This is a genomic window from Protofrankia symbiont of Coriaria ruscifolia (assembly GCF_900634745.1).
Lineage (GTDB): Bacteria > Actinomycetota > Actinomycetes > Frankiales > Frankiaceae > Protofrankia > Protofrankia californiensis.
Genome location: NZ_CAAAFR010000199.1, coordinates 13252 through 70922 on the forward strand (window position 1 = coordinate 13252; position 57671 = coordinate 70922).

At 67.9% G+C, this 57671-nt stretch carries 48 protein-coding genes, 1 tRNA gene and 1 pseudogene (1 of these 50 running past the window's edge); 32 read left to right on the plus strand and 18 right to left on the minus strand.

What is annotated here, in order from left to right; genetic code table 11:
- Both CV1CTNOD_RS22985 and CV1CTNOD_RS22990 read left to right on the plus strand, forming a co-directional pair.
- A pseudogene (locus CV1CTNOD_RS22985) lies at nt 1-712 on the plus strand (hypothetical protein); the annotation flags it as partial.
- A 169-nt stretch (nt 713-881) separates the two neighbouring features.
- Entirely contained in the window at nt 882-1949 is a 1068-nt protein-coding gene (locus tag CV1CTNOD_RS22990) for an FHA domain-containing protein (protein ID WP_347402976.1), read from the plus strand.
- Between the two features lie 143 nt (nt 1950-2092).
- On the opposite strand, the gene cysS is transcribed toward CV1CTNOD_RS22990, so the two are convergent.
- From cysS to CV1CTNOD_RS23015, 5 genes are all read right to left on the minus strand, one after another.
- Nucleotides 2093-3694 carry a cysteine--tRNA ligase gene (gene cysS / locus CV1CTNOD_RS22995; RefSeq protein WP_131788039.1) on the minus strand — a complete coding sequence of 534 codons (1602 nt, stop codon included), beginning with the start codon at nt 3692-3694 and terminating at the stop codon, nt 2093-2095.
- 228 nt (nt 3695-3922) lie between these two features.
- A complete protein-coding gene (locus CV1CTNOD_RS23000; protein WP_131768795.1) occupies nt 3923-4318 on the minus strand; it encodes a PPOX class F420-dependent oxidoreductase in 396 nt (131 codons plus the stop codon).
- Nucleotides 4319-4529: 211 nt separating this feature from the next.
- On the minus strand, nt 4530-5015 hold the full coding sequence (gene ispF / locus CV1CTNOD_RS23005; RefSeq protein ID WP_241251845.1) for a 2-C-methyl-D-erythritol 2,4-cyclodiphosphate synthase: 486 nt from the start codon (nt 5013-5015) through the stop codon (nt 4530-4532).
- A 260-nt stretch (nt 5016-5275) separates the two neighbouring features.
- The gene (gene ispD / locus CV1CTNOD_RS23010; protein WP_131788040.1) at nt 5276-5959 is read right to left on the minus strand and encodes a 2-C-methyl-D-erythritol 4-phosphate cytidylyltransferase; all 684 of its coding nucleotides are present in this window, start codon (nt 5957-5959) and stop codon (nt 5276-5278) included.
- A gap of 60 nt (nt 5960-6019) precedes the next feature.
- Nucleotides 6020-6502, minus strand: a complete 483-nt coding sequence (locus CV1CTNOD_RS23015) for a CarD family transcriptional regulator (protein WP_131749102.1) — start codon at nt 6500-6502, stop codon at nt 6020-6022.
- A gap of 388 nt (nt 6503-6890) precedes the next feature.
- On the opposite strand from CV1CTNOD_RS23015, the gene CV1CTNOD_RS23020 reads away from it, so the two are divergent.
- The 8 genes from CV1CTNOD_RS23020 to CV1CTNOD_RS23055 all read left to right on the plus strand — a co-directional run bounded on the left by CV1CTNOD_RS23020 (nt 6891) and on the right by CV1CTNOD_RS23055 (nt 15800).
- On the plus strand, nt 6891-7781 hold the full coding sequence (locus CV1CTNOD_RS23020) for a hypothetical protein (protein WP_131788041.1): 891 nt from the start codon (nt 6891-6893) through the stop codon (nt 7779-7781).
- A gap of 206 nt (nt 7782-7987) precedes the next feature.
- Entirely contained in the window at nt 7988-8665 is a 678-nt protein-coding gene (locus CV1CTNOD_RS23025) for a hypothetical protein (protein ID WP_131788042.1), read from the plus strand.
- 361 nt (nt 8666-9026) lie between these two features.
- Nucleotides 9027-10478, plus strand: a complete 1452-nt coding sequence (radA, locus tag CV1CTNOD_RS23030) for a DNA repair protein RadA (protein ID WP_131788043.1) — start codon at nt 9027-9029, stop codon at nt 10476-10478.
- Between the two features lie 108 nt (nt 10479-10586).
- Nucleotides 10587-11666, plus strand: a complete 1080-nt coding sequence (disA, locus tag CV1CTNOD_RS23035) for a DNA integrity scanning diadenylate cyclase DisA (protein ID WP_131788044.1) — start codon at nt 10587-10589, stop codon at nt 11664-11666.
- A 172-nt stretch (nt 11667-11838) separates the two neighbouring features.
- A complete protein-coding gene (locus CV1CTNOD_RS23040) occupies nt 11839-12783 on the plus strand; it encodes an A/G-specific adenine glycosylase (RefSeq protein WP_131788045.1) in 945 nt (314 codons plus the stop codon).
- A gap of 321 nt (nt 12784-13104) precedes the next feature.
- Nucleotides 13105-13389, plus strand: a complete 285-nt coding sequence (locus tag CV1CTNOD_RS23045) for a hypothetical protein (protein ID WP_131788046.1) — start codon at nt 13105-13107, stop codon at nt 13387-13389.
- A 90-nt stretch (nt 13390-13479) separates the two neighbouring features.
- On the plus strand, nt 13480-14883 hold the full coding sequence (gene proS / locus CV1CTNOD_RS23050; RefSeq protein ID WP_131788047.1) for a proline--tRNA ligase: 1404 nt from the start codon (nt 13480-13482) through the stop codon (nt 14881-14883).
- Between the two features lie 413 nt (nt 14884-15296).
- Complete coding sequence (locus CV1CTNOD_RS23055) at nt 15297-15800, plus strand: DUF3618 domain-containing protein (protein WP_131788048.1); 504 nt, start codon at nt 15297-15299, stop codon at nt 15798-15800.
- Between the two features lie 222 nt (nt 15801-16022).
- Here CV1CTNOD_RS23055 and CV1CTNOD_RS23060 read toward each other — a convergent pair whose 3' ends face one another.
- The gene (locus CV1CTNOD_RS23060) at nt 16023-17441 is read right to left on the minus strand and encodes a GGDEF domain-containing protein (protein ID WP_165485685.1); all 1419 of its coding nucleotides are present in this window, start codon (nt 17439-17441) and stop codon (nt 16023-16025) included.
- A 1648-nt stretch (nt 17442-19089) separates the two neighbouring features.
- Here CV1CTNOD_RS23060 and CV1CTNOD_RS27135 point away from each other — a divergent pair.
- From CV1CTNOD_RS27135 to CV1CTNOD_RS23080, 4 genes are all read left to right on the plus strand, one after another.
- The gene (locus tag CV1CTNOD_RS27135; RefSeq protein ID WP_242606954.1) at nt 19090-21354 is read left to right on the plus strand and encodes a serine/threonine-protein kinase; all 2265 of its coding nucleotides are present in this window, start codon (nt 19090-19092) and stop codon (nt 21352-21354) included.
- 470 nt (nt 21355-21824) lie between these two features.
- Nucleotides 21825-22241, plus strand: coding sequence for a potassium channel family protein (locus CV1CTNOD_RS23070; RefSeq protein WP_242606955.1), 417 nt, complete (start codon nt 21825-21827; stop codon nt 22239-22241).
- 351 nt (nt 22242-22592) lie between these two features.
- The gene (locus CV1CTNOD_RS23075; RefSeq protein ID WP_131788051.1) at nt 22593-23459 is read left to right on the plus strand and encodes a helix-turn-helix domain-containing protein; all 867 of its coding nucleotides are present in this window, start codon (nt 22593-22595) and stop codon (nt 23457-23459) included.
- A 261-nt stretch (nt 23460-23720) separates the two neighbouring features.
- A complete protein-coding gene (locus CV1CTNOD_RS23080) occupies nt 23721-24533 on the plus strand; it encodes an SAM-dependent methyltransferase (protein ID WP_131788052.1) in 813 nt (270 codons plus the stop codon).
- A 120-nt stretch (nt 24534-24653) separates the two neighbouring features.
- Here the strand turns inward: CV1CTNOD_RS23080 and CV1CTNOD_RS23085 are convergent, their stop codons facing one another.
- From CV1CTNOD_RS23085 to CV1CTNOD_RS23100, 4 genes are all read right to left on the minus strand, one after another.
- Complete coding sequence (locus CV1CTNOD_RS23085; protein ID WP_165485686.1) at nt 24654-25388, minus strand: hypothetical protein; 735 nt, start codon at nt 25386-25388, stop codon at nt 24654-24656.
- A 441-nt stretch (nt 25389-25829) separates the two neighbouring features.
- A complete protein-coding gene (locus CV1CTNOD_RS23090; RefSeq protein WP_207386626.1) occupies nt 25830-26309 on the minus strand; it encodes a THUMP-like domain-containing protein in 480 nt (159 codons plus the stop codon).
- Nucleotides 26310-26880: 571 nt separating this feature from the next.
- Nucleotides 26881-26957: transfer RNA gene (locus CV1CTNOD_RS23095), tRNA-Pro, on the minus strand.
- Between the two features lie 81 nt (nt 26958-27038).
- Nucleotides 27039-27995: a metallophosphoesterase gene (locus tag CV1CTNOD_RS23100; RefSeq protein WP_242606956.1), complete on the minus strand. Its 957-nt coding sequence runs from the start codon at nt 27993-27995 to the stop codon at nt 27039-27041.
- Nucleotides 27996-28245: 250 nt separating this feature from the next.
- On the opposite strand from CV1CTNOD_RS23100, the gene CV1CTNOD_RS23105 reads away from it, so the two are divergent.
- Nucleotides 28246-28719 (plus strand): GatB/YqeY domain-containing protein, encoded by a 474-nt coding sequence (locus CV1CTNOD_RS23105; protein ID WP_131788054.1) that lies wholly within the window; start codon nt 28246-28248, stop codon nt 28717-28719.
- A gap of 137 nt (nt 28720-28856) precedes the next feature.
- On the opposite strand, the gene CV1CTNOD_RS23110 is transcribed toward CV1CTNOD_RS23105, so the two are convergent.
- Nucleotides 28857-31448 (minus strand): transglycosylase domain-containing protein, encoded by a 2592-nt coding sequence (locus CV1CTNOD_RS23110; RefSeq protein WP_131788055.1) that lies wholly within the window; start codon nt 31446-31448, stop codon nt 28857-28859.
- A gap of 284 nt (nt 31449-31732) precedes the next feature.
- Between CV1CTNOD_RS23110 and CV1CTNOD_RS23115 the strand changes: the two genes are divergently transcribed.
- A complete protein-coding gene (locus CV1CTNOD_RS23115) occupies nt 31733-32089 on the plus strand; it encodes a WhiB family transcriptional regulator (RefSeq protein WP_131768817.1) in 357 nt (118 codons plus the stop codon).
- 332 nt (nt 32090-32421) lie between these two features.
- Here the strand turns inward: CV1CTNOD_RS23115 and CV1CTNOD_RS23120 are convergent, their stop codons facing one another.
- Together CV1CTNOD_RS23120 and CV1CTNOD_RS23125 are read right to left on the minus strand one after the other, a co-directional pair.
- Nucleotides 32422-33621 carry an ArsA family ATPase gene (locus CV1CTNOD_RS23120; protein ID WP_242606957.1) on the minus strand — a complete coding sequence of 400 codons (1200 nt, stop codon included), beginning with the start codon at nt 33619-33621 and terminating at the stop codon, nt 32422-32424.
- Entirely contained in the window at nt 33618-34832 is a 1215-nt protein-coding gene (locus CV1CTNOD_RS23125; protein WP_131788056.1) for an ArsA-related P-loop ATPase, read from the minus strand. Before CV1CTNOD_RS23125 ends, CV1CTNOD_RS23120 begins: the two co-directional genes overlap by 4 nt.
- Before the next feature lie 36 nt (nt 34833-34868).
- On the opposite strand from CV1CTNOD_RS23125, the gene CV1CTNOD_RS23130 reads away from it, so the two are divergent.
- From CV1CTNOD_RS23130 to CV1CTNOD_RS23145, 4 genes are all read left to right on the plus strand, one after another.
- Nucleotides 34869-35036, plus strand: coding sequence for a DUF4177 domain-containing protein (locus CV1CTNOD_RS23130; RefSeq protein WP_131788057.1), 168 nt, complete (start codon nt 34869-34871; stop codon nt 35034-35036).
- Entirely contained in the window at nt 35033-35530 is a 498-nt protein-coding gene (locus CV1CTNOD_RS23135) for a RidA family protein (protein ID WP_131788058.1), read from the plus strand. Before CV1CTNOD_RS23130 ends, CV1CTNOD_RS23135 begins: the two co-directional genes overlap by 4 nt.
- Before the next feature lie 283 nt (nt 35531-35813).
- Nucleotides 35814-36707 carry an MBL fold metallo-hydrolase gene (locus CV1CTNOD_RS23140; protein ID WP_131788059.1) on the plus strand — a complete coding sequence of 298 codons (894 nt, stop codon included), beginning with the start codon at nt 35814-35816 and terminating at the stop codon, nt 36705-36707.
- 371 nt (nt 36708-37078) lie between these two features.
- On the plus strand, nt 37079-40891 hold the full coding sequence (locus tag CV1CTNOD_RS23145) for a tetratricopeptide repeat protein (protein WP_131788060.1): 3813 nt from the start codon (nt 37079-37081) through the stop codon (nt 40889-40891).
- 245 nt (nt 40892-41136) lie between these two features.
- On the opposite strand, the gene CV1CTNOD_RS23150 is transcribed toward CV1CTNOD_RS23145, so the two are convergent.
- Entirely contained in the window at nt 41137-41826 is a 690-nt protein-coding gene (locus CV1CTNOD_RS23150; RefSeq protein ID WP_076842430.1) for a Crp/Fnr family transcriptional regulator, read from the minus strand.
- A gap of 247 nt (nt 41827-42073) precedes the next feature.
- Complete coding sequence (locus tag CV1CTNOD_RS23155; RefSeq protein ID WP_131788061.1) at nt 42074-42310, minus strand: hypothetical protein; 237 nt, start codon at nt 42308-42310, stop codon at nt 42074-42076.
- Nucleotides 42311-42440: 130 nt separating this feature from the next.
- Here CV1CTNOD_RS23155 and nth point away from each other — a divergent pair, with 130 nt between their 5' ends.
- The 4 genes from nth (at nt 42441) to CV1CTNOD_RS23175 (ending at nt 45872) form a co-directional block, all read left to right on the plus strand.
- On the plus strand, nt 42441-43166 hold the full coding sequence (gene nth, locus CV1CTNOD_RS23160) for an endonuclease III (protein WP_131788121.1): 726 nt from the start codon (nt 42441-42443) through the stop codon (nt 43164-43166).
- Nucleotides 43163-43939, plus strand: coding sequence for an NUDIX hydrolase (locus CV1CTNOD_RS23165; RefSeq protein ID WP_431607174.1), 777 nt, complete (start codon nt 43163-43165; stop codon nt 43937-43939). The genes nth and CV1CTNOD_RS23165 overlap by 4 nt, the downstream gene beginning before the upstream one ends.
- A 245-nt stretch (nt 43940-44184) precedes the next feature.
- The gene (locus CV1CTNOD_RS23170; protein WP_131788062.1) at nt 44185-44667 is read left to right on the plus strand and encodes a cupredoxin domain-containing protein; all 483 of its coding nucleotides are present in this window, start codon (nt 44185-44187) and stop codon (nt 44665-44667) included.
- A 20-nt stretch (nt 44668-44687) separates the two neighbouring features.
- Nucleotides 44688-45872: a MarP family serine protease gene (locus CV1CTNOD_RS23175; RefSeq protein WP_131788063.1), complete on the plus strand. Its 1185-nt coding sequence runs from the start codon at nt 44688-44690 to the stop codon at nt 45870-45872.
- Nucleotides 45873-46005: 133 nt separating this feature from the next.
- Here the strand turns inward: CV1CTNOD_RS23175 and CV1CTNOD_RS23180 are convergent, their stop codons facing one another.
- Nucleotides 46006-46920 (minus strand): alpha/beta fold hydrolase, encoded by a 915-nt coding sequence (locus CV1CTNOD_RS23180; RefSeq protein WP_131788064.1) that lies wholly within the window; start codon nt 46918-46920, stop codon nt 46006-46008.
- A 109-nt stretch (nt 46921-47029) separates the two neighbouring features.
- Nucleotides 47030-47512 (minus strand): phage holin family protein, encoded by a 483-nt coding sequence (locus CV1CTNOD_RS23185; protein WP_131788065.1) that lies wholly within the window; start codon nt 47510-47512, stop codon nt 47030-47032.
- 560 nt (nt 47513-48072) lie between these two features.
- Here CV1CTNOD_RS23185 and CV1CTNOD_RS23190 point away from each other — a divergent pair.
- From CV1CTNOD_RS23190 to CV1CTNOD_RS23225, 8 genes are all read left to right on the plus strand, one after another.
- Complete coding sequence (locus CV1CTNOD_RS23190) at nt 48073-49206, plus strand: hypothetical protein (protein WP_131788066.1); 1134 nt, start codon at nt 48073-48075, stop codon at nt 49204-49206.
- 233 nt (nt 49207-49439) lie between these two features.
- Entirely contained in the window at nt 49440-50555 is a 1116-nt protein-coding gene (ssd, locus tag CV1CTNOD_RS23195) for a septum site-determining protein Ssd (RefSeq protein WP_131788067.1), read from the plus strand.
- Nucleotides 50556-50656: 101 nt separating this feature from the next.
- Nucleotides 50657-51958: a TadA family conjugal transfer-associated ATPase gene (locus CV1CTNOD_RS23200; protein WP_431607175.1), complete on the plus strand. Its 1302-nt coding sequence runs from the start codon at nt 50657-50659 to the stop codon at nt 51956-51958.
- Nucleotides 51952-52941, plus strand: a complete 990-nt coding sequence (locus tag CV1CTNOD_RS23205; RefSeq protein ID WP_131788069.1) for a type II secretion system F family protein — start codon at nt 51952-51954, stop codon at nt 52939-52941. The genes CV1CTNOD_RS23200 and CV1CTNOD_RS23205 overlap by 7 nt, the downstream gene beginning before the upstream one ends.
- Nucleotides 52942-53309: 368 nt before the next feature.
- Nucleotides 53310-54017, plus strand: coding sequence for a type II secretion system F family protein (locus CV1CTNOD_RS25130; protein WP_165485687.1), 708 nt, complete (start codon nt 53310-53312; stop codon nt 54015-54017).
- 355 nt (nt 54018-54372) lie between these two features.
- Nucleotides 54373-54603, plus strand: a complete 231-nt coding sequence (locus tag CV1CTNOD_RS27495; protein ID WP_131788123.1) for a DUF4244 domain-containing protein — start codon at nt 54373-54375, stop codon at nt 54601-54603.
- Nucleotides 54604-54619: 16 nt separating this feature from the next.
- On the plus strand, nt 54620-55069 hold the full coding sequence (locus CV1CTNOD_RS23220; RefSeq protein ID WP_131788071.1) for a TadE family type IV pilus minor pilin: 450 nt from the start codon (nt 54620-54622) through the stop codon (nt 55067-55069).
- Between the two features lie 23 nt (nt 55070-55092).
- Nucleotides 55093-55644, plus strand: a complete 552-nt coding sequence (locus CV1CTNOD_RS23225) for an Rv3654c family TadE-like protein (protein WP_131788072.1) — start codon at nt 55093-55095, stop codon at nt 55642-55644.
- A 2-nt stretch (nt 55645-55646) separates the two neighbouring features.
- Here the strand turns inward: CV1CTNOD_RS23225 and CV1CTNOD_RS23230 are convergent, their stop codons facing one another.
- Nucleotides 55647-57671, minus strand: partial view of a DEAD/DEAH box helicase gene (locus CV1CTNOD_RS23230; RefSeq protein WP_431607176.1) — the 3' portion only. The gene runs 777 nt beyond the window's last position; 2025 of the gene's 2802 nt are visible here — the last part of the coding sequence; the start codon falls outside the window, past its right edge; the stop codon is at nt 55647-55649.

Below are 57671 nucleotides of genomic sequence, written 5' to 3' on the forward strand. Positions count from 1 at the left end.
CGACGAGCTTCGCCACATCGCAACGGCCCTGCTCGGCACGGTCGACGCGGTCCGGCGTCCGCAGGATCTGGCCGCCGACTTCCGATCCATGATCGATACCGCGACGAACCGCGCGGTCGACCGGGTCAGCCTGCGAGTATGGACGCCGCGCAACGCCTCCGTCCGGTTCCTGCGGCAGGTCGCGCCGCACGTGGAGGACCTCACCGGCACCGCCGTGCGGGTCAACGAGCTGACTGTCGACTATCCGACCGGCGCGTGGGGCAGCGAATCCCGCGACTACCACCTCTGTGTCACCGTTCCGGCTCGTGAGGACGACGTGGAGATGCTGGCCGCCCGGGTCAACGTGGTCGTGGCCGATCAGGTGTGGTGTCGTGAGCGCGTCCGCGCGATCTGGACCAAGGACATCGATCTTTCCACCCGGATCGCACCCGAGGTCGCCCACTACACCGACCAGACCGAACTCGCCCAGGCCCTGCAGGAGGGGCTACAGGCCCGGCGCGCCGGCGACGAGGTGACCGCTACCATCAAACTCGGTCGAAGCGCACAGCTGGCGCATCAGTCCGGTAACGAGAGTACATACCGACTACTTCAGCATGTAGTCGACATTGAGGACCCAAGCACAGGTACTGTTCGGCTGAAACGGAATGTCGACACCATTGACGAAATGGTCCTTGACACACGGTCGACCAGGACCGTCAGGGTGAACAGGTGATCAGGTGAGTGCACGCTGCCCAGACGGGCACCTGTCTCTGGCTCCCGACTACTGCGATCAATGTGGTATGCGGATAGTAGCCAGTCAGGAGCCTTACGTCATCCATCCCGCAGACGGGACGGCCGGGCCGTCAGGCCGCGGGCGACCACGGCAACCGGACCACTCCCCTGTGGAGCCGCCCTACGGCCGGCGACCGGCAGAGGGCTCCGGGCCGTTGCCCGCCGGCCCTGCGCAGCCGGGCCTGGACCCGGCCGCGCCGCTCTCGGCTGATCCGTTCGGACGGGACAACTACGCCCAGGACGGCTACGACCCTGCCGGTCATCTTCCCAGCGGGTACGGCTCCAGAGGGTACGGCCGCGACGGATACGGCCAGGAGAGATACCCCTCCAACACCTATCCGCCCGACGCCTACTCCCCGGGTGGCTACGGCGCGAACAGCTACCCGGCCGACCCCTACCGGGACCCTCGCGGCGAGCCCCCCGACGAACCGTACAGAGCCGATCTGTGGGGCTACGATCGGGAGCGGGCCGACCCGTACAGGTCCCCCGCCGCCGGTCCGGGTGACGTCGACGATCCCTTCGGCCTCGATCGTGCAACCGCCGCATCCCGCGCCCCGACGGGAACGCCGCCCGACTACCACCGCCCCCCTCCGAACCAGGCAGGGTTCGGGCGGCCGGCACGGGACGCCCGGGATCCGGTCGAGGGCTATGCAGCATGCCCGAACTGCCACAGCCCGAACGAGGTGGGCGCCCGCTTCTGCGAGGTGTGCGGCTTCGACCTCGTCCTGATGGAACCTCCCGCTCCCGTACCCGTGGAGCGTCACGCTCCCAGCGAGCCGCTGCCCGTCCAGACCGGCTGGGATGTGGTTGTCGAAGCCGAGCGGGAGTACTACGACAGCGGAGACGATCATCGTGTCCCGTTCCCGACAATCTACCCCCGGCGGGTGTTCGCGCTCAGCGGCCCCCGGCTGCTGATCGGGCGGCGCAGCGAATCCCGCGGGATCCATCCGGAGATCGACCTGGCCGGCGCCCCGGAAGACCCGGGCATCTCACGCGCACATGCCATGCTGGAGCTCCTCCCGGACGGCAGTTACGCGGTGCTCGACCCGGGATCGACGAACGGTACCCGGATCAACGACGAGCCGAACCCGATCCCACCGGGCCAGCCGGTACCGCTGCGCCACGGCGACCGGGTGTATCTCGGGGCCTGGACCCGAGTCACGATCCGTTCCCGGTAAGGGCCAAAAGCAGCGCGATCATGCTTTTCGCGCTGCCGGAGGCCTAAGTTCCCAGATTGTTAGGTGCCAAAGGCAGAGCGATCATGTTTTTCGCGCTGCCTGAAGATCCTTTTGATGATCAATTTTTCTGTATCGGCCGGCTCCTACGCCAGGTGCCAGCGCTGTCCCTCAGGGGTGTCCTCGACGACGAGGCCACCGGCGGCAAGCCGGGAGCGGATCTCGTCCGCCTCGGCGTAGTCCCGCCGGGCACGCGCGGCCGACCGCAGATCAAGAACGATCTCCATGACGCCGTTCAGCGCCGGACGCAACTCGGAGCCGGCCGCCGGCCACTGGCTGATCGGATCAAGCCCGAGGACCACCAGCATCCTGAGCACGACGTCGACCCAACCGGCAAGCTCCCGGCGCTGCGTCTTGGACAGGACGTGGTTGCCGCGGCTGACCGCGCTGAAGAGGACCGCCAGCGCACGGGAGATCGCAAGGTCGTCGTCCAGAGCAGCCGCGAAGGCGGCCCACGCCTGCGCCGGACTGCTCACCACGGCCGGCTCGGCCGGGAAAACGTGCGCAACCGCGCCAGCGGCACCGGGATCCGCAGGCCCGCGATCCGCGGCCCCGACCTTCGCATCCCCGCGAGCGCCCGTACGCCCGTCACCCTTTGCCCGGCCCTGGTCGACAGGATCCCGCCGCACGTTCGCGGCGCATTCGGCGGCCAGCGCCGCGGCCTCGTCCGGCCCGCCCAGGATGTCGAGTGCGTTACGAACGAATGTCTCGATCCGGTCATGGGCCGCAGCCGACTCGACCAGCCCTTCCGGGCCGTACTCCAGTGACGATCGATAGTGCGCGGACAGCAGGTGGTAACGCAACGCCTGGGGCCTGACCTGCTCGAGCGCGTCGCTGACCAGAAACGAGTTACCCAGCGACTTCGACATCTTGGTGCCGCCGGTGGTCAGCAGACCAACATGCATCCAGTAACGGGCCATCTGCGGCGCGTCCCCGCCGGGCCTTCCACGGGAGTGGGCCGCGCTGGCCGACTGCGCACGCTCGTTCTCGTGGTGCGGGAAGACGAGGTCAAGGCCACCGCCGTGGATGTCGAAAACCTCACCGAGATACTTGCCGGCCATCGCCGAGCACTCGATGTGCCAGCCCGGCCGGCCGCGCCCCCATGATGACTCCCAGAACGGCTCGCCGGGCTTGGCGCCCTTCCAGAGCGCGAAGTCACGGGGATCGGCCTTGCCGGGCTCGCACTCCGGAGACGCCTGAACCGCGTCCGGACGCTGATGGGACAGTTCGCCGTAGCCGGCGAAGCGTCCGACCCGGAACCACACCGACCCGGCGCTGGGGTAGGCGTATCCGGTGTCGACGAGCCTGGCGATGAGCGCCAGCATCTCCGGGATGTGCCCGGTGGCCCGTGGCTGGATCGTGGGCGGCAGGACGCCGACCGACCGGTAGGCGTCGTCGAAGGCCCGGGTCTGGCGGGTGGCCAGCTCCCACACGTTCTCGCCGGCCCGGCCCGCGTTGATTATGATCTTGTCATCGATGTCGGTGACGTTCTGTACGAAGGTCACCCCGAGCCCGGACGCGGTGAGCCAGCGGCGGAGCAGGTCAAAGGCGACGGCGGTACGGATGTGTCCTACGTGCGGCGGGGACTGGACGGTGGGCCCACAGACGTACACGCCCACATGACCGGGGTGCAGCGGCTCGAACGGCCGCATGCGCCGGGTGCGCGTGTCGTAGATGTGGAGTCCCATCTGTCAAGAGTACGGCGCGGCCCCGCGAGGGATCCTCCGCCACCCGTGTCGGACTCGACTCCGTTCCATGAACAACCCGCAACATGCGTGAAATCCGGCTCCGCTCGAACAGGAAACCGGATGCATGCGGTGTGGACGTGGTATAGGAACGGGGGCGTACACGGTATGACGTACGGCGCGTCGTCGAGGAGCTTAGCGCCCACGCCGGGATACGCCCGACCGTGGCCGTCAACCAGTGGTAAACACCCGCTCGGCGGTGACACGGATGACAATCCGCACCGCTTCGGGTGCGTCCCACCGATAGGTTTCGTCGCCGGTGTACTTCACTGCGAGAGCATCGATCAGCTCGCGACCACCCTCTTCCGACAGGCCGGCCCGGCCGCGGACCTCGACATATCCGTAGGGATCCCGCTGGTCGAGGAACATGATTCCCACCCGCGGATCCCGCGCGATATCCCGTTCCTTGGCACGACCCCGGATCGTGGACAACAGCAGATCATCGCCATCACGCGCAATCCACAACACGGTCATTCGCGGAGCTCCGTCAGGCCGGATCGTCGCAAGCGTCACGTAGGTCGGCGCGTCCGCGAGATTCTTGACCTTCTCGGGTAGATATAACGACATCAGGCTCCTCCGCCGGTCCTGTCGTTTTCCCACCCTAGTCATCCATAACGGTGACCGGTCGGTTGTCATGCCAATCAGGCATGGCCCCGCTCTCCCGGGTCTCGGACACCCGGCTGTCCCGGCTGGGTCGCATCCCGGCTCTGTCGCGTCCCGGTGCCTGCGCTCAGGTGCCTGCGCTCCGGCGCGGTTGTGCCGAACGCAGCCGCCTGGGTCAGGTACGGACGACGAGCGCGGTGGCGATCGCCGCGAGTCCCTCTCCCCGGCCGGTCAGCCCGAGGCCGTCGGTAGTGGTGGCGGACACGCTCACCGGCGCACCCACGGCCGCTGCCAGGACCTCCTGCGCCTCCGCCCGCCGGCCGGCCATGCGCGGCCGGTTGCCCACGATCTGCACGGCGACGTTGCCGATCGTCCAGCCCGCTTCGGCCAGCAGCCTCGCCGTCTCGCCCAGCAGGGCCACACCGGCCGCACCGGCCCATTCCGGCCGCCCGGTGCCGAAGACCGAGCCGAGATCTCCCAGCCCGGACGCGGTCAGCAGCGCGTCGCAGGATGCATGTGCGGCGACGTCGCCGTCCGAGTGGCCGTCAAGCCCGGTTTCGCCGGGCCAGAGAATGCCCGCCACCCAGCAGGGGCGGCCCTCGGCGAACGGGTGGACGTCCACACCGAGCCCGACCCGGGGAAGTCCGGACAGATCCCTCACCTCGCTTACGCATCATTGGCCGATTGATCACACCTCGTCGACCGAAGACGGATCGATCACAATTTCAGGTCCGGAAGCTGTGGCGGTGCGGCGCCGCGCGACGCCCACGGTGCCCGCGCCGACTGCGCGGGCAAGCGAGAAGCGAGCCCCGCAGACAGGCCCCGGGAAACCTGGTGCCGCGACCGGGCCGGCGTTTGCCCTGCGGTACCGGCCCAGGGCCGTGCCAGGCGCCCGGCTGTGTTGTCTAGCGGGATGCCGGTCTAGCGATGGGCGAGCAATGCCTCCGCGAGGACCAGATCGGCGGGTCGGGTCACCTTGAACGCCTCCTGGGCCCCGGGGACGGTCGTCACGACCACGCCCAGCGCTTCGACCAGCCCCGCGTCATCGGTGATCGCCACCCCCACGGGCAACGTCACGCTGAACCGGTAGGCGTCGTCCAGCACGTCCCGACGGAACCCCTGCGGGGTCTGCACCGCACGCAGGACGTCACGCGGAACCGTCCGCACGACCCTGCCGGTGTCGTCGATCTGCTTGATGGTGTCGTTCACTGCAACCACCGGGATGACCGCGGGTGCCCCGGCCAGGACCGCTGACGCGACCGTGTCGACAAGCGCCGGGGGCGTCAGCGGACGGGCCGCATCATGCACCAGGACGACCCCTACCGTCTCGTCGAGCACCGCGATGGCTGCCCGCACGGAGTCGATCCGCTCGGCGCCACCGGCAATCACACGCACGCCGGGCCCGAGTAGTGCGACGAACGCGTCCACTTCCGCGGCCGGGGCGGCGACAACCACCTGGTCGACCAGAGTCGCCGAGGTCAACGACTCGACCGCATGCTGGACAAGTGAGCGACCGGCCAGCGAACGAAGCGCCTTGGGTACGGACCCCCCGAGGCGTTCGCCGCGGCCGGCTGCCGGAACGATCGCGGCCACACGATCAGACATATGCATAAAAAGCGTCAGATGGATTCAGGCGCGTCCGATATCCGTGGTATCTGCTGCCGACTAACCTGCCAGCACCTCGTCGAGCATCGCCTCGGCTTTGTCCTCGTTGGTGCCTTCGGCCAACGCCAGCTCGCTGACCAGAATCTGTCGCGCCTTGCTCAGCATGCGCTTCTCACCAGCGGACAGCCCCCTTTCGCGATCACGACGCCAGAGATCGCGAACGACCTCGGCGACCTTGTTCACGTCGCCCGAGGCGAGCTTCTCAAGATTCGCCTTGTAACGCCGCGACCAGTTGGTCGGCTCCTCGGTGTGCGGAGCCCGCAGGACCTCGAACACACGCTCAAGGCCATCCTGGCCGACTACATCACGTACACCGACCATCGCGACGTTGTCTGCAGGGACGCGTACAGTGAGGTCACCCTGTGCAACCTTGAGCACCAAATAGAGCTTTTCCTCGCCCTTGATGACGCGTGTTTCAATCGCGTCTATGAGAGCAGCACCGTGATGTGGGTAAACAACGGTCTCGCCGACTTGGAACGCCATGTGTCAAGTGCCCCTTCCGCCTTCACCAGAGTAACACGCGTGCATCGACGCAGGTCAGACGCGTGCTTGTGGAACGGGCCGTCGACGGCCCGCCCAGACGTCCCGGTGACGCGTCCGCTGCAGGTCAACGACGCTGCGGACCAGGCGAAACAGGCAATGGCCACCAGCATGGGCAGCCTGCCCGGATGTTGTTGTGCTTCTTGCTACCCCCATGGCATCATGATCGACAAAGGACGGTCGTGTCGCCGCGCAGTCCGGAACGCACCGTCTGGTGGAATCCGTTCGTGATGTCGCCGTCCGCGACCGCCTGCCCCGCTGACACGACATCAGCTTCATCAGCTTCCTATACCACCCGGCACATGAGCCGTCCATCGGCCACGATGGAGGGGTGCACGTCACACCGCCGCCGCCGCCCGCGTCCGGGGACGACGGAAACAGGCCTGGCCACGGGGACGACCCTCATGCCTACCTTCCGCATCAACACTGGGGGGGCCTTTCCCCGCTCGACCCCCGGCTCAACGTCAGGATCCCCGACGATCTGAGCGAACTCGACGACGACGTGGCCGCCTACCGGGCCGAACTACGATCGCAACGGCGGCGGGAGCGCATCGACCGGCTGGTCCCAGGTCTGCGGAACCGGCGCGATCGGCTCCACCGGCACGATCGGCTCCACCGGGTCGACCGACGGGGTGAACCGGCCGGCCGGGCGGGCGGGCGACCCCGCCACACCTCCGGGGCCGCCGTCGCCCTGCTCCTCATCGTTCTCGCGGCGCTGGGCGCGATGGTGCCGCTCATCCTTGCGCACCCGCGACCGCTTGCGCCGCAGGGCGCGGTCCCGCTCGCGTCCACGACCGCGCTCCCCGGCACGGTCGGCGGACTGCTACCCGAGGTCACGCTTAATACCGCCCGTACGTCCCGTTCCGCCACCGATCTACGACCGGCGCTGATCGTGCTGCTGCCGGTGGCGTGCGAGTGCCCGGACGCCGTCCACGAAATCGTGGGGCAGACTCGGGAAGGCACACCGATACCGACCTACCTCGTGGCGCCGTGGATCGACGACCCTTCGCTGGACAGTCTGGTTCGCCAGCCGGACGCGGCCGCAAGGCTCGCCGTCGGCTACAGCGACCCGGGCAGCTCCCTCGCCCGCCTGTACCGGGCCGATCCCCGGCAGCCGACCCTGTTGCTCGTCGCCGCGGATGGTCGCCTGGTGCAATCGCCGCGCACCTTCACTGTCGGCGATCGCCTGGAGGGATGGCTCGGGGCGTTGCCGGGCCGGTAGGTTCCCCTCCCGCAGGTTCCCCTCCCGCAGGTTTCCCTCCCGGCGGGTGCCGTCCGGGCCCGGGCGGGCCGGGGCGGGCCGGGGCGGCGCGACGCCTCCGCGGCGGCTTCTCCGCGCCACCGGAGGAGCTGCACTAATATGTGGTCCGCGGTCGAACTCTGCATGTATGCGAATTCTGTGCGAACGCGCGCCTTGGGGTTGGGACCGTGCACGTCCCGTCCGCCGGTCCGGCGGCGGAGTCAACCGACACCGACGTGACGATCGTCGGTTCCGCACCGAGGAGCAGCCGACTCGTGAGCCACCGCCCGGGTGTGCGTACCGCGACCGCCTTGCTGTTGGCCGCCACATCACTGATCGGCACGGCCGCACTCTCCGCATGCGCGGCCGGCAGCGACGCGATGACGTCGCAGACACGCACGACCACGAACACGGTATCCGGTGCCGTCGGCACCATCTCGCTGCGTAATGTCTACGTGGCCGGACCGGCGGCCAAAGACGCAGACGCCCAGGTGATTTCGGCGTTCTTCAACGGGGGAACCCAGGAGGACCAGATCATCCAGGTCAGCTCCCCGGCTGCCAGCGGTGCCGTGACGCCCCCGTCGGCGGTTCTTCAGCCCGGCGCCAGCAACATCTACATAGCCGACGGTAATGCCCCAACACTGACCGGGCTGAACCGTGAGTTGCTCGTCGGGCAGGCGATCCCGGTCACGTTCACGTTCGCCAAGGCCGGCAGCATCACCCTGAACGTCCCGGTGGAACCGCCGGCTCCCGGGGTGTCCACGCAGCCGACCACGGCGGTGACGACCCCGCCCGCGAAGACCGCCACAACCAGCAGCGCGACGCCCACGCCGGATTCCTCGACCGAAGCCGGCCAGACGCACTGACCCGCACGGCCCGGCACCACCCCGGCGCAGTCCTCGGCGCCGGGGTGCGGACGCGAAGCGCTGTCCGCCCCAGCGCGCGCGGCCGGAGTGCGCGGGATCCGCCAGCGACCCGGGGACTTGGGCCTCCCGGACCTACCAGATCGGCTTCGGGATCTCGGATCCGGCAGGACCCCGGATCCGGCAGGAACCCCGAGCGCGAAAGAAACATGATCGGGCTGTCTTCGGCCCTACAGGTGGGCGGGCAAAAGCGATCATTATGATCCATTCGGACGGATCAACATGATCGTTGTCGGCTGGCCGACAACGTCGATTATCCGCCGCCCCGTAGTCGTTGTCGGAGCATGCCTATACGGTGCGGGCCATGTCCTCTCGGCCTCCCGTTCCCCGACCGAGCGCATCAGGTTCGTCCAGCTCCCGAGTTGCCTCGGGTGGCTTCCGATGCAGCGGATGCGGCGCGGAGTCGGTCAAGTGGGCCGGTCGCTGCCCGCGCTGCCAGGCGTGGGGGACGATCGAGGCGCAGCTTCCCGCCGCCCGCCCGTCGCACCGGGTCAGCAGCCGCGGCCTGGCGGCCCGGGCCTCCGCGGTGGTCACGGCGCCCGCCTGCCCAATGTCGGAGGTCGACGTCACCGCGGCCCGCAGCCATCCGACCGGCGTCGCCGAACTCGACCGGGTTCTCGGCGGGGGGCTCGTGCCCGGCGCTGTCGTCCTGCTGGCCGGGGAGCCGGGCGTGGGCAAGTCCACGCTGCTGCTTGAGGTGGCCGCACGCAGCGCCACATCCGGCGCGCGGGTACTCGTGGTCACCGGCGAGGAATCGACCGCACAGGTACGGCTGCGGGCGGGCCGCACCGGGGCGGTGCACCCCGAACTGTGGATCGCCGCCGAGACCGACCTGGAGGCTCTCCTCACCCACGTCGACGAGGTCCGCCCCCAACTGCTGGTAGTTGACTCGATACAAACCATCACCACCGCCACGACGGAAGGTGCCGCTGGCGGGGTCACCCAGGTCCGTGAGGTGACCGCGGCGCTGATCCGAGCGGCGAAGGCCCTGAACATGGCCACCGTCATCGTCGGCCACGTGACCAAGGACGGTACCGTTGCCGGGCCGCGCCTGCTGGAACACCTCGTCGACGTCGTCCTGCACTTCGAAGGCGAGCGCCACTCGTCCCTGCGCCTGGTCCGGGCGAGCAAGAACCGCTTCGGCCCGTCCGACGAGGTGGGCTGTTTCGAGATGGGCGACGGCGGCATCCGCGGGGTCGCCGATCCCAGCGGGCTGTTCCTGTCCCGCTGGCACGACGGCGGGCCGATGGACGGCGTGGCGGGTACCTGCGTGACGGTCGCCGTCGAGGGCCGCCGACCGCTGGTCGCCGAGGTACAGGCGCTGGTGGCGAGCTCGGCCGCGGCGGTACCACGACGGGCGGTCTCCGGGCTGGACTCGGCGAGGGTCGCGATGATTCTCGCCGTCGTGGAACGTCGCGGCCGCATCCAGCTCGGGAAGGCGGACGTCTACGCGGCGACCGTCGGAGGCGTCCGGCTCGCCGAGCCGGCTGCCGATCTGTCGATCGCGCTGGCCGCGATCAGCAGCGTCGAGGACCGACCCATCCCCGGCAACCTCATAGCGGTCGGCGAGGTCGGCCTGGCAGGCGAGGTCCGCTCGGTGGGTGCGGTCCGTCGGCGCCTGACCGCCGCGTCCAGGCTCGGCTTCCGATGGGCGCTGGTACCCCCGGACGCGGGTCCGGCACCCGAGGGCATGACAACGATCGAGGTTTCGGACCTCACCCAGGCAATGCGGCATATGTACGGCACAAGCGAATGAAAATTACATCCGGTGAAAATATCGCTACAACATCGCAGGAGCGGCATGGCAAAGCAGCCGGCCCGATACCATGACCAGGGCGGGACGCCCCGATACAGAGGGAGTCAGATGGCAGGACCACCCGGGGATGACACCTTCCGGGCGACACTGGCCACTGTCGCCCCGGGCACCCCTTTCCGGGACGGACTTGAGCGCATCCTGCGCGGCCATACCGGCGGTCTGATCGTACTTGGTCACGACAAGGCGGTCGAAGGCATCTGCACGGGCGGTTTCGAGCTGGACGTCGAGTTCTCCGCCACCCGGCTGCGGGAACTGGCGAAGATGGACGGCGCGATCGTCCTGTCGTCCGACCTGCAGCGGATTGTCCGCGCAGCCGTCCACCTGGTGCCTGATCCGACCATTTTCACCGAGGAGTCCGGTACCCGGCACCGCACGGCCGAACGGGTTGCCAAGCAGAGCGGATACCCGGTGATCTCGGTCAGCCAGTCGATGCGCATCATCGCGCTGTACGTGGCCGGCCGGCGCTATGTCCTCGACGATTCGGCCGCGATCCTGTCCCGGGCCAACCAGGCGCTGGCCACTCTTGAGCGCTACAAGATGCGGCTGGACGAGGTCGCCGGCACACTCTCCGCACTTGAAATCGAAGATCTTGTCACCGTTCGTGACGCGATATCGGTCAGCCAGCGCCTGGAGATGGTCCGGCGCATCGCCGACGAGATCGAGGGCTACGTCGTCGAGCTGGGAACCGACGGCCGCCTGCTCTCCCTACAGCTCGAGGAGCTGATGGCGGGGGTCGAAACCGAGCGGGAACTCACCGTCCGTGACTACCTTCCCTCCGGGGGCAAGGTCGGTACGGCAGCCGAGGTCCTGGCGCAGCTGTCCGCAATGTCACCGACGGAACTGCTGGACCTGACCGTGCTCGCCCGCGCACTGGGTTTTTCCGGCGGCGCGGACGTGCTCGACAGCCAGATCAGCCCCCGCGGCTACCGGATGCTGGCCAAGGTGCCCCGGCTGCCGCGGATGGTCGTTGACCGGCTCGTCGACCACTTCAGCACCCTGCAAAAACTGCTGGCAGCCGGAGTGGACGACCTGCAGACTGTCGAGGGCGTCGGCGAGGCACGCGCCAGGGCCGTCCGCGAAGGGCTGTCCCGCCTCGCCGAATCCAGCATCCTCGAACGCTATGTGTGAACCGCCGAATTTTCAGGAAGCGGAAATTCGGTCACACCCACGATGCACCGCCGACCGCCGGCCCGGGAACTGGGCCTCCGGCGTCGCCAGAAAAACATGATCACGCTGCCTTCGGCCCGCCAATGGCCCAAGGGCACAGGTCCTGATCTGCCCGGCCGACGGCCATGCCAGGATGGCGGGGATGGCATCTACTGTGGTTACGGCTACCGCGGCTACCGCGGCTGCCACAGCCGACCCGCGAGTCCCTTCGGCGTTCGCCGACGCCGTCCTCGACTGGTACGGAATCCACGCCCGTGATCTCCCCTGGCGGAATCCGGACGTAAGCCCCTGGGCGGTCCTCGTCAGCGAGATCATGCTCCAGCAGACGCCGGTGAACCGGGTCCTGCCGGTATGGCACACCTGGCTGGACCGCTGGCCGACCCCGCCGGCGCTCGCCGCGGAACCGGCCGGCGAGGCTGTCCGCATGTGGGGGCGCCTGGGTTACCCGCGCCGGGCGCTGCGGCTGCACCAGGCTGCGGTAACCATCACCGAAGAACACCGCGGTTCGATTCCCGACGATCTGGAACAACTGCTGCGGCTGCCGGGGGTGGGGACCTACACCGCCAGAGCGGTCGCCGCGTTCGCCTTCCGCCAGCGCCATGCCGTGATCGACGTCAATGTCCGGCGGTTCGTCGGCCGGGCGATCAACGGCCGCGACGACCAGCGGACGGCCGTGTCACGCCAGGACCTGGAACTGGTCGAATCGTTGCTGCCGCAGGACGCCGAAAGCGCGGCCCGGGCCAGCGCCGCGTTCATGGAACTCGGGGCGTTGGTCTGCGTCGCGCGTGCCCCGCGATGCGTGGCCTGCCCGGTCCGGCAGGAGTGCGCCTGGCAACGAGCGGGCAGCCCGGCTGTGGAGGGTCCGGGCCGGCGCGCCCAGAGCTACGCCGGGACCGACCGGCAGGTGCGCGGACTGCTGCTCGCGGTGCTGCGGGAGTCACGTGTTCCGGTGCGCCAGGACATCCTGGACTCCGTGTGGGACAAGCCTGTGCAGCGCGACCGTGCTCTGCGGGGCCTGCTCGACGATGGTCTTGTCGTCGCGGTCGCACCCGGCGTGTACGCCCTACCCGGCGAGTAGGCCCCACCCGGCAGCCGTGGTGAGGCCGGCCCGGTCGTGAGGCCGGCGGCAGTACGCGGACTGCTGTGACACCGCGCATATACGCGATCGGAGGCCGTGGCGTCCTGCCGCCGGCCCCGGGCCGCACAGCTCTCGCCCATATTTGCTATAAAGCAATATCGAGGCTTTGTGAGCATCCGCCAGCAAACTGGCCGGACCCGAAGTAAATGGTGCCGAACAGCTTAATTCGTAGCTCGTTCGAGATGATCGGAAAAAGGACCACACAGTTGGCTGCAAATGCATCGAACCGGATTGCTAGCTTCACATCGAGGAGGCCCGAACATGGACACCAACGGCGACCTTGTTCCCGAACCCCGAGGCATACCCGCTCCGACGCCGGCCTCGCTCGCCGAGGTGGTGACGGTACGGCACGGCCCTCTGGTCGACCACGAGCTCGTTCTCACAACCGGAGCAACCGCGTCCGACCTGACGTCCGCGATGATCCTGGTGCCGCCACAGGCTGCGCTGGTGAGCTTCCACGGTGACGTCGACCTGTCACTGATCTTCCGTGAAACATCTCGGGGCCGCGACGACGACCCCGACGACCTGGCCGGGTCGTCCACGTAGAGCCGAGACCTTACGAGCTACGGGCGGCGACGACCGCTTGGTGCCCGGGTATGTGGACCGGGCAGGGTAGCCAGGCAATATCGTGGGCGGGTGGCCATACTCTCTCCCCGCGGCGAGGACTTCCCTCGCTGGTATCAGGACGTGCTCGCCAAAGCTGAACTGGCCGACAACGGCCCGGTCCGGGGAACCATGGTCATCCGACCGTACGGCTACGCGATCTGGGAGCGGATGCAGGCCGACGTGGACTCCCGGATCAAGGCGACCGGAGCGGTCAACGCCTACTTTCCGCTGTTCATCCCCGAGAGCTACCTGCGCCGGGAGGCCCAGCACGTCGAAGGTTTCAGCCCCGAGCTCGCAGTCGTCACCCACGGTGGCGGCAAGGAGCTGGAAGAACCGGTCGTGGTCCGCCCGACCAGCGAGACCGTGATCGGCGAGTACATGGCGAAGTGGACGCAGAGCTACCGCGACCTGCCGCTCCTGCTCAACCAGTGGGCGAACGTGGTGCGCTGGGAGCTGCGTCCCCGGCTGTTCCTGCGCACCAGCGAGTTCCTCTGGCAGGAGGGGCACACCGCCCACGTCGACGAGGCGGACGCCGCCGCCTACGCCCGCCGCATCCACCTCGAGGTCTATCTGGAGTTCATGACCTCGGTACTCGCGCTGCCCGTCTTCGTCGGTCGCAAGACCGCGAAGGAGCGTTTCGCCGGAGCCACCAACACCCTCACCCTCGAGGCGATGATGGGTGACGGCAAGGCTCTGCAGATGGCGACCAGTCACGAGCTCGGGCAGAACTTCGCCCGCGCCTTCGACATCGGCTTCCTGGGCGCCGACGGCCGGCGACACCTGGCATGGACCACGTCGTGGGGTTCGTCGACCCGCATGATCGGCGGCCTGATCATGGCTCACGGTGACGACAACGGGCTCCGGGTACCCCCGCGACTCGCGCCCACGCAGGTGCTCGTGCTGCCCGTCAGGGACGATGCGGCGCTCGTCGAGCAGGTTTCCGGGATCACCGAGGGGTTGCGGGCCGCTGGTGTGCGCGTTCAACTGGACGTCCGGCCTGGCCTTTCGTTCGGCCGGCGGGTCACCGACGCCGAGCTCAAGGGCATTCCGGTACGCGTTGAGCTCGGCCCGCGCGACCTTGCGGCCGGCACCGTCACCCTGGCCCGTCGCGACACCTCGGAAAAGATCGTCATACCGCTCGACGACGTGCTGACCCGCGTGCCCGCGCTGCTGGATGACGTCCAGGACACCATGTACAGCACGGCCCTGGCCGCCCGCGACGCTCGCACCCACGACGTCGGGAACCTGGACGAGGCGGTCGAGGCGGCATCGGTGGGCTTTGCCCGCCTGCCGTGGGTCGCTGTCGGTGACAGTGGTGAGGCCCGACTCGCCGAGGAGTCGTTGACCATCCGGTGCATCCAGCGGCCCGACGGTACGATTCCGGACAGTGCGGACGAACCCGATCTGGTCTGCATCGTCGCCCGCGCCTACTGACCAGGCAGCCGTGGTCCCGACAACCCTGGCCTGACAGCCTGGGACAGACCGGTGGCCCGACGGGCTCTGACCGGACAATCCTCGCCCTCGGCATCTGACGGTCGCCTGCGGGCGAGCTCGTGTACGGCCGTCTCGCCTACATCAGCTGGATCTCCTGGATCGCTTGATCGCTTGGATCGCCCCTGAGTCACTTGGATTGCCTACAGCCGATCTCCCCGGCGCCGGGCCCGCGGGCTACCGGGCGTGCTGCTGGTTAACGCTGCCTTCCCCGGGTATTTCCAAGATCGAGCTGATGGCACCCGGCTGCCGACGGCCGTGCGACTACGCAGACCCCGCCTGATCGGAGCACGATCAGGCGGGAGTCGCAGCGGTGTCGCGCCGTCACAGGCCCCGAGGATGACGGGAGTACGTTCATGGGCGAGAATCCGGACAAAATCAGGACGGATATCGAGGCGACCAGGTCCCGGCTTACCGAAGAGCTCGGTCTGCTGTCGGAGAAGATAAGTCCGGGCCGGGTCGCGGGACGGACAGCCGCGGATGCCAGGAGCGCTGTGGTCCACGCCCGGGAACGGGTGGCAAGCGGCGCGGCAGGCGCTCGTACGCGGTTTGCCGGGGTCACCGAGGAACTCGCACCCAAGGCGTCGGCAACAGCCCACAAGGCTTCGGTAACCGCCCATAAGGCAAAACAGACCGCGGACGAGGTGGTATACCGGGCCAGCCAGAACCCACAGGTCATCGCAACCAGCAGAAAGGTCCGGGAGTCCACGGGCCAGGCCGTGCGGACGACACGCAGGCGGGCCACGGACAATCCCGGCGCCACCCGTGCCGTGGTGACCGGTGTGGTCGGTACGGCAGTGACAATTGCGGCCGTCACCGTCATAGTGAGGCGGCGTCGCTGCCGGAGCTGGGGCGAATAGTCACCTCGGCGCCGAGCCTGCAGGCGCTGGCGAGCCAAAGGCGGTGCGATCATGTTTCTTTCGCGCCGCCGGAGGCCAAGCCCTCCGGTCATGCAGCAGTCCGGGGCGCGAGGTGGCCGATCAGGTGGTCACACGCCCTGTTTTGATCAGGAGATCGAAGGTGAAAACGGCTGCCAGCACGACCGTGTATTCCATCGGTTTCATGACTCGACGACAACGGTCTCACGCGGTTGTGGTGCGGATGTCAGTCGTGGTGCGGATGTCATGTGCGTTCTGGGCTTCTCGGGCGTCGGCGGCGTCCCTGCGCCCTTCTTCGGTCGCGGTCGGCTTGACGTCGTCACCGATCACGGTGCAGTCCCGTCCCCGCGCCTTGGCTATGTACAGGGCCCGGTCCGCCATTCCGACCAGCTCCACCTGATCCGAGACGTGCACGGGAAAGGCACATGCGCCCACCGACACGGTGGCGGAAAGCCAGGTGTCGGCATTCACGGCGATCGGGCTGTCGGCCACCTTGGTTCGCATCCGTTCGGCGACCACACTCAGTTCGTCCAGATGGACATTGGGGGCCAGCAGAGCGAACTCCTCACCACCGTAACGGGCGAGCACGTCACCCGGGCGCGTGGTACCGCGCAACCGGACACTGATCTCGGCGAGTACCCGGTCGCCCGCGGGATGACCATGATGATCATTGATCGCCTTGAAACGGTCGACATCTATGATGAAGAGCGCCAACAAACCCCCGGTACGGCGTACCCGAGCGAGCTCTATCGGCAGCTCCGCCTCAAGAAAACGGCGTGTGTACAGGCCGGTCAGGCCATCGGTGATCGCCAGGCGACGTTGGTCGGAGACCAGGACCGCCATACGGGCGATCGTCAACAGGAACATCAGGGCGCACGCCACAGCAACTATCGGAATGTCGTAGGTGACCCCGCGGGCATACTGAACCAGCATCATGACAGGCGCAACCAGGGCGGCACTGAGCAGGACGGTGAGGCGACATCGATCGAGGTTCTCGTCCCCGGCTGGAGTCGGCTCGGCAAGGCAGGCCATTGTCGGATGAAGCGCCGCCGCGCCCAGCGAGAGATTACCGGCGAGCCAGATCACGTCCAGGAAGTTTCCCGTCTGGTAGGTGCCGTTCAGCTGTTGCAGTCCATACAGGGTGTCGGCAGTCATGATTGCCACGAGATTTCCCATGAGCAGGAAGAACGCCAACGGGTGGCGACCGGATCCAAGGATCAGCTTTAGTCCGACTGCGAACAGGGCGAGATCCATCACCGGGTATCCGACCAGTGGGACGGCTTCGACCAGCCGGCCGGAGTCGTTGCGGACGTAAGGTCCGATGATATAGAGCCACGACAGCATGGTCGCGGCGACCGCGAGCGTCCCGGCGTCCAGCAGACCAGGCAGGTCACGCCCGGGAGTGCGGTGCCGGACGAGCAGCACCAGACCCGCCACGACGAGCGGGTAACGGGACAGATAGAAAGCGTCGGAGACGACCCAGGAATCCGCGGCACCCAGAACGTCGCGCAACAGATAGCAGGTCATGCCGGCAACCATGTACACCACCTGGCCGGCTCCCAGCAACAGCCAGGGCAACCGTGGCACGGGCTTGAGCCGGGCCAGACCAACAAAGACCGCCACAGCCGATGACGTGCTGATCAGACAATAGCCCGCTACCCGTCCCGTACCATGAACAGGTATCAGACGGTATCCGATCACAAGACCGGCTCCGACCATCAGGTAAAGCAACCATGGCCGGCTCACGAAACGGCTGGAATCGGCTCTCCCCCACCCCATCAGGTCGCCTCCTGGCAGCAGGGTGGTCGACCGTGGAACCCGCCCGTCCGGGCGGTTCGATGACATGTCAGGGTTCGTGTCATCCTGAAAATGGCTTTCATGGTGAGATACCCGAACCTGTCCGGTAGCGTGGAAAATCTCATACCGATGATATGGCATAAAAACCGTGCTGTAATAGGCAAAGTACTCCCAAATCACCCGACGACGACATCTGCAACCGGTTCGGCCAGGTTTCCCGTGAAACTCCCGTGACGATCGACACCAACAGGTGGAGATCTCTCGGCGGCTCGGGGGCTTGGGTCTGTCGGACCTCCCGGATCAGCTTCCGGAGCCCGGATCCAGGAGGAACCCCGGACGCACCAGAATCATGATCACGATGCCTTTGATCCTCCAGCAACCCAGACACCTGGACCTCCCGGACCTGCCAGATCGGCCTTCGGGCCTCCCGGATCGGCTTCCGGACCTCGGGAGCGGAAGAAACATGATCGCGACGCCTTCGACCCTCGGAGAGGTCGCCGCGGCCACGATCCGTGACACAAAGCGGCTCCGTTGCCGCGCGCCGCCCTGCCCCACCGTCGCGTCGCCATCTCGACACATGCGGCCGGTCCCCCCTACCGAACGGCCAGCCAATCGGCCTACCGGAGGACAACAGCCGGTACCCGCAAAGCATCACGTGACCGACATCCCTTACGTCGACTTGTTCGTCCGTCTTCGGGTTCAGTGAAACAGTATGGACGAATGCTTTTCTCTATCAACGTATGGGCCCGTCCTATCCGCAGCGTGGCCGCCAGGCGTGACCAGGAGAGCCGTGCTCTACGTGCAGCTCTCGGCCCACCGTGGAGAGGTGGCCGACACCGGATGCCGGCCTGGCCACGCGACCTGCGGGGCTGGTTGGACATCGCCATGGAACTCGGCATCAGCCAAAAATGTTGACTGTTGACTCAACGAAGGGCGCTGAAGCCGGTCCGGATGCGGCATGTGCCACAAACCAGCACCATCACGGCCGAGCACGTGATCATAAACACCGTCATCAGACGGTGACGTGTCACGAAGCCGGGCAGCAGGAAGCGGAGCCGCGGGCAATCCTACGGGCTTCCAGGTCCGAAACAGAACGTATTGATCCAACAGGTCCAGGAAGTCCCAGGCGGACCCGGATGTCGCCACACCGCCGCCTGCTCAACACCCCCCGGAACTGGGCCTCCAGCAGCGCGAAAAAACATGATCATTCTACTTTTGACACGCTGGTAGCCCGGAAGATCGGGCCGTCTCGGGCTGCCTGAATGCCTGATACCGCGGGACCAATCCGCCTGCGGGCAAACTCTTTACCTATACACGCCGATCCAGCAGCAGTAAGCGGGTGTGATCAATCGTACGTTTGAACACGGTGACTGGTTTGTTCCCGCTCGAGAAAGTTGATGCGCTCACAGTCGCAAAGCCCACCGACTCGGTAGCGTGATCCCCAAGGTGGGGGAGTCGCAGGAGAGGAGCGGGCGTGCTGGCGCCGCTGACCGACGCTGATCCCCGAAAAGTCGGGAGGTACTGGCTCCAGGGGCGACTGGGTGCCGGCGGGATGGGCACTGTTTACCTCGGTTTCGATGAAGATGGCCATCCCATGGCGGTGAAGGTCATCCGGCCGGAGCTGATTGGTGACGCGGACTTCCGGGAACGGTTCCGCCGTGAAGTCGCGGCCGCGCGCCGCGTCCGCGGCAAGTTCGTTGCGGAGGTCCGTGACGCCGACGTCGACGCGGAACGCCCATGGATGGCCACCGAATACGTCGACGGTGTCAGCCTTGCGGCGGCCGTCGGTGAGCGAGGGCGCCTGAGCGGTTCCATGCTCATCGACCTCGCCGCGAGCCTCGCCGACGCCCTCGCCACCATCCACGCCGCCGGGCTGGTGCATCGCGACCTCAAACCGTCCAACATCTTGCTTGCCTGGGACGGTCCGAAGGTCATCGACTTCGGTGTCGCCCACGCTGTTGACACAACCGAGCACACCCAGACCGGCCACATCATCGGGACGGTCGCCTGGATGGCTCCGGAGCAGCTCCGCGGCGAGCGGGCAGGACCCGCGGCCGACATCTTCTCCTGGGCCATGTGCGTGGCGTTCGCCGCAACCGGCCGCCACCTGTTCGCGGCGGACACGCCCACAGCGTCCGCCATCCGCATGCTGCGGGAAGAACCGGACCTCAGCGACATACCGGAAGGTCTGACGCCGCTGACCCTGCGGGCTCTCAACCGGGACCCGAGCAGACGGCCCACCGCCGTCGAACTCGCCACCGGCATCGTCCGCAACTACCCGGACAGCGGTGACCTGGCGGACCAGGTCACCCGGCGTGTCCTGGTCCCGCCCCCGCCCCCACCGCCATCGGCATCCGCTCCGGTGGCCGATCGCGGGGGAGGCCCGCGCGCAGCGGACCGGCTGGGCGGCCCCGCCGGTCACGCGGTCGTCACCGAGACCCCGCCCGAACAGCCCGGCGCCAGGCATTCCGGCGCTGTGCACCCAGGCAGCGGGCACCCAGGCAGCGGGCATGCCGGTGTCATGCGCCGCTGGCAGCTGGCGCTGGTCACCGTGGCTGCCGGTATCGCGCTCGGGGTGACCACCGGGCTGGTCGTGGCCGTCGCCATGCGTGTCGCCCCCAGCGGCAACGCGAGCCTCCCCGGCGCGATGACGACGCCAGCAGCCGGTGTGCCTTTCCCCAGCGGCAACGCGACGGTCCCGACGGCTGGAAGGCTGTGGACGCCCGGCCCGCCGGCATCGGCCGGGTTTGCGCTCACCCAACCACCGGGAGCCGTGGCCTGGACGCTGTCAGGACAGTCCACGAGTACGCCGCTGCCACCTTCCGCCCAGCCGGTTCAGCCCGCTCCCGACGCCGGGAACGTTGCGCAATCGTCACCGAAGGAGCCGACGGCCCCGACTGAGCCAGCTCCCACCAGGACGGCCCCACCAGCCGCCGCCACCACGACCCCGGCAAAGCCAACGCAGCCTCCGCCGACCTCGCCGGCGCCGGCTCCCACCAGGACGGCCCCACCAGCCGCCACCACGACCCCGGCGAAGCCACCGCCGAGCTCCCCGTCCAAGGCGCCCACCGCATCGTCGTCTGGATCTCCATCCGTCTCGTCCTCAGGTGCGGTGGCGCCACCACCGCCGGCGTCCTCCACCCAATCGGTAGCGCAGACGTCCAGACCGCGGTCTACGGCGAGACCTCAATCGTCGGCAAACCGCGACCAGTCCGCACCATCTGAGCCGTCCCGCCCATCCGGACCGGCCGGACGGCCCGCATCCACGACCGAGGAGGGCACGGCTACGGCCGGGAAGGGAACGACGACCGCGGACTCCAGCTCCAGCGGTACCGCCGACAACAGAACTTCTGCCCTGCGGAGCCCGACGGGGCAGCCGGCCGTTGCACGCCTGCCCCGTACGCCTCACGGTAACGGGATCGCTGAATGCTCGGCCCGAGCGAGGACGCTCACATCCCGTGGCGGCGGGTGGCTGCTACGGATCCTGACGGGTGGGCCTGCCGGTGGCGCCGTGTGGAGGACCAACCTTCATGCGGTCTTCCACCCGGCCGTCTTCGACCTGCAGGTCTTCACCGCGCCGGTCCTCCACGTGCTGGCTGTCGCTTTCAGCCCCCCTCCCCTCCTCCGGGGGCCAACCCTGACGAAGCATCCTTGTCAAGGTTCTTCCCATGCGGTGACCCGCCCTCCTGACGAAGCCAGCACGCTCGATCACGGTTATTCCCGCACCTTCGTGGCCTGAAGTACCCACTTCGCATCGACTCACAGTCACCGGATCCGATCTCATGGTGACCGTATGCTCATGGGTGGTGGCCGGACTCACGACAGGCGTGCCTGTCGTGAGTCCGGCCACCGACGGGGCTCAGATTCCGATCAACCCCGAGAGCGACGTCGGGCCACCTCCACGGGGGCCCAGCCCTGCCCTCGGTTTGCAACTGGTCGGCAGCCTGGGCACCGCCGTGATCCCCAGGACGCGGAGGACCCTGTGACCAACTGCCTTCCAGGTCCCGACATGGGAGCCGCCGACGGCGCCCCCGTCCGGGACAACCCGTGACCACGAAGAACGCGCGAGACATCCCACCAAAACACAGACACGAGGGCGCACGACCGGCACCCAGCCAGCGCGTACTTATCACACGCGCCATGTTGCGGTCAGTCCTAAGCGTCACCGTGCTGATGGTCCTGTACTACCTACTTCCATTTGGCCACGGCGTGAACACCGGTACGGGGATTGCCCTGACTGCCGTCCTGCTGGTGTTCGCCGGTATCATCGGCATGCAGATCCGGCGGATCGCCCGATCCGCCTACCCCGGACTGCGGGCCGTGGAGGCTTTCGCGGTGTCCCTCCCATTGTTTCTATTGATTTTTGCGGGGACCTACTTCGTGCTTGGTCGCGAACAGGCCTGCGCATTCACCCAGGCGATGACGCGTACGGACGCCCTGTATTTCACGATCACCGTGTTCACCACCGTCGGTTTCGGCGACATCACCCCCGTAACCCAGACCGCCCGGATCATCACCATGATTCAGATGCTCGGCAACCTCGTCGTGATCGGCCTTGTCGCACGGATTTTCCTCAGCGCAATCAGCGCCGGGATACACCGCCGCTCCACCCGGGAATCGGAGTGAGGGGAATTCGTCCAGCGGCGACCGGGCAGCCCAGGCAGCCGGCCATCCGGCCGATCTGCCGATCTGCCGATCATTGACCCGCCGGCCAGGGTATCGATCATGATGATCGCCATGATCGACATGACTGATCAGCATGATCGACCTCGCGACAGGCATAACGGTCGGCAGAGTCGACATGAACGAAACGAGCGAAGCGGGCGAAACGGACGCCGACGAGCCATCGGACTCCTGACGGCGCAATGCACCCATGACGCACAGCGGTAGAATCCCGGCACATATCCGTAAGAGGCTATGAAGATCGAAAAGGTTGGCCGGGACGCTGTTACGTTATGCATGTCGGGGGGTCGGGACATGACAACAGGTGAGCCGCCCCGCGGCCCTACCGTACGTCGGATTGTCCTGGGCTCCCAGCTCCGTCGATTACGCGAGGGTAAGGACATCAGTCGCGAGGCGGCCGGATACAGCATCCGGGCTTCCGAATCGAAGATCAGTCGCCTGGAGCTGGGACGCGTCAGCTTCAAGGAACGTGATGTCGCCGACCTGCTCACCCTCTACGGCGTCACGGACGACGCCGAGCGGGAGCCGCTGCTGTCCCTGGCCCGCGACGCCAACCAGCCGAGCTGGTGGCAGAATTACAGTGACATCCTGCCGACCTGGTTCCAGCCGTATATCGGGCTGGAGGAGTCGGCGACGCTGATCCGGGCCTATGAGGTCCAGTTCATTCCGGGCCTGCTCCAGACCGAGGATTACGCTCGCGCCGTCATCGTTCAAGGCAGCCGGGGATCCTCGCGCGAGGACGTCGAACGTCGGGTCAACGTACGGATGCAGCGTCAGAAAATCCTGACGCGATCCGGCCCTCCCCATCTGTGGACGGTAGTGGACGAGGCCGCCCTGCGACGTTCGATCGGTGGGCCCAAGGTGATGCGCGCCCAGCTCGAACATCTGATCGCTCTGACGGAGCAGCCGAACGTCACCCTTCAGGTGATGCCCTTCGCCTTCGGCGGCCACATCGCCGAGGGCGGAGCATTCAGCATCCTGCAGTTCCCCGAAGCGGACCTGCCCTATGTGGTCTACCTCGAGCAGCTCGCCGGCGCGGCTTATCTGGACAAGCTGGAGGATGTGGACCGCTACCTGGCCGCCATGAACCGTCTCTGCGTCGACAGCGTGCCCCCGAAGCACTCCGCCGAACTACTCGGCAAGATTGTCGGTGAGATCTGAACAGCCGCCGGCGAGACTGATCGGCAGCCAAGACCACACTCGGCTGATATCACAGATTGTAGTCAGCGGCCGTGGCCGCAACCGACCAGGCCGGAGCCGACGTCTCCGTCTCTCGCTGCTCCCTCTCTCACTACTCCCTCGGTATGCCTCTCGGTACTGGAGCCTCCGAGCGCCACCGAACTTTCCCGGAATTAGGCGTATAAGGGCTAGAATCTCTGAGTTGAGACCCGGCGCAGCGGACGCTGGACGGAAGGACCTGACGTGGGACTTGACGTGGCAGACGAGGATCAACCACCCGCCACCCTCAACCCGGACGTGCCACACATCGCCCGGATCTATGACTACTGGCTCGGCGGCAGGAACAACTATGCCGCCGACCGCGAGGTGGCCGAACAGGTAATAGCAGCATTGCCCAGTACCCCCGTCAGCGTGGTCGCGAACCGAGCGTTCCTGGGCCGAGCCGTAGATCATCTGGCCGCCGAGGCGGGCATCCGTCAGTTCCTTGACATCGGTACCGGCCTGCCGTCGGCCAACAACACCCACGAGGTCGCGCAGCGGACGGCCCCAACCTCACGGATCGTCTACGTCGACAACGACCCGATCGTCCTCGTTCACGCCCGGGCGCTGCTGACCACCTCCCCGCAGGGCGCGACCGCGTACATCGAGTCCGATCTACGCAATCCGGGTGCGATCCTGAAGAAGGCGGCGGCCACTCTGGACTTCACCAGCCCGGTGGCAATCATGCTGGTCGCGATCCTGCACTGTATCTCGGACGAGGATGATCCGTACGGGATTGTCACCACGCTTCTGGACGCTGTCCCGTCCGGCAGCTACCTGGTGCTCTCCCACCCGGCCAGTGACATCACCGCCGAAGAGATGCGCGAAGCCGCGACGCGTATGAACGCCTCAGTGGCTGAAAAGGTCACTTTCCGCTCACATGCGGAGGTCTCGCGGTTCTTCGACGGACTGGAGCTGCTGGAGCCGGGGATAGTCCCAACCACCCAGTGGCGGCCCGATCCGGGGGCTGACACCACCCCGATGCCCGTATGGGCCGGCCTCGCCAGAAAACCGTAGGACCGCTGTCGCGTCAGACAAGCTCGGCATAGTTCGACCTACGCAGGCCGATCCGGCTGACCGGATGGGGCGAGCACCACAGCCCGCCCCATCCACAGGTGCTCACTCCATCACCACCGGTCAGCAGATATCCCTCCCTGCGATGGGAGTGGTCGGGTCGAACCTTTCGGAGTATTCCGGTTCGCCCGGTTCGGGAGCGGTGAACCCGGGCGGCTCGCCCGGGGCGAGCAAACCCTTTTTCATGGCTTCGCAGTCAAAATCCCAGTACAGAATGCCCTTACCACCGCTGTAATATATTCCCTCTTCAGCTGTCCGCACCGTTCCCGCCCGGTGAAAGGTGAATTCAAGGTCACGGTGCACCGTGAACAGCGCCTGGAACGAATGACGACACAGCGGATAGACGTACACGTGATTCGTTGCAATCTTCAGCGTTCCCGGCTGCTCGCCGAGAGCATAGGTGATGGTGCCCTTCACGTGGACGTCGGGAAGCACCAGCGTCACACCCGGCGCGAAACGCGCCGCGAAGGAGAGAAGCTCTTTCTGCCTCGATGGATCACCAGCCATTTCCTGGAAAGACCGTCGCATCCCGTCGTTCACGACCGCGTACACGGGGCCGAGGTCGCCGCCAAATACCCGGGGGTCCAGGTAGGCGGTGGCCATGAATTTCTTCATCTGTTGCAGGGCCGCCTCAACCTCGGCCGCGGTGAAAGAGCCGGTGTCGGCCGCAGCGGGCAGGACGAGTCCGTCCGCGCCGGAGGCGAAGCTCGCGACCTGGGTGTCAACAAACGGATCACCGGAGGCCGGCCGTGCCTGTGAGCTGGGGCCGGCCGACGTCGGCGCGGTCGGTGACGCCACCGGCCGATCATCCCGTATCCGGTGCAACAGCGGCAGACCGAGCAGCACGCCCGCGCAGAAGCCCACGACGAGAACCGCCGCAACAACCAGCAGGACCCGGCGGACGATGGCCCGCCGGCCCCGACGGGCATGCTTGTTGAGGATCTCCCCACGGGTCGTACTGATGGATACTCACTGAAAGTCCTCATAAGGGGATGACACCGACACGGCTGGCCGTATGGCATGCGGCTGTCGATCACAGTGCTCAGCCTCCCGAAACGCTCAGCCTCCTGAAACAAGACGATCCGAACCACACCACACACTGATCAACCTGACGTCGACGCTCACGCGCGGCCGTCCTCGGCCATGTCTACTGATCCGGATTCGTCCTGGGGTGATTTATCATTCGTCGTCATTCGTCGTCGAGGCAGATCAGTCCCCAGGGACGGTCGTTGACGCGGGTCATGACGAGGTGGCCCGGCGGGCGCCGGACAGCTTCAGGCGCTTACGGAGTTGGTCGACGTCACCGGCGAGGCCGCGCCGCCGGATGTCGACCGCTCCGATGTCCAGTTCACACAGGCGGGCAGAGGCAGGCAGCTGTTTCTGGTTCCATGGTGCGGAATCGATGACGCGCAACGACCGGCCGAACGGCGTACGCATCGGCGTGTCAGCCGACAGGAATGCAATCCGTTCGTCGATCTTCCAGGCTCCGAGTTCCCGGGCCAGCTCCGCGACGAGCCCTGCGCGGGTGACGACCGGATCCGGGTCGAGGAGGTATTCACCCGGCGCCCGTACCTCCACATCCACCTCATGCCTCTCATAAGCCCGGGTGGGCGTGAGGGTGTGCCCTTCGGGCAGGAGGGTCGCGCGTGTGCCTGCGGTGGCCAGCGCCGGGGACCACGCCGCTGCTTCCTTGAGATCTCTGCCCAGGGCGATTCTCATCAACAAGCTTGACACCACCCCGCCGCTCCAGCACGTAGCCACCGAACGCGACGAAACCCCGGAATGGGGAGTATCAGAAGATCTTGATCGGTAATCCCCAAGGTAAGGCCATGACCTGCGGAAACGCTTAAATATCGCCGGCCGTTACACCGTTTCTCGGGCTCTGCCCCGTCGGCGGGGTGGGTGGAGCAGGCCCTCACCCTGTACGAGCAAACGCTGGCCAACGCCCTGCTGCCGAGACTCGCGGACGAGGTCGAGTCGACTGGCGAGCCGGTGGTGCTCGTCCGCGACGGCCACCAGGACGTGATGCTCGTGCCGGCCGTCGACGCCACCGCCTACCGGGCGTGGATGTCGCACCGGGAGACCGTCGACCTCGCCACCGGCCCCGACGGGAGATCGCCGACTCCCACGGCGAGTACGCCCGAGGCGAGTTCACCACAAGCAGATAAGGCCGATCCTAGAGGACGGTGCCATGGCCATGAATCGCATCTTCCCCGCTATCCCGTCAGGAGGTTAGTCACCCAGGGGATGATGAGCGCCATCCTCGATTGCCGAGGATGGCTTCTGAGCCTGGTCGGGGTGGCGGGATTCGAACCCACGACCTCTTCGTCCCGAACGAAGCGCGCTACCAAGCTGCGCCACACCCCGCGACCATCATGAAGTCTACCTGATCCGTCGGCCCACCCTCGGCAGCGGGTGACCGGTCAGGTCCACGGTAACCGGGTCGGGTCAGGTCCACGCTGCCGGCGCGAGAGTAATCATGGTGGCCTCCGGCCTGCAGGCGAAGCGGATGGGCGCGAACGGAGACGTCCCGAGGCCCGCGGAGACGTGCAGCCACGACGAACGCCCGCCGGCTTCATAGCGGGACAGTCCGCGGACCCGGCCACGGTCGAGGCCGCAGTTGGCGACCAGCGCCCCGACGAACGGCACGCGGATCTGCCCGCCGTGTGTGTGACCGGACAGGGTCAACGCCACGCCGTCCGCGGTGTAGGCGTCCAGTACCCGGGGCTCCGGGGTGTGCGACAGACCCAACATCAGGTCGACGTCGCCGTTGTCGCGCGAGCCGAGCACCGCAGAAAGATCGTCCCGCTTGAGCCTGGCGTCGTCGACACCGCGGACGTCGATCCGCTGCCCGGCGACGCGCAGCACCGTCCGGGTGTTGGTCAGGTCGAGCCAGCCGCTGTCGGCGGCCAGGCTCTTGGCGAAACCGGCCCAGTCCAGCGGGGGCCCCTTCGGGGTGGAGTCGTCCTTCGGCAGCAGGTAGCGGTGCGGACTCTTCAGCGTCGGCACGTAGTAGTCGTTGTTACCCGGCACGAACACACCGGGGAATCCGAACAGGGACGACAGCGCCAGCAGCGTCGGCTCGTCGGCGTCCGTGTGTGACAGGACGTCACCGGTCAGCGCCACCAGGTCTGGCACCAGACGGGCCAGGTCCGCGATCCACGCCAGCTTGCGCTTCTGGTTCGGAGTGATGTGCAGGTCGGAGATGTGCAGGATGCGCAGTGGCTGCGCACCCTGCGCGAGTACCGGCACCACCACGCGACGCAGGGTGTAGGCGGTGCGCTCGTATCCGGCGGCGTAGACCAGGGCAAGGGCACCTGCCGCGCCGAACCCGGTGGCCGCCCGCCCGGCGGGGCGTCCCCACGTCCGCAACGGTGACCGCTCCAATCGTCGCCCGCTCGTCATCGGACCAGTGTGGCCCACGTTGCGCCGTTGTGGGCGCTCCCCGGGCCGCGTCGCGTGCGTCGTTACCCACTGGACGCCCGGAGACCTGAACCTCCGGCAACACGAAAAAAACATGATCGCGCTGCCTTTGGCCCATTGGGCACCCGGTTGACCCACTGGGTACCCGGTCGGCGGCCACCCGGCGCCCAGGTTCACGATCGCCGGCATCCGCTGGGAGTCCACTGACACTGAGGTCCACTAAGGTCACCGTGTGAGCGAACTCAAGGACCGTCTGCGGGCGGATCTCACCACAGCGATGAAGGCGCGGGACGCGCTGCGGACGTCCACCCTGCGGATGGCCATGGCGGCGGTGAAGGACGAGGAGGTAGCCGGCAGGAGCGCCCGCGAACTGTCCGATGCCGAGGTACAGAAAGTGCTCACCCGCGAGGTTCGCAAGCGACGGGAGGCTGCCGAGGCCTTTGCTGCCGCCGGCCGTGCGGAGCAGGCCGCCGGAGAACGGGACGAGGGCGAGATCCTCGCCGCCTACCTTCCTCAGCAGCTCGACGACGACGAACTTGTCGCGATCATCGACAAGGTGATTGCCGAACGTGGTCTCGCCGGCCCGAAGGCCATGGGTATCGCGATGAAAGCGGTCCAGTCCGAGGTGGCCGGGCGTGCGGACGGGGCCCGCGTTTCCGCCCTGGTCCGCACCCGCCTGGCTTCTTCCCCTCCCGCCCAGGCATGAGAAGAACGACAACCACGCCTTGAGCGACCCACCGGCGGCCGGCGAGAAGACCTGCCAACAGCTGACGAGAAGCCCCGCTGACGGCCGGCGAGGAGACCCGCTGACGAGACGATGTGCCGGTGGCCGGCGGGAACTCGTCAGCCGGCGCCGGGCCCGCCGTTCCCCCGGTCGCGTCCGGGAGTTGCGGTAACGGGTTCGGCCCGGACGGGAGTTCTCCCGCCGTCGAATCGGGCGGGAGCGCCCCCGCCGTCGGACTGGGCAGGAGTGTTCTCGCTGTCGGAGTGGGATTGCAGGACGAAACCCTGCGAAACCATCAGCACGACCTCCGAACCCTCGTCCACCTCCTGGTTACCCCCGGGATTCATTGCCAGCACCGTTCCCTTGGTGAACGGGCTCCAGATCTCCTGGACCGTCACCCTGAAGCCCTGGGACGTCAGCTGTGCCTGTGCCGTGGCCGCATCCTGGCCGACGACGTCGGGCAGCATCTTCTTCAGCGGGTAGGGCTGGGTGCCGTCCGGGGACGGCATCGGCTCGACCGGCAGGGCGAGTCCGTCGATGGCGCCGCGCATGGTTTTCGCCCATACCTGGGCGGGCAGGCCGCCACCGTAGACGACCTTGTTACCCAGGACGTTGCGCAACGGATACGTTGTAGGCGAGCGTGGGTCGGCGACGGTCACGGCGGTGGCCAGCTGGGGGATATAACCGGCGAACGACGCGGTGCTGAAGCCCTCGGCGGTTCCGGTCTTACCCGCGGCCGGCCTGCCGATCTGTGCGTTGGGGGCTCCGGTCCCGTGGAGGATGACGCCTTCCAGGACTGACGTGACCGTGTCCGCGATCTCTGCCTTGAGTACCTGGCGGCATGGTGCGGGCACGGTGTAGGGCACCGGCCGGTCGGTACTACCGACTCGCTGGGTAATCGATTCGAAAGGCTGCGGATCGCACCGGACGCCGTGATTGGCGAGCGTGGCGTAGGCAGTCGCCAGATCCATGGTGGAGATCTCGTTGGTGCCGAGAACAGCTGCCCCGTCGACCGGTCCGATGCCGCCGCCGGGGCAGCGCAGGGACGCGGACTGGTTCTGCACCCGGCAGGAGGTCACACCCAGCCGGCGCGCCATTTCGGCGGTGTTCCGCAGACCGACCTTCTCCGCGAGCTGGATGTAGTAGGTGTTGACCGAGTCCCAGGTAGCCGTGGTCATGGAGTATAAGCCGGCCTCGTTCGGGTCTGCGTTGCCGAAGCAGTCCCCCGGGCTCTGGCGTCTGTTCTCGTCGGTGTCCGGATTGTTGAGGACATTCGAGTGATAACACGCTGGAGAATTATATGTGGTGTTCAGCGGCATCCCTTTTTCCAGGGCCGCGGCAAGCGTGAAGACCTTGAAGGTGGATCCCGGCGAGAAAGAGGTCTCCTCCAGCGGGATGATCTGCTTGGTGTGCACGAAGTCGGTGGTCCGCTCCGGTGGCAGGCCGTCCGCGGACGGGCCGTACTCCCGGTTGACGGTCAGCGCCAGCACTTTCCCGGTGCCCGGCTGGAGCATCGCAACACCCACCGCGACCCGGTTCCCGGGCGGCACGACCGTGTTCGCCGCGTTCTGTGCGGCAGCCTGGGCGACCGGGCTGAGCGTGGTCCGGATCGTCAGGCCACCTTCGAACAGCAGCCGCTCCCGGTCCGCCTGGGTCGCCCCGAAGCGCTCGTCGGCGAGAAGCGTACGGCGGACGTACCCGCAGAAGAACGGTACCGAGGACAGCTGACAGGGGTCCGCCGCCTGCGGTGAGCGGTTCAGCACCGCCGCAGCCGCCTTGGTCTGCCGCAGCTGCTCGTCACTGATGTGGCCGAGCTCGTGCATACGCTCCAGGACGAGGTCACGCCGAAGTGTCGCCACCTGCGGGTGCAGTACCGGGTTGTAGGCGGTCGGGTTCTTGACCAGACCTGCCAGCATTGCCGCCTGCGGGAGGGTGAGCTGATCGACGTCCACGTTGAAATAGTGTTTCGCCGCGGTTTCCACCCCGTAGGCGCCGTCCCCGAAGTAGGCTATGTTCAGATACCTTTCAAGAATCTGATCCTTGCTCAGGTGCTCCTCGAGGTAAAGTGCGTAGCGTGCTTCCCGGAGTTTACGTCTGACGGTCTGTTCGGTGGCGGCTTCTTTTGCTTCCTTGGAGGTCGCGGCCTGCAGGAGGACGTTCTTCACGTACTGCTGGGTTAGAGTGGACCCGCCTTGCGTGACCTCGCCGGACTCCTGGTTGGAGACATAGGCCCGGAGCAATCCCTTGTAATCGAGACCGGTGTGTTCGTAGAAGCGAGAGTCCTCGATGTCTATAATTGCCTGGCGCAGCACCGTCGGAATCCGGTCAAGAGCGACGATCTGCCTGTCCTGCTCACCCCGCAGATATCCGATGACGTTGCCCTGGGAATCCAGGATGCGGGACGCCTGCGGCAGCGGTGGGACGGTGAGGTTCGCCGGCAGATCCAGGAACGCGTCGGCGCCGCCCTTCACCGTGAGGCCCGCCAGGGCCACCACCGGCAGCACGAGCAGCGCGAGAAGGACGCCCGCGAGCCCGCTGACGATCATAGCCTGCCCGACCCATTCGGCCGCCGTCCATGTTCGCGGGTAGTCACGGCGCGGGCCGTCGGGCGCCGGGGCCGTGCCCGGCGCAACGCCTCCGCCATGGACGGCACGGCCGGAGTCGGCGGGTGGCTCCGGGAACCGACGGCCCGGCCCTGTCGTGGTGGTCACGTCCGGGAACCTCCAAACGGCCCCCTCACGCGACCGCTCGGCCGCGCAACCTGCCCAAGCCTATGACCGTACGGAACGGACATGCGAATGTCACGCACACGACACGATCTGGTCACAGACAGCACCACTCTGGCCATTCGGATCAATGGCCCGGACGGGTCATTTAGACAACCACCCGTGTGGGGTCTGTGCCGTGGCGAAGACGCTCCATACGGTTTCGGGCGAAGCCACGTCACCACCCGCACGGGCCCCCTGACCCGGTCTCGAGAAGAAAGGCAGGTGGCATGACCAGCAGCCTGGCAACCCGCACCAGTGCCGCACGACGTGCCAGCTCGACCCAGTTGATCGGCTCGACCGTCGACGGCGACTGGACCGCGAACGCGGCCTGTCGCGACCTGGACCCGGACGACCTCTTCGTCCAGGGAGCAGCGCAGAACCGGGTGAAGACCCGGTGTTTTGGATGCCTCGTCCGCACCGAGTGCCTCGCTGACGCCCTTGACAACCGAGTGGAGTTCGGGGTCTGGGGCGGTATGACCGAACGGGAACGCCGAGCGCTTCTGCGCCGACGACCGGACGTCACATCGTGGCGGAAGCTGCTTGCGGACGCGCGCGCCCATCACGGTACCGCCTCCGCCGGTTAGGATCGTCCGCACCTCGTCCCCTGTCGACGATCCCGCCGTCCGGTTCCTCTTCGCGGCTCATTATCACACGTTGACAGGGCACTATGGACACCGACGTCATTAGAGGGACAACTTCTCGACGACGGTGCTCCGGACAGCGATGATCCGGGCTGACCGGACGATCCGGGCCGACCAGGTGGGCCCGGATGCCTGCTCCGGCCAAAGGGCGCGCGACCATAGTTCTTTCGCGCGCCCGGCGGCCCGAACAGCCGGTAGCCCGGCCAAAGGGCGCGTGACCATGGCTTTTCGCGCACCCGGAGGCCCAGGCGGCCATCCGGCCAAAGAGCGTGCGGCTAGCCTGCGCGGTCGAGGAGTTCGTCGCAGGCGAGCGCGGCACCGACGGTACGGAGCCCGTCAAGGTCGTGGACATCTCCGGCCAGCGCGTCGACCTCGACCAGGGATGTGTCGGGATGAGCACTGGTGAAGCGCTCCCGCAACCGGTTCTCCCGGGCGGACAGCCGCACCCTTTCCGCATGAATCCGCAGCACTGCCGCTGCCAGCGGATGCTCGGCATGCTCGCCCAGCGTTTCGGCCGCCGCCAGGCTGCGTTCCACGGTCAGCCCGCGGGCGGCGGAGCTCACCGGGTGGACCCGGTTGACGACCAGGCCCGCCAGCGGCATTCCGTCCGCGTCGAGACGATCCACGAAATACGACGCCTCCCGCAGCGCGGCAGCCTCCGGCGCCGCCACCACGACAAAGGACGTGCCGGGCGCGCCCAACAATCCGTATGTCTGGTCGGCCCGCTGCCGAAAACCCCCGAACATTGTTTCCAGTGCCGCCACGAACTGGCTGACGTCGGTGAGCAACTGCGCACCGACGAGCTTGGTCAGGACCTTACCGAACATGCCCAGCCCGACGCCGACGACCTTCAGGTACATCTTCCCGCCGGCCTTTGCCGGGGCGAGCAGCAACCGCAGCAGCCGACCGTCGAGAAAGGCGCCCAGCCGGCTGGGCGCGTCCAGGAAGTCCAGGGCCGACCGGGTCGGCGGGGTGTCGACGACGATGAGATCCCAGTTCCCCGTCGCGTCCAGCTGGCCGAGCTTCTCCATCGCCATGTATTCCTGGGTACCGGCGAAGGACGACGACAACGACTGGTAGAACGGATTGTCGAGTAACTGCCGGGCGCGGTCCGGGGTCGTGTGCGCAAGGACGATCTCGTCGAACGTCCGCTTCATGTCGAGCATCATCGCGTCGAGCCGGCCACCGGCGGAACAATCCACCCCGACGACCTCCCGCGGGTTGTTGTCCAGCTCGCTCAGGCCCATGGACTGCGCCAGCCGGCGTGCCGGGTCGATCGTGAGGACGACCGCCCGGCGTCCCCGTTCCGCCGCCCGCAATGCGAGCGCGGCAGCGATCGTGGTCTTCCCGACACCGCCCGACCCACAGCACACGATGATCTTCTCGCTGTCGAGCATGGCGTCGACGTCCAGCACCGGCACCGCGGGCACTCCTGATGCCGCGGCTTCGGCCTTGCTCATCCAACCGTCGCTCATCCGACCATCCGTTGTGTCCGCAACAGCTCCGCAAACCGGTAGACCACGCCGACGTCCACACCGTCGGCGACCAGGGGCAGCTCGTACACGGGACGTCCCAGCGCCTCGACCTCACCGCGTTCGGTCGTCTCCAGGGCCACTCGACGCGCATGCTGGGCCGCTTCCGCCACCAGAGCGTCGATCAACGCGGTTCTGGGGGCGATGCCGGCCACCTTCACGCCCGCGGCCAGTTCCTCGACGTCCAGCCGGCCCGCGCCAGCCCGTTCGAGGTCCCCGTCGGCGAGCAATGGCGTCCGGATCATGTTCACGATCACACCGCCGACCTGCAGGCCGGCGGCACGCAGATCGGCAACACCGTCCACGGTCTCCTGGACCGGCATTTCCTCTAGGAGCGTGACAAGATGTACGGCGGTCTGACCGGACCGCATCACCGCCATCACGCTGTCGGCCTGGGCACGGATCGGACCCATCTTGGCCAGTCCGGCGACCTCGGCGGTCACGTTGAGGAACCGGGCGATCCGGCCGGTCGGTGGCGCGTCAAGAACCACCGCGTCATAGGCCCTACCCCCGGGACGGGTCGCGTCGGGGCGATTCACCGCTTCCTTCACCTTGCCGGTGAGCAGGACGTCGCGGACGCCGGGTGCGATCGTGGTGGCGAAGTCAATAGCGCCGATCTTGCCAAGCGCCCTGCCCGCACGGCGGAGATTGTAGAACATCTCCAGGTATTCCAGCAGCGCTTCCTCTGCGTCGATGGCGAGCGCGAAGACCTCCCCGCCACCGGGAGCGCTTGCCACCTTACGCTCGGCGTAGGGCAGCGGCGGGGTGTCGAAAAGCTGGGCGATCTGCTGGCGCCCCTCGACCTCGGTGAGAAGAACGCGCTTGCCACCGGTGGCCAGCGCCACCGCGAGTGCGCCCGCGGCGGTCGTCTTGCCGGTGCCGCCCTTGCCAGTCACCACGTGTAGGCGGCACTGCCACGGCCCGTCCGGAGCGTCCTGCGGTGGAGTCTCCTGCGGCGTCACATCAACGACCGTACCCGGCTGGCCCCGCCCTTTCCGGTCGATGAACAGGCGTCGGGCGTAGTGTCCGCCGATGCGTCCCGGGCTCGGTCCTGGCAGGTAGCCGGTGTCATGGGCACCCTGTGCCCTCCCAGCGTTTCCAGCGTTCCCGGCCTTCTCGGCTCGGGCCGCAGGGAGCGCGGCGGGCGCCGTCATGTGCCCTGCGGCCTCGAAGCACTATGGTCACAAGTCATGAAGACCTGGGAGTACGCGACAGCGCCGGTGCTGATCCACGCGACCAAGCAGATCCTCGACAACTGGGGTGCGGATGGCTGGGAGCTCGTCCAGATCGTCCCGGGACCCAACCCGGAGAGTCTGGTCGCCTACTTCAAGCGCCCCAAGGGCGAATCGGCGACGTGACCGTCGTGACGACCGATGCGGCGACCCCGTCGCAACGCCTGGCCGCACTCGGCCTGACGCTTCCCGCCGTCCCGCCGCCGGCGGGTGCGTACGTCCCCGCCCGCCGGCACGGCGAGCTGGTGTGGACGGCCGGACAGCTCCCGCTGGTGGACGGCGTCCTTGCCGAAACCGGTCCGGTCGGCGCGGTTGCCGACGGCGGTTCGGTGCCTGCGGAGCGCGCCACCGACCTGGCCCGGATCTGCGCCCTGAACGCACTGGCGGCCGCGGCCGCGGTGGCCGGCGGCCTGGACGCCCTCACCGGCGTCGTCAAGGTTGTCGGGTTCGTCGCGAGCGTGCCCGCGTTCACCGGCCAGCCAGCCGTGATCAACGGCGCGAGTGATCTGTTCGTGGCGGTATTCGGTGATGCCGGGCGGCATGCCAGGTCCGCGGTCGGTGTGAGTGTCCTACCGCTGAACGCCCCGGTCGAGGTGGAACTGGTCGTCACTATCAGCTAGAAATCACATGAGAACAGTGAAAAATAATGATCTCCCGATCGCCGCGTGAGCACGGACGTATCCGGTGAGCGATCGAGTATGAGTGCTCGGATGAGATGCGGCTCACAACCGACCCCAGTTGCTGACATGGTGCGCAAGCAGGGACGAGCAGCCTACTGTCATGACAGTAGCTGACCTGACGGCCGGGCCGGTAAGCGATCCACCGGCTCGCCCATGCCGCAGAGCACTGTCCACCTCAGAATCTGGTGAGTGACCCGTGGGGCATACGAACGTTGCGGGTGGCATGCCCGATCCGCGTGAGGAACCCTCCGTACGGGGCGGCACGCTCGTGCCACGGCAGGTGACCCTCCTGGCCTCGCTGCTCCTCGCGCCCAACCCCAGCCCGATGACCCTGGACGGCACGAACACCTGGATCCTTCGTGCCCCGGGTGCCACCGGCTGCGTCGTTGTCGACCCCGGCCCGCCCGACCCCGGCCATCTCGAAGCGATCGTCGCGGCAGGACCGGTTGACGTCATCCTGCTCACCCACGGCCACATTGATCACAGTGAGGGCGCCGCCCCACTGCACGACCTGACCTCCGCTCCGGTCCGCGCTCTTGACGTCGCCCACCGGCTCGGCGATGAAGGGCTGGCCGAAGGTGACATGATCGTGGCCGCCGGAGTGGAGATCCGCGTGCTGGCCACACCCGGCCACACCAGTGACTCGCTGTCGTTCATCCTCACCGGCGACCGTCGGACCGACATCAGCGGCACCGACCGTCACGACGCCCCGGCTCTCACCGGCGACGAAGCCTCGGTTCTCACCGGCGACACGATCCTCGGCAGGGGCACGACCGTGGTGGCGCATCCCGACGGACGGCTCGGCGACTATCTGGCAAGCCTGCGGCGCCTGCGCGACCTGGGTGACGCCACGGTCCTTCCCGGTCATGGACCGCATCTGCCGGCCGCGGGCCACGCCGCGGAGGCGTACCTCGCCCACCGAGAGGCCCGACTCGACCAGATACGAGCGGCCCTCGCCGCGGGCGACAGCACGATCGCAGAGATCGTCCGCAGAGTCTACGCCGATGTCGATCGCGCATTGTGGCCGGCCGCGGAACTGTCCGTCCGCGCCCAGGTCGAGCACCTCCACGAGCAGCGGGAACTGAGGACCACCCCGATCGAACTCCTGCTCACTTAGCCGCCTTCCAGCCGCCTCCGGCAGCGCGAAAACATGATCGCGCTGTCTTTGGCCTCCAACCCCGAGGACCTGGGCCTCCGGCAGCGCGAAAACATGATCGCGCTGCCTTTGGCCGGCGGCCGGATTCCGGACTTCTTCCGGACATCCCACGCAGCCCTCTTCCTTCCTGGAAACCGTTAAGATCAGCACGAACAGAAGATCTCGTACGGTTGGCTTATGCTCGCGGCCGGGAGGCGACCACCCGTGCGTAACGCACCGCATATGTCCGACTACGTCAAAAGGTTTCGGCCCTGGATGCCGTACCGGCAACCCCGATACACCGGGCAAGCCGGCCAGACGCCATGGCCCGACCCCGGCTTCAGGGCGCCCCAATGATCACATCACCCCTCGGTGGAACGCTGCGTTGCCCGCGGTGCGGCACTCCCGCCGTTCCCGGCGGACGGTTCTGTTTCCACTGCGGGCTGCCGTTGCAGACCGAAAACGGCATGGGTGCCGACGAGGGCGCCGAACGCCGGGTCGTCACCGTCCTGTTCGGCGACCTCTCGGATTTCACCGCATGGGCCGAGGATCTGGATCCCGAACGTGTCGGTGAGGTGACCGACCGGGTACTCGCAGCCCTTGCCCGTGACGTCGCCGAGGTCGGCGGACGGGTCGACAACCTCACCGGCGACGGCATCATGGCCGTGTTCGGCGCGCCGACCGCGCACGAGGACGACCCGGAGCGGGCCGTACGCGCGGCCGCCGCCATGCAGGAGACCGTCCGCCGGCTCGTCACCGACGAAGCCGGCGGTGGACGCCACCTCGGCCTACGGGTCGGGATCAACACCGGGGAGGTGCTCGCCGGCGTCCAGGCCTCGCTGACCTACACGGTGATCGGTGACACGGTGAACACTGCGGCGCGGCTGTCGGACGCCGCCGCGGTGGGTGCCGTGTACGCGGGCCACGACACCGTGATCGCCACGACCTCGGTCGCGACCTGGCGTCCGCTGCCCGCGCTGAAACTCAAAGGCAAGCGCGAACCGGTTCCCGCCTACGAACTGGTCAGTCTGCGGCCTTCCAACGTCGCCCGGCCCGGCCACGGCGACGACGCGCCGTTCACCGGACGCGATCAAGATCTCACGGTGCTGGTGTCAGCCTTCCGGGACGTCGTCGCGCACGGTCAGCCGCGAACCGTTGTCATCACGGGTGAGGCCGGCATCGGCAAGACCCGCATAGCGGTGGAACTGGCCCGCCGGGCGGGAGCGGAGCCGGACGCGAGGGTGCTGTGGGGCCGCACGGTCCGCCACGGTGACGGCCGGGACCTCGCCCCGCTCATGGACATCGTGCGGACGGCGTGCGGGGTTGGGGAGGGCGACAGCCCGGACCGGGTCGCCGAACGGGTGCGGCGCACCGTCAGCCGTCTGGAGCACCCCGCGGCGCGCACCCGCATCCCGGGCGGTGTGGCGGACAAACTGCTCGCCCTGCTGGGCGTCCCGCCGGAGGGCCGCTCAACAGTGACTCCGGACATCCCGCCAGGTGATCCGGCAGGTCGGGACAGCCCGGTCGACGGTCCCGGTGTCCGGGCCGTCGACGCGATCGTCGACGACGTCGCCGTGCTGCTGGGCGGTCTGTCCAACGACGGGCCGCTGGTCATCATCCTGGACGACCTGGAATGGGCGACGACCGCCCTGTGGCATGGCCTGCGGCGTTTCGCCAGCAGACTGCGCGGGCCGGTGCTGTTCATCCTGCTCGACCGCGAGGTCCCGTCGATGGCCGGACTGCCCAACGCGGAATCGCTCGCGCTCGTCCCGCTGGCGGAAGCCGCCTCGGCCAGTCTGCTGCGCGACTATCTGGGCGGCGCCGAACTGGACGAGGCCGCCCGGGGCGCCCTGCTCGCGCGGGTCCACGGCAACCCGTTCTTCCTCACCGAACTGCTGAACCTGCTGGTGGACCGGGGTGTACTGCACCGAGGCGCCAAAGCCGGCGCAGCCGCCGCCACCGATACCGATACCAGCGCGACGGGGACGGGGCAGAGCACCCCGCCCGGCGCGGACACGGCGGCGGGCATACGGCGTCACCCGGCCGGCGCACAGCAGTGCGCCTGGGTGCTCGAAGGGTCTCTGCCCGAGACCACGCTGCCGGCCGGTGTGCAGTCGGTGCTGGCCGCCCGCATCGACGATCTCGATCCGATCGCGAAGGCCGTCCTGCGTTCGGCGTCGGTGCTCGGCAGCCGGTTTCCCGCGGACGCGCTACCCGCCCTCGAGGACCGTCGGGGGGACCAGGTGCGCCGGGCGCTGGCAACCCTCACCGAACGCCAGCTCCTGCGGGCCCCGCATCCCGGGGAACCCATGTGGACGTTCGTGCACCCGATGGCCCGGGACGTGGCCTACGCCGGGCTGCCCAAGGTGGAGCGTGCGCGCAGGCATGCCGCGGCAGCCCAGTGGGGGGTGGAGTTCCTGGGTGGTTCCGAGGCGGAGATCGCGGCCTTTGTCAGTCACCATGCCGAACGGGCCCACGACCTCGCGGCGTCGATGGCGCTTGCGCCCACCGATCCCGCCTGGTCGGCGCGGGAACCCGGGTTCCACGCCCTGGTCCGGGTCGCTCGATCGGCCCTCGCCCGCGACGACCATCGCAGCGCCAGCGAGCTGATCACCAGTGCGCGCCGGCTCGGCCGGGGAGTCGTGAGCGAAATCGACGATCTGGGCGCGGTCGTGCTGCACGCCGAGGCCCTGGCGTCACTGCGCCGGCTGGAGGAGGCCGAGCGCGTCCTACGGCCCGCTCTGCGGGTCACCACGCCCGAGCTGCGGGCAGCCGCGTACCGCATCCTCGGCGATCTTCGGCACAAACAGGGCAGGGACGACGAAGCCGCAACCGCGCTCGTCACCGCCCTGGAGGAGGCTCAGCGCGCCGGCAGTGACCGGCTGGTCGCCGCGACCCTGCGCCAGCTGGGCCTGCTGGAATACGCCGCCGGTCGGGTACGCCACGCCGAGAAGCGGTTCACCGACGCGCTGACCCTGGCCCGGCGGGTCGGCGATCCCAGAGGAGTCGGCTGGGCCCTCCAGCACCTTGCCTGGAGCGCGACCACCCGGGGGGACTACCCAAGTGCCGAGGAATACCTCCGGGACGCCTCAGAGGTCTTCAGGCGATTGGACGACACCGGTGGTCTGGGCTGGTGCGCGGGCACCGAGGCACTGGTCTGGCTACTGTCCGGCCAGCTCAGCCGGGCTCGCCGGCTCGCGCGCGACCTGATCGAGATGGCCGAGTCGCTGGGTGAGGTATGGGGTCTGGCCGTGTGCCTGACGATCGACGCGGTCGCCGCCGCCGAACTCGGGGACATCGCCGAAGCCGAAGCCGAAGCCGAGCAGGCGGCGGAGCTGTTCGAGGTGACCGGCGACACCTGGGGTGTCGCGCTCACTCTCGTGGCCAGGGGCCTTGCCGCCCGCGGCGCCGGTGATCCCGAGCGGGGGGCGGCTCACCTGGAAAACGCCCAGGCCGCCGCCAACCAGGGCGGTCACGCCGTCGTCGGCGCGCTCGCCCTGGTGCTGCTGGGGCTCACCCGGCTCGACGCCGGGCTCCTCGACGAGGCCGAGCAGGCCGCGGACGTGGCTATGCAGACCCTCGACAGCCTCGAGCTTCAACCCCACGCCCAGCTCGGGGCCAAGGTGCTGGCCGCTCAGGTCGCGCGGACCCGAGGCCGCCTGCAGGAATCGATCGGCCTACTGGAAACGGCTCTGGCCGCCGGAGAACCGGCAACACTGCTGTTCCCGCGCCGCCAAGCATACGCGCATCTGGCCGGCACTCTCCTCGACGCGGGCCGGCCCGCCGAGGCGCTGGCAGTGGCCCGGCGTGCGGTCGAGGTAGGCGCCGAGGACATCCGCGCCCAGGTACTGGCATGGCGGGCGCTGGGCACCGCGCTGGTCGCAAGCGGCAAACCGGCCGAAGGCCGGGCCGCATACGAGAAGGCTCTGGCCGCCGCAACCGCGACGGAGGCGGTGAGCGAGGCCGCGCAGACCCGCCGGCTGCTCTCCGCGATTCCCAACGGCTCGAAGCCGGCGAACCTGCCGGGCGTAGCGGACGTCAGGGTGACCCGTGCGGCGACGACCCTGTCAACGCCGACAGCCACGTCCTCGACTGCGCCGGCAACCACTCCCTCGACGGTGCCGGCAACGACGCCGTCCCTGGCGGAGCCGAGCGCGCAGGCATAACAGCGACCAAGGATCCGACGACCTCGATCCAACAACCTGGATCCAACGGTTTGCAGGCGATCCGACGATCTATCCTGACGATCTAAAGGCAGGTCCTGACCAGCGCGCCGGGCGCGCTGGTCAGGACCTGCCGGGACGGGGATCAGCCAGCCTGTGCCCCCTCAGGCCGGAACCGGAGCCGTCTGCGGCGGATCTTCAGTCCCGCGGGTCGTCGCCCGCGTCGACCGATGTCCGCCGGAGACGGCCTACCGGGCGCGGCGGGCGAGCCGTTCCCGGTCGAGCAGCACCACCGCGCGGGAGTCCAACCGCAGCCAGCCGCGGGTGGCGAAGTCCGCCAGCGCCTTGTTGACCGTCTCCCGGGAGGCCCCGACCAACTGGGCGAGTTCCTCCTGGGTGAGACCGTGCTCGACTCGAACCCCTGCCGCGTCGTTACCGGGCTGGGCCGGCTCACCGAACCGTTCGGCAAGGTCGAGAAGGGCTTTGGCCACTCGTCCGGGCACGTCGGTGAAGACCATGTCGGCCATGGAGTCGTTGGTCCGGCGCAGGCGTTGTGCCAGCACCCGCAGCAGCAGTGACGCCGCTTCAGGCCGGGTTGCCAGCCACGGCCGCAACGCGGTGTGCTCCAGGGATACCAACGAAGCGTCGGTCACCGCGGTTGCGCTGGCCGTGCGGGGCCCCGGGTCGAACAGCGAGAGTTCCCCGAAGAGGTCTCCGGGGCCCATCACCATGAGAAGGTTCTCGCGTCCGTCCGACGCGGCACGTCCAATCTTGACCTTTCCAGCAAGAATCACGAAGACACGGTCTCCGGTTTCACCCTCCCGAAACAAAACGTCGCCTCGAGTAACATTCTGGCGCTCTAGATGATCATTAAGGGCCTGTCGATCCTGTTCGGACAGGCCGGCAAACATGGGAACACGGGCAAGCAGATCGTCCACGGCGTCCGAGCATGCCAGGAGTAGAGCCAAAGGGCACGACCTGGAAGCCGGAACAGGCTGTCGGGTCTTGAACAGGTCGGTCGAATCCGGGTATTTCCGACCCGAACGGTCGGCACAGGACAGCACACAGCAACCAGCGGGGCCCAGGCCTGTGGACGGGACGACACATACACACCGAGGCCGTTAATAACCCTGCGTAGCCACAGGTGCGAGAAATACTCCGTGCGCCCACGCCTGAGCCCAGCCGTCACGTCGCCCGGTGCTTGCCCGGAGTCGACCGTCGCAAACGGCGGCGGTAGCGCTCCAGCGCGGCTGGAAAGCCCTGGGAGACGAACGTGTTCACCTCGTCAGGTCGGGCGTTGTCGAAGAAGCCCTCCAGACCCTGGCCCGAGTCGGCGGTGCGCAGGGGGCGTTCCACTCGCTCCATGGCAAGCAGCAGGCCAAGCAGGACGAGCGGGAACGAGATCGCGGCAATCAGAAACATGGCGGGCCCCATGGTGAGGGACGACTCTACGTAACCATCACGTGGGGTCAGGATACGCGGTGCGACTTCGGACACATCCGGTGTCCCGGCCGGGCAGCGCGATGATCCTATCGCCGGATAGGCTGTGGACGTGACCACCCTCGTCGACGCCGCCACCGAAAGCCCGCTGGCGCGGACACGGCGAGCCCGAAAGATCGTCCGCATGCTCGGCGAGCTCCACCCGGACGCGCGGATCGCACTCAACTTCGACAACCCCCTTGAGCTCCTCGTTGCCACCGTCCTGTCCGCACAGTGCACCGACAAGAAAGTCAACGAGGTAACCCCGACGCTGTTCGCGAAGTACCGCACCGCCGACGACTACGCTGCCGCCGACCGTGCGGAGCTCGAAGCCATCCTGCGGCCGACCGGCTTCTTCCGCGCCAAGGCGAACTCGCTCATCGGGATCGGCGCCGTCCTGGTCGACCGCTTCGACGGGATCGTGCCCCCACGCCTCGGCGACCTGGTCACCCTGCCCGGTGTCGGCCGCAAGACCGCCAACGTCGTGCTCGGGCATGCCTTCGACCAGCCCGGCATCACGGTCGACACGCACGTCGGGCGGTTGTCGCGCAGGCTCGGGCTCACCACCAACACCGACCCGGTCAGGGTCGAAAGCGATCTCGCCGGACTGCTCGAACAGCGTGACTACACGATCGCCTCCGACCGGATCATCTTCCATGGCCGGCGGGTCTGCCATGCGCGCCGGCCAGCGTGCGGCGTGTGCGGCATCGCCCGCCTATGCCCGTCGTTCGGCCTCGGATCGATCGCGTCGGAACAAGCTGCGCGACTGGTCCGCGCCGACGTCGAAGCGGCCAGGTGAGCACGGCCGCATATCCCGACGGTCCGGACGGGCTGGACGGAACCGCCGGCCCTGACGAGGTCGACGCGCCCACCTGGCTCACGGACCTGGCGCAAGCCCTGCGCACAGCCCGTCCCGACCAGCTTTCCTGGACTCGGCTACACGCGGCCGACGGACGTCCCGCGGCCGTCCTCATGCTGATCGGTGACGGCCCAGACGGGCCCGACGTCCTGCTCATCGAACGCGCGGCGGACCTGCGCAGCCATGCCGGCCAACCGGCCTTTCCCGGCGGGGCGACCGACTCCACCGACACCTCCCCGGCCGCGACCGCGATCCGGGAGGCCAGGGAGGAGGTCGGGCTCGATCCGGCCTGTGTGCGGATCCTGGCCACCGGCCCCGCCCTCTACCTGCCGCCGAGCCACTTCCTGGTGACGCCGGTGCTGGGATGGTGGCACACGCCGTGTCCGGTCGGGCCGGTGGACCCGAGCGAGACGTCCGCGGTCGTGCGGGTACCGGTCGCCCAACTGGCCGACCCGGCGAACCGGGTACGGGTCCGCCATCGGGCGTCGGGCCTGGTAGGGCCGGCCTTCCGCATCCAGGAGATGTTCATCTGGGGCTTCACCGGTGGCCTGATCGACGCGCTGCTGCGGATGGGAGGCTGGGAGCGTCCCTGGCTGCCCGCCGAACAGGTCGAGTCACCGGTGACGAACGCCCGGCCGCTACCCGTGACAGGTACCCGGCCAGCACCCGCCGAGTCCGGCCGGGCGTCGGAACCGACGGGTGGCTCTGGATGAGCCCGCACGCGGGCGATACGGTCAGCCCGGCCGGTAACTGGTCAGGACCTCAAGCCGCTCGACGAGCTTCGCGGGTTCCGGCCTCCTCAAGTGTTTTCCACGATCCGCACATGGATCCACGGACAGCTCGACGCACAGAGCCACGCACAGAGCCACAGACAGGGCCACGCACGGCCCGGGTACGAGGACGGCAGCGTCTTCGGCGGACACTCGTCAGCAAAGGGCGACAAGGACCGGAGGCATCAATGAGCGTAATGACCGGCCCGGGTACTTCCCGGTGTCCGACGCCCGGGGCCGGACGGTCGCGCCACCGTCGAACGGCTCGCCCCGCCACGCTGACCGCCGCCTTCACCCTGCTCGTCCTCGGATTCGGACTCGGACTCAGCGGTTGCGGAAGCGATGCGCCAACCAGTTCGCCCCCGACCGTCACCAGTGCCACGCCGAAGATCGAAAATGGTGTCCAGATCTTCGACGTGGTCGGCGCCGCCTCACTGGAGTTCTCGCCCTCAACCCTGACGGCCCGACCAGGAAAGATCACGGTGAACCTGACGGTTCCAGCGGGCTCCGCTCCACACAACTTCGTGATCCCGGAGATCCCTGAGGCCCGAACCAGCGTCGCTTCGGCGGGCACATCACAGTCAGTCACCTTCACCGTCGACAAACCCGGCAGCTATTCGTTCCTCTGCACGATCCATCCGAACATGCACGGCACGCTGACGGTCGGCTAGCGGATACCGAGCAGCCGAAGATGTTCGACATTCTCGATGCCATCCTGATCCTCTCTGTGATCATTTTTGCCGTGTCCGGCTACCGGCAGGGCTTCGTGGTCGGCGCACTGTCCTTCATCGGTTTCCTCGGCGGCGGTGTCCTCGGCGCGAACATCGCGGCGCCGTTCGCACGGATGATCGGCGCCGAGGCGCAGGGCGCCATCATCGGCATCCTCGTCGTCCTCGGTCTTGCCCTGATCGGACAGATCGCCGCCACCGCGATCGGTGCGACCCTGCGCGACCGGCTCACCTGGCGTCCGGGCCAGACCGTCGACTCCGTCGCCGGCGCGATCCTCTCCGGTCTCTCGGTGCTGCTCGTGGCATGGCTGCTGGCAACGGCGGTGAACCGTTCCCCGTTCACCACCCTCGCCGAGCACGTCCGCCGATCCGAAGTCCTCAGGACCGTCGACGCGGCCATGCCGGACGCGGTACGCGGCGCCTTCGCCGACCTACGTCAGCTCGTCGACCAGAACGGCTTCCCCGAAGTCTTCTCCAGCCTCGGCGGGGAACAGATCGTGCCGGTCGAACCGCCCGACACCCAGGTCGACAACACCCCGGCCGTACAGGCTGCGGCGGCCAGCATCCTGAAGATCCGCGGAGTCGCGCCGTCGTGCTCCAAACGGGTCGAAGGCACCGGTTTCGTCTACGCGACAGAACGGGTGATGACGAACGCCCACGTCGTCGCCGGGGTGACCCGGCCCCAGGTCGAGGTCGGCAACACCACCCTGCCGGCGAGGGTAGTGGTGTTCGACCCCGACACCGACATCGCCGTCCTCTACGTGCCAGGCCTACACCGGACGCCGCTGTCCTTCCAGGACGACCCGCGCGGTCGGGCGGGAGACGACGCGATCGTCGCCGGATATCCCCAGGACGGCCCGTACACGATCGCGGCGGCACGCATCCGCAACCGCCAGACCGCCAGAGCGCCGAACATCTACTCCCAGGGCACGGTGCTCCGTGAGATATACGCGGTCCGAGGCCAGGTACTGCCGGGAAACTCCGGCGGACCACTGCTGTCCGAGCAAGGCACCGTCTACGGCGTTGTGTTTGCTGCTGCAACCAACGACTCGGACACCGGATACGTACTGACCAGCGCCGAGGTGGACGATTCAGCGGACGCCGGTCGGGTCACGACCACCGCGGTCAGCACCCGGGGCTGCGACTGAGCCTCCCCCGAATCGTCGCTTTGCGACGATTCGAGGACCCCTGCCTCTTGGGCTGGCACCTACCTCTGGCTTGACAATCACCTATCGGCGATCGACAAGGGGATTCAAAGGAACAGGACCAGGACCAGAACGGTCACTGCGCGAGCCAGGAAACGATCTCGTTGGTGACGACGTCCGGGGCCTCTTCCGGGAGGAAGTGGCCGACTCCGTCCAGCAGCTTCCATTCGTAGGGGCCGCTGACGTAACGTCCCGAGCCCTGTGCGGTGGATGGAAGCGTGAACCTGTCAAGGCGGCCGTGCAGCTGCAGGGTGGGTGCGGACACCGACCGGCGCAGCGCAGCGGCGAACCGGGCTCCGTCCGGCCGGAACAGCGAACGGAAAACCCACCGGTGGTACTCCAGCGAACTGTGCGCAACCCCAGGAATCCGGATCGCCTCACGATAACGGCCCTCCGCCTCGGCGTCGGGGTAGCCCGGGCCGCCCCATGCCCGCAACACCCGACCGACATAGGCTGCGTCGTCGGCGACCAGCAGCCGCTCCGGACGCCACGGCAGCTGGAAGCTGATCAGATGCCGGCCGGCGACACCCTGCCCGCGCAGGTTCGCCAGCATCTCATGCCGGGTCCGCAGCGGATGCGGCATGGAAAGCACCACGAGCCCGCGCACGAGCCGGGGACATAACGCCGCGGTCGTCCATCCGGCCAGACCACCCCAGTCGTGTCCGACGATCACAGCGTCCCGTTCACCGAGCGCCCGTACCAGCCCGGCGACGTCGTCGGACAGGGTGAAGGCGTCATATCCCCGCGGGGGCTTGTCGCTGGCCCCATAGCCGCGCAGGTCGGCGGCCACCACCCGGTAGCCGGCAGCGGAGATCCCCGTGAGCTGATGACGCCAACCCCACCAGAACTGAGGGAACCCGTGCAACAGCAACACCAGCGGGCCGTCTCCGAGCTCGGCCACGTGCAGTCGCGTACCGTTCGCGGACACGTCACGGTGACGCCACGGACCATCCACAAGAACGACGCTGGGCTCGGGAACGGCAGCCTCCATCACAGGCCAGCATGGCAGACAGCCGATCCGAGACAGCAGGCCCGGTGTGCCTGGTGGACCCGACGGTCCGGGCGGATCGGTGTCTGCTGGATCGGTTCAGCGGATCGGTTCAGCGGACAGGCACGGTGTCCTGCTGGCGGCTGGCCGAACGTCCGTTGGAGTGGTTTGCGCCGGAACCTCCGATCACCGTCGGATGCTTCAGCCACGCGATATCGTCCCTGACCGTCTGCAACGTACGCTCCGGTGGCGAAAGCTTCTTCAGGCGCCTGGCTGCGAGCAGGCCCAGCAGGGCGGCGACGACCACATAGAGCAGTGCCGTCAGGAAGTACGACCAGAACCGCTCCACCCCGGCCCAGGTGAACAGCTCACCGAGCCCGATCGTGACCGCGATCAGCGCGCCGGCCCCGAGACCGGCCGCGCCGACGAGGAGCCCGGCACCGAGCCCGGCGGACAGGGCCTGCTGCGACAGCTCCGCCTTCGCGAGGTTGATCTCCTGTCGGACGAGTAGTGACATGTCCCGAGTCGCGACGGCGACGAGCTCACCGAGCGTCGCCTCCCGACCGGCTGAGCGGTCCTGCGTAGGGGTCGACACCGTTGATCCTCCTTCTGGGCACGGGCTGTCCTCCACGGACACGGACGCGGCTACCGCTCGGCGCTGGGCACGGCATCACGGGCCGCCTGACAGCGTCCAGGTCACCACATGGTGCCCGATGGCAACAGCCCAACACATCCACCGCTCATCCATGGTCGTCAAGCGCGGTTGTACAACGTCCGAGAACATCCGAGACGGCCGTCGGCCTCCCCGCGGTCCCGCGGTTCCCCGGGCCCGGCGAAATCCGGGATCAGCACCGCCTTCGGAGCTTTCTCTGCGCAGTCTGCCGTGTCCGGCGCCGGTGCGCGGCCCGGACGCATTGTGATGCCTACACCCGGCCGGTTCGGGCCGTCCCGACCGGACCTGTGGATACCCACGACGTGACAGACGGATGGTGATCACGTCCCGTTCGCACCCTTGCCGGAACCGGCACGGCCGCCAACACGAACGCCGATCACGCAGCGCCCCACCCCGATACAACCAGCAGGACTTTTCGACCACCGGTCCGTACCGAGGCCGGCCAGCCGTCCATGCGGAGGCAAGACGGTAGCGTACGGACAATGACCGCCGCTACCGGGTCGGATCCCCTTGCCCGTCTCACCGCCCTGCCAGGCGTTCCGGACGCGGTCACCGCGGCCCGATCGTCCATCGACGCCCTGCTGCGCCACCGGGTCATGCGTCGCGGCAGCGCCAAGGTAACGGCTGAAGTGTCGCTGCGGGCCGCTCGTGCATCAGCGGCTCTGGAAGGTTACGACGTCGGGTTGGAGACCCTGCGCGCACACCTGGGTCGTGATCTGTCGATGGCGGCGTTCAGCACCGGTTCCCCTACTGGCACCGGCTCCCCCACCGACACCGACTTCCCCGCTGACGCTGGTTCTCCCGCCGATACCGGGGGCGCTGCGATGAGCGGGCCCACGGGCGAAGAGTCCGCCGGCAACGCGGCGTACACCAGCGTCACGCTTGACACCAGCGTCACGCTCGGCGCAGTTCGGCTTTACGCCGAGCTGGGGACGCTCCGCGGCGCCTGGGAACGGGCACCACGACAGGCACTCGCCCGGATGCACGTGCTTGCCGCCCACGGCCTCGTCGCCGACACCGATCTCGGCCGACCGAGAATGTCGGATCGCTTCGCCTCCCCGTCCGCAGCCATCGTCCCCGCTGGTCAACCGGCTTCCGTCTCCGCTGGTCAGACAGCTTCCGGCGGCGCGCACGCACCAGTGATCGTGGCAGGAAGCGCGGATCCGACAGATCCCCTCGGTCTGGGCCCGGCGCCCTCGCCCACCGAGACCGCCGCGCGGCTAAGCGGGCTCACCGAGTTGCTGTTGGCCCGAACCTCCGCTCCAGCAATCGTCGTGGCCGCGATCGTGGAGGGCGAGCTGCTGACCATCCGCCCGTTCGGCACGTTCGACGGGATCATCGCCCGAGCGGCGGGACGGCTGGTACTCATCAGCCGCGGTCTCGATCCGAAAGCCGTGACCGCAACGGAAGTGGGGCACATCGAATCCGGGCGGATCGCCACCGGTGAGACGGCAACCGGTGACACGACCACCAGCGTCTACGCCGGCGCTGCCCGCGCCTACGCCGCGGCGGGCGCCGAAGGCGTCAGCCAATGGATCATCTACTATGCCCGCGCGCTGGAACTGGGTGCCCGTGAGTCCCTGGCCATCTGCGAGGCCGTCGCCCGGGCGAACTAGGACCTGGGTCGCTGAGCCGTCCCTCCACCCAGCTGACAGCACGACCGATCAGCTGATAGCTCGACGGCGGATCGTCAGCGTAGGGATCGTCAGCACAGGTCGATAGTTCTTGATTCAGAACAAAATTTTCTATTAGAACATATTCAGGGCCTGTGGAGGAGAAATCCTCCACAGGCCCTCTGTACGTCATGGTGGATGTCCGTCCCCGTATCCGACGACGGAAGGGCCCTGCCATGACACCTGCACCGCCCGTTCTCGCCCTTACTTCCGAATCCGAGCCGGGTATCCGGCCGCTGGTCGTCACCGACGAACCACTACTGCTCGACGATCTCCTACGACTTGCCGCGGCGGCCGGGGCCACCGTGGACGCCGTAGCCGACGCCGACCTCGCCCGCCGGTACTGGAACAGCGCCCCGCTCGTCCTCGTCGGCGCCGATCGGGTGCCGTCCTGCGTCGCCGTCGGGCTCCCCCGACGCCCAGGCGTCGTCCTGGTCAGCTCCGACCTCGACGACGGCGGCGTGTGGGAAGCGGCGGTTCGACTGGGCGCCGAACACGTGGCTTTCCTGCCCGATGCGGAGGAATGGATGGTCGACGTGCTCGTCGACGCCACCGAGGCGGACCAGCGACGCGGCACCGTGGTCGGCGTGGTGGGCGGTCGAGGCGGCGCGGGGGCCACCAGCCTCTCGATCGCACTGACCCTTGCGTCCCTGCGCCGCGGCTTCAGCACGGTTCTGGTGGACGCCGACCCGCTCGGCGGTGGTATCGACCTCGCCCTCGGCATAGAGGACCAGCCCGGTATGCGATGGCCGGACCTGGCATCCGCCCACGGCCGACTGCCACGCCGGATGCTGAGCGAGGCGTTGCCGTCCCTTGGGGAGCTCCCCGTGCTCTCCTGGGACAGGATCAGTCCTACGGTGATCGCACCGTCCGCCATGACCTCGATACTGACCAGTGCCCGACGCGGAAACGATCTTCTCGTCGTCGACCTTCCGCGCTTTCCCGACCAGACCACCGCCGTCGCGATGCAGCTGGCAAAGATCATCCTTGTGGTCGTGCCGGCCGAGGTCCGCGCGATCGCCGCTGCCGGTCGGGTGTGCGACACGGCCAACCGGTACTGTGCCGACGTTCGTGTGGTCGTACGGCTGCCGGGCCCGGCCGGGCTCCAGGCCGACACCGTCTCCGACGCGCTCGCGCTGCCGGTAGCGGGGATTCTGCGGCACGAACAAGGTCTCGCCTCCGGGTTGGAGCGAGGAGAACCACCGGGCAGCCGCCGCCGGAGTTCGCTGGCCCGGGTCAGTGGCCAGATCCTCAACGACCTCGGTCTGCCACGTTCGGACGTGGCGGCGTGAACGGGTATCCCACTGCTGAGCACTCCGCGTCCGGGCCCGCGCCGCACCGCACCCACGATCACGTCACGGTCCAACGGACGGGACCGGAGCACCCACAAGCGGTGCCGACCGCGGCCTCGTCCGGTCTCACGAACACCGCACACCCCGACGAGGATCTGCTGGCGGGAATCCGCCGGCGGCTGGTCAACACCGATGGCGCGATGACGTCCTCACGCATCGCGGCGGCCGTTCGAGCCGAAACCGGCCCCGCCGACAGCGACTCCCTGGCCCTCTACCGGTCACTGGAGTCCGAACTTGTCGGTGCCGGTCCGCTCGAACCGCTGCTGGCCGACCCTTTCGTCACCGACATCCTGGTCAACGGACCCGCGGAGGTCTGGGTGGACCGCGGCAACGGTCTCCAACGCTGCGGGATCACCTTCCCCGACGATGACGCGGTACGCCGGCTCGCGGTCCGGCTGGCCGCCGCAACCGGGCGGCGTCTGGACGCCGCGACCCCGTTCACCGATGCGCGGCTGGGCGACGGCACCCGGCTGCACGCCGTGCTCGCCCCCGTCGCGGTCATGGGCACATGTCTGTCACTACGGGTCCCCCGACCACGACCGTTCACGCTGGACGATCTCATATCGACCGGTACGGTCACCTCCGCCATGGCCGAGGTATTGGACGCACTTGTACGAGGCCGCCTGGCCACCCTGGTCACCGGCGGTACCGGTTCGGGCAAGACAACCATGTTGGGCGCGCTGCTGGGGCGGGTCGACCCCGCCGATCGAGTCGTGATCGTGGAGGACACCGCCGAACTCGTCGTGGACCTGGCACACGTCGTCCGCATGGAGTCCCGCCCGCCGAACATAGAGGGCGCGGGCGGTATCGACCTGCGGGATCTGGTGCGCCAGGCACTGCGGATGCGGCCTGACCGGATTGTCGTGGGCGAGGTCCGCGGGGCCGAGATCATGGATCTTCTGGTTGCGCTCAACACCGGTCACGAGGGCGGGTTCAGCACCGTGCACGCAAATGCGGCGGCCGACGTCCCGGCGCGGATGGAAGCGCTCGCCGCGCTCGCGGGCCTTGATCGGGCGGCCCTGCACAGCCAGCTTGCCTCGGCGGTACAGGCTGTCGTCCACATCAGGCGAGATCGTGACGGAAGACGCAGGCTCAGCGAAATCAGCGCACTCTTTCGTGATCAGGGTGGGCTTGTGCACGTACTGGATGCCCTACGCCTACGCCACCGCCCGCCATCGCAGGACCACCGCGACAGGGACGGCGACGGGGACAGTTATGGGGACACAGCCCAGGTAGTCGGGGCCGGGGCCGGGGCGCAGATTCTCGACAGGATGCTTGCCGAGCGCGGCGGACCGCGTCCCGACCTGCTCCGCAGTGCCGCCACCGGCAGCCGGCGATGCTGACCGTGGTACTTGCCGCCGGCTGCTGTGCCGTTGCCGCGGCGCTGGCCACCGGGCCAATCGGACGGCGCCCACCCCGGGTCCGGTCGTCAGCCGTGACACGCACGAAGCAGACCCGGCAAGGCCACGAAACCGGTGACACTCCAGGCCGCACGCTGAAGGCGCTGGGTCACACGCTGACGCTGCCGCCCGCCCGCTCCTGGACACCGGTGGCGTTCGCGGCGGCTGGGACGGTCGTCATCGGCGTGGTCCTGGGGCCGGTGGCAGCTGGCACGGGTGTCGTCGGCGCCGTGACAGCCCGGCGAGCCCTGCGGCGCGCCGCGGACCGGCGGTGGCGCGGTATGCAGCGTGCGAGCGCGGAGGAGGTTCTCGCAGCACTTGCCACCGAGCTCGAGGCCGGCCGCGAGCCTGCTGAGGCCCTGCGGTCAGCCGTCGACGACGTTGCCGGCGAGCCGGGCCAACATCCGGGCCAACATGGTCATGTGACCGCAGCCGGCAGGGACGTGCGTATGCACGATCCCCTGGCCCTGCGCGTGGCACTTGCCCGCCGGACGGACCCGGCTGTCGCGCTGGCGGCCTGTGAGGCGTCGACGTTGCGCCAGCTCGCGGCTGCATGGCGAGTAAGCCAGAACGCCGGTATTCCGCTTGCCCCACTGGCGAACAGGCTCGCCGCCGTTGTGCGCGCCGAGCGTGAACAGGACGGCGAGGTTTCCGCGGCACTCGCCGGGCCGCGGGCGTCCGGGCAGCTGGTCGCATCCCTGCCCGTTGCTGGGATCGTGCTTGGTGTACTGCTCGGTGCATCGCCGCTGAAGGTTCTTCTGGATACTCAGGCCGGAACGCTCTGCCTGGTCGTGGGTGTGGCTCTCGACCTCGCCGGCTTGGCATGGATCAACCGGCTCACCGAGGTGGCCGGTAAACGCGACACAGGCATTCATGACCATGAATGGGCCGCCCACGCCTGGCCATCGGACGGGTTGCCCAGGTGACCATCCAACCGCAGTGGCACCCATTGATCATCGATGAGCCGGTGTCGCCGCCGTCGCTCGCGTTCACCGCCGGAACGCTGGCCTTTTCCCAAACGCTAGCCCTTTCCCAACGGGAGCTGCTGCTCACCGCTGCCACATTGTGTATGGCATCAGCGTCCTGGCTGACCGGAACGACAACGCTACGTGACCATGCGCGGCGCCGAATCCCTGCGCTGCGCCCGCCACCGGGCGCGGATACCGCCTCGGGCCGGCGATCGCTTGAACGGCGGGGAACGGACACCGGGACAGCTGACATGCCCGGTACCGGGAGCCGGATGGTAAGTGGACGCATGGCCAGTGGACGCATGGCCAGTGGACGGCGCCTGAACGTGAGCAGATCGGTAGTGCGGCGGATCGCTCTCGGTGCGGCAGCCGGACTCGGACCTGTTGCGATCTTTCCTGGCCCCGTGGGTATGGCTGCCGGGATCATCATCGGTGTCGCCGCAGCCCGGCTGCTGGCCTCCGTACCGGATCAACATGCACAGCGCCGGCAGGCACGCCTCACCGAGGATCTTCCACTGGCTCTCGATCTGATCGCGGCCTGCCTGACGGCTGGCGCGCCCATCGTGACAGCTCTGGACATCGTGGCCAATGCGGTTGGCGGTCCACTCGGAGCGGAGCTGGGCATCGTCAGCCGTAGTCTGCGCCTTGGCGCGTCCACGGCGGAAGCCTGCAGCCGGCTGCTCAATCCTGGACACGGCTCCCGACCTGGACCGGGCTGGTGGGCAAGGCTCACTCCAGCCGGACTCACTCCAGGCAAGCTCGGCTCACCGGCACCCTCAGCGGAAGCACACGAGATAGCGGCTTTCGCGCGAGCATTGCACCGGACCGAGGAATCCGGTGCCCGCCTGGCCGTAACCCTGGGGCGACTGGCGGACCAGACCCGCGCCAGGCAGCAGGAACGTGCGTTGGCCGCGGCCCGCCGGGCAGGGGTCACCGCCGTAGCACCACTCGGTCTGTGTTTTCTGCCCGCATTCATCGCGCTGGGAGTCGTGCCAGTCGTGATAGGAGCAGGCGCGGGCCTGGCGCTCCCGTAACCATGTTGTGTGTCGCTTCCAGCGACGTTGTGTGACGCCTCCAGCGACCCCTACCTGAAAGCGACGTGAGAACGACATGAGAGAGACGCCGGAAATGTCGTCATCGCACTGCTTCCAGCGGATGACAGGACGTCCGGCCTGTGGACGACGGAAGGTTATCCACAAAGCGACGTCCATCCTCGCCGGGGCCGCATTCAACGCGCCATCATCAAGGGAGTCGAAGCTCCTTCATCTCGAGGAGCAGACATCCACCGTATACCAGTAACTGAGCTGGAGGTCGCCTGTCATGGCCGCACTCAGATCATCCAAAACCTCTCTCATCATTCAATGGAAGGCGCTGCTGATCGGCACGTTCATGCAGTCGACGATCGGTGCTTCACGCCGGCAACGGGCTGGTGTGCGGGCGGTGTCAGCCACGACCTTGCCCAGGCGGAGGGACGACGCAGGCATGTCGACCGCGGAGTACGCGGTCGGCACGGTCGCCGCGGTCGGGTTCGCCGCTGTTCTTTACGCTGTGATCAACAGTTCTGCGACGAGAGCGATGCTTGCCAACCTGGTCAAGCAGGCGCTGTCCATCCCCTTCTGATAGACCGGCCGAGCCGGTGCGTGGCTCGACGACCCCCAGCCGCGGAGCGGGCCGTAACCGAGGGCGAAGAACCCCTGACGGCGGCCAGGCAACAGCCGAACTGGCGGTCGCAATACCATCACTGATACTTGTCCTGCTGATCGCAATTTGGGTTGTCAGCGCCGTTTCGGTTCAGGCGCAGTGCGCGGAGGCGGCTCGCATCGGTGCCCGCGCCGCCGCTCGCGGAGAAACCGACGAAGTGGTCCGCGCCTGGGCCGGGCGGGCCGCTCCCCGGGGTTCCACGATTTCCATCAGCCGCACCGCGGATGTCGTCGTCGTCCGGATCAGATTCGGAGTCCGCGCTACCGGGGTACTGGCAAGAATTACTCCTCCAATCGATATCACCATGTCCTCCACAGCACCGACGGAGGCAGCGGAAAATACCGAAGTCGGCCCCGTACCCGTACCCGTACCCGACAATTATTGAATCAGCATAAAGAAAGCCTAAAAATGCACCGTTCATGTTCACGGCGAACATACAGGCGTCGATTCCACCGGCCTTTCAGGTGTTCTCTGCGACCGCTCGGCGGCCTGGACACGCACTACTCGTCCAGCTTCGGGGACACAGGTTCGGCGACCGTACTCACGCTTTCCGCATTCCTGGTCCTGGGGACGTTCACCGGCGTCGTTCTGGCGGTTTCAATGACTGCTGTCTGCCGCCAACGGGCCGCGGGCGCGGCTGACATGGCAGCTCTTGCGGCCGCGGGTGATCCATCCGGTGACCCGGAATCCATGTGCGGGCGGGCGCACGCCATCGGGTTTGCGAACCGCAGCCGCGTCCTATCCTGCAGGATCTCGGGAGACACCGTCGAGATTGCCGTGGCCGTCGATCTCCCGGGAGCGCTCGCCGGTCTGGGACCGCTTGTCGCCAGGGCCCGCGCCGGCCCGGCGAACAGCGCCGGCAGCGACCGAACCTTGCACAGCACACCAGCGCGGCACAACGGCGGCAGCCGGAGCATGACGCCAGCACCGGCAGCAGCCACCACCCGGCAGTGGTGGTGAGCCTACCGACTATCCGACCAGGCCGAATCGAGCCGCTGCAGGACAGCGTCGAGCAGCCGGCGGGCAGCCGGCTTGTCCAGAGGCTCGTTGCCGTTTCCGCACTTCGGCGACTGCACACACGACGGGCACCCGGCCACGCACTCACAAGCCGCGATCACATCTCGGGTCGCGCGCAGCCACGGCCCACCGCGCAGAAAGCCGCGCTCGGCAAAACCCGCTCCGCCCGGATAGCCGTCATAGACGAACACCGTGGTACGGGAGGTGTCCGGATGCAGTGCGGTCGACACTCCCCCGATGTCCCACCGGTCGCATGTCGCGAACAACGGGAGTATGCCGATCGCCGCGTGTTCGGCAGCGTGAACGGCACCGGGGACCTCGCCGTCGTCGATTCCGGCCTCGGCCAGGAGTTCCTCGGTCACCGTGTACCAGACCGCCCGCGTGCGCAGGTGCCGCGCGGGAAGATCCAGCGGATCATCCCCGATCACTCGTCCGCTGCCTGCCAGGCGCCGCTGGTAGGACACCACCTGGCTGCTGACCTCAACTGTTCCCAAGTACAGCTCGACATCGCCGGCGCTGCGGGAGCGGATCGACTCCACCACCCGGATGTCGGTGTCCTCCCGGGCCACCGTCGTCCAGTCCGGTGTGGCTGCCTCCACGAATGCGACCGCCGCGTCGAGATCGAACTCGATGACCACATAGGAGCCGCCCTGATGAAGGTAGACAGCACCGCGGTGAACCGTCGAATGCGACGTCGAGGCATCCACCGTTCCGAGCAGGCGCCCGGTGGACGCCTCGACAATCCGCACCGGCGGTCCGCCGACACCGCGGATGTCAACATCCGGGCGGTGGCGACGCGTCCAGTACCAGCCCGCAGGCCGCCGCCTGAGCCGGCCCCGGCGTACCAGGTCGTCGACCGTGAGACGGGCCAGCGGCCCGAAAAGATCGAAATCGGCTTCGGTCAACGGCAGTTCCGCGGCCGCGCACTCCAGATGTGGGCCGAGTACGTAGGGGTTGTCGGGATCGAGCACGGTTGTCTCGACCGGCCGGCCGAACACGGCCTCGTGATGATGCACGAGATACGTGTCAAGAGGATCATCGCGGGCGACCAGGACGGCGAGGGCTCCCGCACCGTTGCGACCGGCCCGGCCGGCCTGCTGCCATAGCGAGGCCAGGGTACCCGGATAGCCGGTGATGACGACCGCATCCAGCCCGGTGACGTCGACACCCAGTTCGAGCGCGTTCGTCGCGGCGACGCCGAGCAGCCGCCCCGATCTCAGGTCCGCCTCCAACGCCCGGCGTTCCTCGGGCAGATAGCCCGCACGGTAGGCCGCGATCCGGTCCGCGAGATCCACCGACACCTCGGCCAACGCCCTGCGCGCCGACTGCGCGATCACTTCCGCAGCCCTGCGCGACCGTACGAACACAAGCGTGCGCACGCCGTCGGCCACAAGATCTGCGAGCAGATCCGCGGCCTCGGCAGTAGCCGAGCGACGGACCGGCGTGTCGTTGCGGCCGTCAATCAGGAATTCCGGCGACCCCTCCGAGGCGGCTACGGACACCACCGACGCCCGTCCAGCCGGTGTTTCCGCCGGTTGGGACGATGTGGACCATGCCGGTCCACAGGCGGCCGGCCTGGAGGAGAGCGGTCCGGAAACAGCTGGCCCAGGGGAAAGCAGTCCGGATACGGCGGCTCCAGAGGAGAGCGGTCCAGAAGCGGCTGGTCCAGAAGCGATCGGTCCGGAACGCGACGGATCCAGCGGCGACGGCCCCGACGGTTCGGACGGAGATGGCGTCTGCCATGGATATGACAGGGGTGGTTCGTACAGCACGAATCTCATCGCGCCTCTCGGGGAGGCGTCGTCCTCGACCGCTTGTACATCAAGCCCGGTCAGGCGGCTGGCGGCACCTGCCGGGTCCGACACCGTCGCCGACGCCAGGATGAACACCGGTGTCGAACCGTACCGTTCGGACATCCGTCGCAGCCTCCGCAGAACATGTGCGACGTGGGAACCGAAGACACCCCGATA

Bases quoted from the DNA above. Each gene is read 5' to 3' on its own strand.
- ispD (WP_131788040.1), bottom strand. From the start codon at position 5,959: ATGTCTGATCGTGTGGCCGCGATCGTTCCGGCAGCCGGCCGCGGCGAA.
- CV1CTNOD_RS23015 (WP_131749102.1), bottom strand. From the start codon at position 6,502: ATGGCGTTCCAAGTCGGCGAGACCGTTGTTTACCCACATCACGGTGCT.
- CV1CTNOD_RS23125 (WP_131788056.1), bottom strand. From the start codon at position 34,832: ATGACGGCGCCCGCCGCGCTCCCTGCGGCCCGAGCCGAGAAGGCCGGG.
- cysS (WP_131788039.1), bottom strand. From the start codon at position 3,694: ATGGGACTCCACATCTACGACACGCGCACCCGGCGCATGCGGCCGTTC.
- CV1CTNOD_RS23040 (WP_131788045.1), top strand. From the start codon at position 11,839: ATGGCGGGGATGGCATCTACTGTGGTTACGGCTACCGCGGCTACCGCG.
- CV1CTNOD_RS23180 (WP_131788064.1), bottom strand. From the start codon at position 46,920: ATGGAGGCTGCCGTTCCCGAGCCCAGCGTCGTTCTTGTGGATGGTCCG.
- CV1CTNOD_RS23000 (WP_131768795.1), bottom strand. From the start codon at position 4,318: ATGTCGTTATATCTACCCGAGAAGGTCAAGAATCTCGCGGACGCGCCG.
- CV1CTNOD_RS23170 (WP_131788062.1), top strand. From the start codon at position 44,185: ATGAGCGTAATGACCGGCCCGGGTACTTCCCGGTGTCCGACGCCCGGG.
- ssd (WP_131788067.1), top strand. From the start codon at position 49,440: ATGACACCTGCACCGCCCGTTCTCGCCCTTACTTCCGAATCCGAGCCG.
- CV1CTNOD_RS23075 (WP_131788051.1), top strand. From the start codon at position 22,593: ATGACAACAGGTGAGCCGCCCCGCGGCCCTACCGTACGTCGGATTGTC.
- CV1CTNOD_RS23120 (WP_242606957.1), bottom strand. From the start codon at position 33,621: ATGAGCGACGGTTGGATGAGCAAGGCCGAAGCCGCGGCATCAGGAGTG.
- CV1CTNOD_RS23115 (WP_131768817.1), top strand. From the start codon at position 31,733: ATGACCAGCAGCCTGGCAACCCGCACCAGTGCCGCACGACGTGCCAGC.
- CV1CTNOD_RS23145 (WP_131788060.1), top strand. From the start codon at position 37,079: ATGATCACATCACCCCTCGGTGGAACGCTGCGTTGCCCGCGGTGCGGC.
- CV1CTNOD_RS23205 (WP_131788069.1), top strand. From the start codon at position 51,952: ATGCTGACCGTGGTACTTGCCGCCGGCTGCTGTGCCGTTGCCGCGGCG.
- CV1CTNOD_RS23175 (WP_131788063.1), top strand. From the start codon at position 44,688: ATGTTCGACATTCTCGATGCCATCCTGATCCTCTCTGTGATCATTTTT.
- CV1CTNOD_RS23190 (WP_131788066.1), top strand. From the start codon at position 48,073: ATGACCGCCGCTACCGGGTCGGATCCCCTTGCCCGTCTCACCGCCCTG.
- CV1CTNOD_RS23045 (WP_131788046.1), top strand. From the start codon at position 13,105: ATGGACACCAACGGCGACCTTGTTCCCGAACCCCGAGGCATACCCGCT.
- CV1CTNOD_RS27495 (WP_131788123.1), top strand. From the start codon at position 54,373: ATGCAGTCGACGATCGGTGCTTCACGCCGGCAACGGGCTGGTGTGCGG.
- CV1CTNOD_RS23130 (WP_131788057.1), top strand. From the start codon at position 34,869: ATGAAGACCTGGGAGTACGCGACAGCGCCGGTGCTGATCCACGCGACC.
- CV1CTNOD_RS23100 (WP_242606956.1), bottom strand. From the start codon at position 27,995: ATGACGAGCGGGCGACGATTGGAGCGGTCACCGTTGCGGACGTGGGGA.
- CV1CTNOD_RS23090 (WP_207386626.1), bottom strand. From the start codon at position 26,309: ATGAGAATCGCCCTGGGCAGAGATCTCAAGGAAGCAGCGGCGTGGTCC.
- CV1CTNOD_RS23225 (WP_131788072.1), top strand. From the start codon at position 55,093: ATGCACCGTTCATGTTCACGGCGAACATACAGGCGTCGATTCCACCGG.
- CV1CTNOD_RS23140 (WP_131788059.1), top strand. From the start codon at position 35,814: ATGCCCGATCCGCGTGAGGAACCCTCCGTACGGGGCGGCACGCTCGTG.
- CV1CTNOD_RS23055 (WP_131788048.1), top strand. From the start codon at position 15,297: ATGGGCGAGAATCCGGACAAAATCAGGACGGATATCGAGGCGACCAGG.
- radA (WP_131788043.1), top strand. From the start codon at position 9,027: ATGTCCTCTCGGCCTCCCGTTCCCCGACCGAGCGCATCAGGTTCGTCC.
- disA (WP_131788044.1), top strand. From the start codon at position 10,587: ATGGCAGGACCACCCGGGGATGACACCTTCCGGGCGACACTGGCCACT.
- CV1CTNOD_RS23155 (WP_131788061.1), bottom strand. From the start codon at position 42,310: ATGTTTCTGATTGCCGCGATCTCGTTCCCGCTCGTCCTGCTTGGCCTG.